56 protein-coding genes and 3 tRNA genes (1 of these 59 cut by a window edge) are annotated in these 57,490 nt (G+C 49.3%); 40 read left to right on the top strand and 19 right to left on the bottom strand.

Annotation, left to right across the window (positions count from 1 at the left end):
• The 3 genes from Afil_RS03360 to uxuA form a co-directional block, all read right to left on the bottom strand.
• Positions 1-1,032, bottom strand: partial view of a sugar kinase gene (locus Afil_RS03360; protein ID WP_230267106.1) — the 5' portion only. Its footprint begins 6 nt before the window's first position; the window shows 1,032 of its 1,038 coding nt (coding positions 1-1,032); the start codon lies at positions 1,030-1,032; its stop codon lies beyond the left edge, outside the window.
• Positions 1,033-1,176: 144 nt separating this feature from the next.
• Positions 1,177-2,790 carry a mannitol dehydrogenase family protein gene (locus Afil_RS03355; protein ID WP_230267105.1) on the bottom strand — a complete coding sequence of 538 codons (1,614 nt, stop codon included), beginning with the start codon at positions 2,788-2,790 and terminating at the stop codon, positions 1,177-1,179.
• 395 nt (positions 2,791-3,185) lie between these two features.
• Positions 3,186-4,310: a mannonate dehydratase gene (gene uxuA, locus Afil_RS03350; RefSeq protein ID WP_230267104.1), complete on the bottom strand. Its 1,125-nt coding sequence runs from the start codon at positions 4,308-4,310 to the stop codon at positions 3,186-3,188.
• A gap of 308 nt (positions 4,311-4,618) precedes the next feature.
• Here uxuA and Afil_RS03345 point away from each other — a divergent pair, with 308 nt between their 5' ends.
• Positions 4,619-5,509 carry an AraC family transcriptional regulator gene (locus Afil_RS03345; RefSeq protein ID WP_230267103.1) on the top strand — a complete coding sequence of 297 codons (891 nt, stop codon included), beginning with the start codon at positions 4,619-4,621 and terminating at the stop codon, positions 5,507-5,509.
• A 486-nt stretch (positions 5,510-5,995) separates the two neighbouring features.
• Here the strand turns inward: Afil_RS03345 and Afil_RS03340 are convergent, their stop codons facing one another.
• Positions 5,996-6,982 (bottom strand): alpha/beta hydrolase, encoded by a 987-nt coding sequence (locus Afil_RS03340; RefSeq protein WP_230267102.1) that lies wholly within the window; start codon positions 6,980-6,982, stop codon positions 5,996-5,998.
• A 77-nt stretch (positions 6,983-7,059) separates the two neighbouring features.
• Here Afil_RS03340 and Afil_RS03335 point away from each other — a divergent pair, with 77 nt between their 5' ends.
• Both Afil_RS03335 and Afil_RS03330 read left to right on the top strand, forming a co-directional pair.
• On the top strand, positions 7,060-7,164 hold the full coding sequence (locus Afil_RS03335) for a MerR family DNA-binding transcriptional regulator (RefSeq protein ID WP_230267101.1): 105 nt from the start codon (positions 7,060-7,062) through the stop codon (positions 7,162-7,164).
• Between the two features lie 12 nt (positions 7,165-7,176).
• Positions 7,177-7,596: a MerR family DNA-binding protein gene (locus Afil_RS03330; protein ID WP_367614376.1), complete on the top strand. Its 420-nt coding sequence runs from the start codon at positions 7,177-7,179 to the stop codon at positions 7,594-7,596.
• A gap of 195 nt (positions 7,597-7,791) precedes the next feature.
• Here the strand turns inward: Afil_RS03330 and uxaC are convergent, their stop codons facing one another.
• Entirely contained in the window at positions 7,792-9,207 is a 1,416-nt protein-coding gene (gene uxaC / locus Afil_RS03325) for a glucuronate isomerase (protein ID WP_230267100.1), read from the bottom strand.
• A gap of 680 nt (positions 9,208-9,887) precedes the next feature.
• On the opposite strand from uxaC, the gene Afil_RS03320 reads away from it, so the two are divergent.
• The 5 genes from Afil_RS03320 to Afil_RS03300 all read left to right on the top strand — a co-directional run bounded on the left by Afil_RS03320 (position 9,888) and on the right by Afil_RS03300 (position 15,635).
• The gene (locus Afil_RS03320) at positions 9,888-10,526 is read left to right on the top strand and encodes a bifunctional 4-hydroxy-2-oxoglutarate aldolase/2-dehydro-3-deoxy-phosphogluconate aldolase (RefSeq protein WP_230267099.1); all 639 of its coding nucleotides are present in this window, start codon (positions 9,888-9,890) and stop codon (positions 10,524-10,526) included.
• A 245-nt stretch (positions 10,527-10,771) separates the two neighbouring features.
• Positions 10,772-11,002, top strand: a complete 231-nt coding sequence (locus Afil_RS03315; RefSeq protein WP_230267098.1) for a hypothetical protein — start codon at positions 10,772-10,774, stop codon at positions 11,000-11,002.
• Positions 11,003-11,005: 3 nt separating this feature from the next.
• A complete protein-coding gene (locus tag Afil_RS03310; protein ID WP_230267097.1) occupies positions 11,006-12,754 on the top strand; it encodes a Na/Pi cotransporter family protein in 1,749 nt (582 codons plus the stop codon).
• Positions 12,755-13,074: 320 nt separating this feature from the next.
• Positions 13,075-13,815, top strand: coding sequence for a winged helix-turn-helix domain-containing protein (locus Afil_RS03305; RefSeq protein ID WP_230267096.1), 741 nt, complete (start codon positions 13,075-13,077; stop codon positions 13,813-13,815).
• Positions 13,812-15,635, top strand: a complete 1,824-nt coding sequence (locus tag Afil_RS03300) for a sensor histidine kinase (protein WP_230267095.1) — start codon at positions 13,812-13,814, stop codon at positions 15,633-15,635. Before Afil_RS03305 ends, Afil_RS03300 begins: the two co-directional genes overlap by 4 nt.
• 149 nt (positions 15,636-15,784) lie before the next feature.
• On the opposite strand, the gene Afil_RS03295 is transcribed toward Afil_RS03300, so the two are convergent.
• From Afil_RS03295 to Afil_RS03285, 3 genes are all read right to left on the bottom strand, one after another.
• Positions 15,785-16,204, bottom strand: coding sequence for a hypothetical protein (locus Afil_RS03295; protein WP_230267094.1), 420 nt, complete (start codon positions 16,202-16,204; stop codon positions 15,785-15,787).
• Positions 16,205-16,444: 240 nt separating this feature from the next.
• Positions 16,445-18,586 carry a tetratricopeptide repeat protein gene (locus Afil_RS03290; protein ID WP_230267093.1) on the bottom strand — a complete coding sequence of 714 codons (2,142 nt, stop codon included), beginning with the start codon at positions 18,584-18,586 and terminating at the stop codon, positions 16,445-16,447.
• A 400-nt stretch (positions 18,587-18,986) separates the two neighbouring features.
• A complete protein-coding gene (locus Afil_RS03285) occupies positions 18,987-21,239 on the bottom strand; it encodes a glycoside hydrolase family 3 protein (protein ID WP_230267092.1) in 2,253 nt (750 codons plus the stop codon).
• A gap of 951 nt (positions 21,240-22,190) precedes the next feature.
• Here Afil_RS03285 and Afil_RS03280 point away from each other — a divergent pair.
• From Afil_RS03280 to Afil_RS03255, 6 genes are all read left to right on the top strand, one after another.
• On the top strand, positions 22,191-22,553 hold the full coding sequence (locus Afil_RS03280; protein ID WP_230267091.1) for a hypothetical protein: 363 nt from the start codon (positions 22,191-22,193) through the stop codon (positions 22,551-22,553).
• A gap of 507 nt (positions 22,554-23,060) precedes the next feature.
• A complete protein-coding gene (locus tag Afil_RS03275; RefSeq protein ID WP_230267090.1) occupies positions 23,061-25,349 on the top strand; it encodes a glycoside hydrolase family 2 protein in 2,289 nt (762 codons plus the stop codon).
• A gap of 152 nt (positions 25,350-25,501) precedes the next feature.
• The gene (locus Afil_RS03270; RefSeq protein WP_230267089.1) at positions 25,502-26,923 is read left to right on the top strand and encodes an MFS transporter; all 1,422 of its coding nucleotides are present in this window, start codon (positions 25,502-25,504) and stop codon (positions 26,921-26,923) included.
• A 288-nt stretch (positions 26,924-27,211) separates the two neighbouring features.
• A complete protein-coding gene (locus tag Afil_RS03265; protein WP_230267088.1) occupies positions 27,212-27,730 on the top strand; it encodes a hypothetical protein in 519 nt (172 codons plus the stop codon).
• A 775-nt stretch (positions 27,731-28,505) separates the two neighbouring features.
• A complete protein-coding gene (locus tag Afil_RS03260; protein ID WP_230267087.1) occupies positions 28,506-30,053 on the top strand; it encodes an ATP-binding protein in 1,548 nt (515 codons plus the stop codon).
• 341 nt (positions 30,054-30,394) lie between these two features.
• Positions 30,395-31,780, top strand: coding sequence for a hypothetical protein (locus Afil_RS03255; protein WP_230267086.1), 1,386 nt, complete (start codon positions 30,395-30,397; stop codon positions 31,778-31,780).
• Between the two features lie 234 nt (positions 31,781-32,014).
• On the opposite strand, the gene Afil_RS03250 is transcribed toward Afil_RS03255, so the two are convergent.
• From Afil_RS03250 to Afil_RS03240, 3 genes are all read right to left on the bottom strand, one after another.
• A complete protein-coding gene (locus tag Afil_RS03250; RefSeq protein WP_230267085.1) occupies positions 32,015-32,314 on the bottom strand; it encodes a hypothetical protein in 300 nt (99 codons plus the stop codon).
• A 184-nt stretch (positions 32,315-32,498) separates the two neighbouring features.
• Positions 32,499-32,777: a hypothetical protein gene (locus tag Afil_RS03245; protein WP_230267084.1), complete on the bottom strand. Its 279-nt coding sequence runs from the start codon at positions 32,775-32,777 to the stop codon at positions 32,499-32,501.
• 86 nt (positions 32,778-32,863) lie between these two features.
• Entirely contained in the window at positions 32,864-33,787 is a 924-nt protein-coding gene (locus tag Afil_RS03240) for an AEC family transporter (protein ID WP_230267083.1), read from the bottom strand.
• 521 nt (positions 33,788-34,308) lie between these two features.
• Here Afil_RS03240 and Afil_RS03235 point away from each other — a divergent pair.
• On the top strand, positions 34,309-34,842 hold the full coding sequence (locus Afil_RS03235; RefSeq protein WP_230267082.1) for a hypothetical protein: 534 nt from the start codon (positions 34,309-34,311) through the stop codon (positions 34,840-34,842).
• 243 nt (positions 34,843-35,085) lie between these two features.
• Here the strand turns inward: Afil_RS03235 and Afil_RS03230 are convergent, their stop codons facing one another.
• The 6 genes from Afil_RS03230 to Afil_RS03205 all read right to left on the bottom strand — a co-directional run bounded on the left by Afil_RS03230 (position 35,086) and on the right by Afil_RS03205 (position 37,578).
• Positions 35,086-35,385 (bottom strand): hypothetical protein, encoded by a 300-nt coding sequence (locus Afil_RS03230; protein ID WP_230267081.1) that lies wholly within the window; start codon positions 35,383-35,385, stop codon positions 35,086-35,088.
• The gene (locus tag Afil_RS03225) at positions 35,376-36,083 is read right to left on the bottom strand and encodes a hypothetical protein (RefSeq protein WP_230267080.1); all 708 of its coding nucleotides are present in this window, start codon (positions 36,081-36,083) and stop codon (positions 35,376-35,378) included. The genes Afil_RS03230 and Afil_RS03225 overlap by 10 nt, the downstream gene beginning before the upstream one ends.
• 290 nt (positions 36,084-36,373) lie before the next feature.
• Positions 36,374-36,595: a hypothetical protein gene (locus tag Afil_RS03220; protein ID WP_230267079.1), complete on the bottom strand. Its 222-nt coding sequence runs from the start codon at positions 36,593-36,595 to the stop codon at positions 36,374-36,376.
• A gap of 47 nt (positions 36,596-36,642) precedes the next feature.
• Positions 36,643-37,071, bottom strand: coding sequence for a hypothetical protein (locus Afil_RS03215; protein ID WP_230267078.1), 429 nt, complete (start codon positions 37,069-37,071; stop codon positions 36,643-36,645).
• 39 nt (positions 37,072-37,110) lie between these two features.
• Positions 37,111-37,299 (bottom strand): hypothetical protein, encoded by a 189-nt coding sequence (locus Afil_RS03210; RefSeq protein WP_230267077.1) that lies wholly within the window; start codon positions 37,297-37,299, stop codon positions 37,111-37,113.
• A gap of 42 nt (positions 37,300-37,341) precedes the next feature.
• Positions 37,342-37,578 (bottom strand): hypothetical protein, encoded by a 237-nt coding sequence (locus Afil_RS03205; RefSeq protein WP_230267076.1) that lies wholly within the window; start codon positions 37,576-37,578, stop codon positions 37,342-37,344.
• Positions 37,579-38,027: 449 nt separating this feature from the next.
• On the opposite strand from Afil_RS03205, the gene Afil_RS03200 reads away from it, so the two are divergent.
• Positions 38,028-38,104 (top strand) — tRNA-Pro (locus Afil_RS03200).
• Positions 38,105-38,170: 66 nt separating this feature from the next.
• Here Afil_RS03200 and Afil_RS03195 read toward each other — a convergent pair.
• Together Afil_RS03195 and Afil_RS03190 are read right to left on the bottom strand one after the other, a co-directional pair.
• Entirely contained in the window at positions 38,171-39,250 is a 1,080-nt protein-coding gene (locus Afil_RS03195) for a site-specific integrase (protein WP_230267075.1), read from the bottom strand.
• A 69-nt stretch (positions 39,251-39,319) separates the two neighbouring features.
• Positions 39,320-39,679, bottom strand: a complete 360-nt coding sequence (locus Afil_RS03190) for a helix-turn-helix domain-containing protein (protein ID WP_230267074.1) — start codon at positions 39,677-39,679, stop codon at positions 39,320-39,322.
• Between the two features lie 164 nt (positions 39,680-39,843).
• Here Afil_RS03190 and Afil_RS03185 point away from each other — a divergent pair, with 164 nt between their 5' ends.
• From Afil_RS03185 to Afil_RS03070, 24 genes are all read left to right on the top strand, one after another.
• Positions 39,844-40,056: a helix-turn-helix domain-containing protein gene (locus Afil_RS03185; RefSeq protein WP_230267073.1), complete on the top strand. Its 213-nt coding sequence runs from the start codon at positions 39,844-39,846 to the stop codon at positions 40,054-40,056.
• A 38-nt stretch (positions 40,057-40,094) separates the two neighbouring features.
• On the top strand, positions 40,095-40,304 hold the full coding sequence (locus tag Afil_RS03180) for a hypothetical protein (protein ID WP_230267072.1): 210 nt from the start codon (positions 40,095-40,097) through the stop codon (positions 40,302-40,304).
• 12 nt (positions 40,305-40,316) lie between these two features.
• Positions 40,317-40,481 carry a hypothetical protein gene (locus Afil_RS03175; RefSeq protein ID WP_230267071.1) on the top strand — a complete coding sequence of 55 codons (165 nt, stop codon included), beginning with the start codon at positions 40,317-40,319 and terminating at the stop codon, positions 40,479-40,481.
• A 13-nt stretch (positions 40,482-40,494) separates the two neighbouring features.
• Positions 40,495-41,796: an AAA family ATPase gene (locus Afil_RS03170; protein ID WP_230267070.1), complete on the top strand. Its 1,302-nt coding sequence runs from the start codon at positions 40,495-40,497 to the stop codon at positions 41,794-41,796.
• Positions 41,790-42,863 (top strand): ATP-binding protein, encoded by a 1,074-nt coding sequence (locus Afil_RS03165; protein ID WP_230267069.1) that lies wholly within the window; start codon positions 41,790-41,792, stop codon positions 42,861-42,863. Before Afil_RS03170 ends, Afil_RS03165 begins: the two co-directional genes overlap by 7 nt.
• A gap of 25 nt (positions 42,864-42,888) precedes the next feature.
• Positions 42,889-43,437 carry a hypothetical protein gene (locus tag Afil_RS03160; RefSeq protein WP_230267068.1) on the top strand — a complete coding sequence of 183 codons (549 nt, stop codon included), beginning with the start codon at positions 42,889-42,891 and terminating at the stop codon, positions 43,435-43,437.
• A gap of 6 nt (positions 43,438-43,443) precedes the next feature.
• Positions 43,444-45,138 (top strand): DEAD/DEAH box helicase, encoded by a 1,695-nt coding sequence (locus Afil_RS03155; protein ID WP_230267067.1) that lies wholly within the window; start codon positions 43,444-43,446, stop codon positions 45,136-45,138.
• On the top strand, positions 45,139-47,208 hold the full coding sequence (locus Afil_RS03150) for an AAA family ATPase (RefSeq protein WP_230267066.1): 2,070 nt from the start codon (positions 45,139-45,141) through the stop codon (positions 47,206-47,208). It abuts the gene before it with no gap.
• 236 nt (positions 47,209-47,444) lie between these two features.
• Positions 47,445-47,867 carry a RusA family crossover junction endodeoxyribonuclease gene (locus tag Afil_RS03145; protein ID WP_230267065.1) on the top strand — a complete coding sequence of 141 codons (423 nt, stop codon included), beginning with the start codon at positions 47,445-47,447 and terminating at the stop codon, positions 47,865-47,867.
• Positions 47,868-48,038: 171 nt separating this feature from the next.
• Positions 48,039-48,200 (top strand): hypothetical protein, encoded by a 162-nt coding sequence (locus Afil_RS03140; protein WP_230267064.1) that lies wholly within the window; start codon positions 48,039-48,041, stop codon positions 48,198-48,200.
• Positions 48,197-48,700, top strand: a complete 504-nt coding sequence (locus Afil_RS03135) for a hypothetical protein (RefSeq protein ID WP_230267063.1) — start codon at positions 48,197-48,199, stop codon at positions 48,698-48,700. Before Afil_RS03140 ends, Afil_RS03135 begins: the two co-directional genes overlap by 4 nt.
• Positions 48,701-48,715: 15 nt before the next feature.
• Positions 48,716-49,162 carry a hypothetical protein gene (locus tag Afil_RS03130; protein ID WP_230267062.1) on the top strand — a complete coding sequence of 149 codons (447 nt, stop codon included), beginning with the start codon at positions 48,716-48,718 and terminating at the stop codon, positions 49,160-49,162.
• Between the two features lie 78 nt (positions 49,163-49,240).
• A tRNA-Ser gene (locus tag Afil_RS03125) sits at positions 49,241-49,328 on the top strand.
• A 4-nt stretch (positions 49,329-49,332) separates the two neighbouring features.
• Positions 49,333-49,398 (top strand) — tRNA-OTHER (locus tag Afil_RS03120).
• Positions 49,399-49,528: 130 nt separating this feature from the next.
• A complete protein-coding gene (locus Afil_RS03115; RefSeq protein ID WP_230267061.1) occupies positions 49,529-49,948 on the top strand; it encodes a terminase small subunit in 420 nt (139 codons plus the stop codon).
• A complete protein-coding gene (locus Afil_RS03110; protein ID WP_230267060.1) occupies positions 49,938-51,188 on the top strand; it encodes a PBSX family phage terminase large subunit in 1,251 nt (416 codons plus the stop codon). The genes Afil_RS03115 and Afil_RS03110 overlap by 11 nt, the downstream gene beginning before the upstream one ends.
• The gene (locus Afil_RS03105) at positions 51,189-52,577 is read left to right on the top strand and encodes a phage portal protein (RefSeq protein WP_230267059.1); all 1,389 of its coding nucleotides are present in this window, start codon (positions 51,189-51,191) and stop codon (positions 52,575-52,577) included.
• Positions 52,564-54,300: a minor capsid protein gene (locus Afil_RS03100; RefSeq protein WP_230267058.1), complete on the top strand. Its 1,737-nt coding sequence runs from the start codon at positions 52,564-52,566 to the stop codon at positions 54,298-54,300. The genes Afil_RS03105 and Afil_RS03100 overlap by 14 nt, the downstream gene beginning before the upstream one ends.
• The gene (locus Afil_RS03095) at positions 54,269-54,493 is read left to right on the top strand and encodes a hypothetical protein (protein ID WP_230267057.1); all 225 of its coding nucleotides are present in this window, start codon (positions 54,269-54,271) and stop codon (positions 54,491-54,493) included. Before Afil_RS03100 ends, Afil_RS03095 begins: the two co-directional genes overlap by 32 nt.
• 45 nt (positions 54,494-54,538) lie before the next feature.
• On the top strand, positions 54,539-55,939 hold the full coding sequence (locus Afil_RS03090) for an N-6 DNA methylase (protein WP_369413418.1): 1,401 nt from the start codon (positions 54,539-54,541) through the stop codon (positions 55,937-55,939).
• Positions 55,936-56,121 carry a hypothetical protein gene (locus Afil_RS03085; protein WP_230267056.1) on the top strand — a complete coding sequence of 62 codons (186 nt, stop codon included), beginning with the start codon at positions 55,936-55,938 and terminating at the stop codon, positions 56,119-56,121. Before Afil_RS03090 ends, Afil_RS03085 begins: the two co-directional genes overlap by 4 nt.
• A 2-nt stretch (positions 56,122-56,123) precedes the next feature.
• A complete protein-coding gene (locus Afil_RS03080; RefSeq protein ID WP_230267055.1) occupies positions 56,124-56,276 on the top strand; it encodes a hypothetical protein in 153 nt (50 codons plus the stop codon).
• Between the two features lie 149 nt (positions 56,277-56,425).
• Positions 56,426-56,743 (top strand): ribosomal-processing cysteine protease Prp, encoded by a 318-nt coding sequence (locus Afil_RS03075; protein ID WP_230267054.1) that lies wholly within the window; start codon positions 56,426-56,428, stop codon positions 56,741-56,743.
• An 87-nt stretch (positions 56,744-56,830) separates the two neighbouring features.
• Positions 56,831-57,400, top strand: a complete 570-nt coding sequence (locus Afil_RS03070) for a DUF4355 domain-containing protein (protein WP_230267053.1) — start codon at positions 56,831-56,833, stop codon at positions 57,398-57,400.
• The last annotated feature ends 90 nt before the right edge of the window (positions 57,401-57,490 follow it).

Raw genomic sequence — 57,490 nt, 5'->3', positions numbered from 1 at the left:
CTGTACGCGTCCGGAACCGTCTCCGCCAGCGAGTTTGAGTACTTCATCTTCGCTGACAAGGTTGTAGTCGCCTTCGATGGAGTGCTTCAGGGCAGAAGCAGCTACCGCGAATTCGATTGCCTTCTGATCGTCGAAGTCGCTCATCAGGGCATGGATGAGGCCGCCGCCGAAGGAGTCGCCGCCGCCAACGCGGTCAACGATGTTCAGGTCATACTTCTTGGAGAAAACAGGAGTTTGTGTTTTGCCGTCGAAGAGCATGGCAGACCAGAGGTTGCGGTTGGCGTTGATGGACTCACGCAGGGTGATCGCAACTTTGTCGAAACCGAACTGGTCTTTCATTTTTTTCGCTACATCGATGTAGCCTTCGTGGTTCAGAGCACCGCTTGTGATGTCTGTGTTTTCTGCTTCAATGCCGAAAACGTCTTTTGCATCTTCTTCGTTGGCAATGCATACGTTTACGTATTTGCAGATTTCGGACATAACTTCATTGGCTTTGGCTTTTGTCCAGAGCTTGTTGCGGTAGTTCAGGTCGATGGATACAGGAATGCCTTTTTCCTGGCATTTCTTAACAGCTTCCAGGGTGATGGCTGCTGCGTTGTCGCCAAGAGCAGGCGTGATTCCTGTCGTATGGAACCATTTAACGTCCTTGAGAATTTCATCCCAGTTGAAGTCAGCTGGATCAGCAAGCGCCATAGCGGAGTTTGCACGGTCATAGATGACTTTGGAAGGACGCTGAGAAGCACCTTTTTCAAGAAAGTAGATACCTACGCGATCGCCGCCGCGAACGATATCTTCGGTGTTTACACCGTATTTGCGCAGAGAGTTTACTGCAGCCTGTCCGATTTCGTGAACAGGGAGTTTGGTAACGAAGTGCGCATCATGACCGTAGTTGGCCAGGGATACAGCTACATTGGCTTCACCGCCGCCGTAAGTTGCTCCGAAACGGTCAGCCTGCACGAAACGCAGGTAGCCTTCCGGAGCAAGACGAAGCATCAGTTCGCCAAAAGTAACAACTTTATCTTTGTTGGACATGTTTATAAACCTCATTTCAGACCGGATCATTGCCGGGAATCGATTCAGACTGGGCAAGTCTGCTTAGAGTATACACAATAGAAGGTATTCAGACTTGCCCGATGCTGAATCACAACTGGATAGTTCCAGAAAATCCTGACGGACTTACTTGTTTACCGCTTCGTGAACGGTTTTGCGGATTGCGCCTTTGCCGTTGGTCAGAGCGGTTACGTATTCAACGACTTTGTCGCCGAGTACGGTTTCGGTCAGATCCAGACCAAAGATTTTTTCGTTTTTGAGCAGCGGTTCGATAATGGACGCTACATCCTGATCTTCTTCCAGGCTCAGCTGATCGGCGATCGGCTTCACTTCAGAAATCAGTGGATCCGGGGAAAGGTCGAAGACGTTTCCGTTGTCATCGAGACCCATCAGGTAACGAATCCATCCAGCCTGTACGAGCGGAATCAGGTTCAGATCGTTCAGGTCGCGGTTTTCACGCAGGTAGGACTTGATGGTTTCGCCGAAGCGAACAGCCAGTTTCTGCGAAGTATCGGTAGCGATACGCTGCGGAGTATCCGGCATGAACGGGTTCGGGAAACGAACGTTGATTACGGTATCGATGAATTCTTTCGGATCGAGTACGCCTGGGTTTACAACTACAGGCAGACCTTCGGTGTAGCCGATGCCGGAGATCAGTTTGGTCAGATCTTCGTCTTTCATTTCTTCGCTGATCTTGTCATAGCCAAGCAGGCAGCCGTATACAGCCAGAGCGGTATGCAGCGGGTTCAGACAGGTGGTAACCTTCATCTTTTCTACTTTTTCAACCGTGTCGCGGTCGGTGTAGATGATTCCGCCTTCGTCGAGAGCCGGACGGCCGTTCGGGAAGGAGTCTTCGATTACGAGGTATTCGGTTTCTTCCGCGTTCGTGAACGGAGCAACGTAGGTGTTCTTGGATGTGATAACCGGTTCGAGTTCTTCGATGGCATCAGCAGCCAGCATTTTTTCTACGCCAGCGTCAGGACGCGGAGTGATTTTGTCGATCATGGTCCAGGGGAAGGAAACCATGTTCGGGTTTTCGAGGTAGTCTACAAAGCCCTGTTCGGCTTTGCCGTTTTTAACCCAGGCTTTTGCGTAGGCAAGGATGGCATCTTTCAGACGGTCGCCGTTATGGGAGCAGTTGTCCATGGAAACCATAGCCAGGGGGAGTTTGCCGTTCTGGTAGCGAACGTAGAGCAGAGCAGTAACTTTACCGAGGTAGGAAGCGGCTTTTTCCGGGCCATTTTCGAAGTCTGCAGCGATTGCCGGCAGGATTTCGCCTTTCGCATTGGTGAGCGAGTAGCCTTTTTCGGTAATGGTGAAGCTGGCCATCTGCAGGGAAGGCGCTTTGAAGATTTCCTTGAGACGATCGAACTGTTCTTTGTTTGTTTCGTCGAGAACAAGGGATTCAGCAACGGAAGCCACAACGTCCTTGTCGATGGTTCCGTCGGATTTCAGCGTTACGACCAGAGAAAGGCTGTCGTGCGGCCAGTTCATTTTTTCAACGATTTCGTAGTCGAAACCTTCAGCGGCAATAATGCCTTTGTCCATTTTGCCCTGGTTGAGCAGTTCCTGAGTCAGACGGGTGTGGAAAGCCTTGAACAGGTTTCCGGCACCGAAATGGATCCAGGTCGGCTCTTTACGGGTGTTTTCATGAACTTCAGTGATATTGAATTCAGGCAGGTTGTAGCCTTTTTCTTCCCAGGCTTTACGGTCCTGAATTCCTTCAAGATTAAGTTTCATTGGTAATCCTTCTTTCCAAGCCGGCAGACCGTTCCCAGACACAAATCACGATCTGGTCTGGAACGGCTATCGGCAAATGGCAATGCAGGAAGGAAGCGATACGCGATCGCTTCCTTCAAAGAGACAGGTTCAGAAGCTGCCCAAATTGGGGGAAGGCCGGTTCTGTTCCTGGTTTAAAACGTGTTCCTCTGATGGCTGCTGCGCATCGATCGAGCGCTCAGACGGTTTGGGCGAGGTGACCATTTCAAAGCTTTTGTTCGGTTTCTATTGTCTGGATCCTTATCTGTACAGTTCGAGTAAGTTTCGACGGGGGCCTGTGCGGATCCAGATCGGGCGGTTCAAATTTCAAGCGGGAACACCATGGGGGTGATGTTCACTTTGCGTCCTGCGAAAACTTACTTGGAAAGTTTTGCAAGAGCGTCGGCGTTGGCGCCTTTTACATCCGCATGGTCTCTGGCTTCGGATTTGTCAACCGCTTCCCAGAGGCCGTTGATGTAGGTTGCACCGAGCGCGCGGTCATACAGACCGTAGCCTGGCATGCCGATTTCGCCCCAGATCATGCGGCCGTGGTCCGGACGGATCGGTCCGTCGAAGCCGATGTCGTGGAGGGCTTTTACGATTTCGTACATGTCGAAGTTGCCGTCTGTGGAAAGATGTGCAGCTTCTTCGAAATCATCCTCGGAGTTGAACTTCAGGTTTCTTATGTGCGCGAAGTGGATGCGTCCCGGGAGGGAGCGGATCATATCCGGCAGGTCGTTTTTCAGGGAAGTTCCGTAGGAACCAGCGCAGAAGGTTACACCGTTGTGCGGGTTGTCTACAGCGTTCATAACTTTCAGGATGTTTTCCTTGGAAGTGATGATGCGGGGCAGACCGAAGATTGGCCATGCCGGATCATCTGGATGAATCGCCATGTCGATGTTGTACTGATCGCATACCGGCATGATGCGGTTGAGGAAGTAGATCAGGTTTTCGCGCAGAGTTTCTTCGTCAACGTTTTTGTATTTTTCGAAGAGATCCTTAACGATTGCCATACGTTCTGGTTCCCAGCCTGGCATAACGGTTCCGTTCATGTCGCCGGCTACGGATTCAAACATTTCTTCCGGGTTCAGGTTGTCTACAGCTTCCTGGGTGTAAGCGAGAACCGTTGAACCGTCTGCTCTTTTACGAGCGAGTTCTGTACGTGTCCAGTCGAACACAGGCATGAAGTTGTAGCATACGAGGTGGATGCCTTCTTCACCGAGGTTCTTCAGCGTTTCGATGTAGTTGTCGATCAGCTGATCGCGGTTTGGACCAGCGTATTTGATTTCGTCGGCAACGTTTACCGATTCGATACCGGACAGGTTGAGACCGGCATCTTCAACGATTTTTTTCAGGTCGCGGATTTCTTCGCGTGTCCAGACTTCGCCAGGTTTCTTGTCGTAGAGCGTAGTGATTACGCCGGTAACGCCCGGGATCTGGCGGATCTGTTCAAGGGTAACCGTGTCATGACCAGGTCCGTACCATCTAAGTGTCATTTCCATGTGTATATCCTCCTGGCAGCCTTAGCGGCTGTCTGTTTTTCTGCTGGCAATGAGAAATACAATTCCATTTTTTTTCTAGACCTTTTTAACGGGGAAATCTGAAATTTCTGGAATGGGCTTTCATTGCTGAGATTTATCATCTGTTTAACGATGTTTATTATAGGAATCCGGTTTATTTCAGGGTATTTCTAAATTTGAGTTGTACTTTGCAAAAATTGCGTGAGCACGGAATGATCCCAAAATAAAGTCGGACTTATACTTGGGGTATGAAGAAAAACCTATCTACCCCCTTTTCTAAGAGGCAAACGATGCAGAAACCGCGTTATGAGGTTTACTACTACAGCGATAAATCGCTTTCGCATGTGGAAGTGCATAAGCACGACTTTTTCGAACTGACCGTTTTTCTCTCCGGCAAGGTTCGAATGAATATCGCAGGCAAGGAATACATCTGCCGCAACGGCGATACGGCGCTCATTCCGCCTGGACTAGTTCATGAAAACGCCATTGATCCAAGCGTTTCCTATGAGCGCTTTGTCATATGGCTTTCCAAAGACTATGTCGACGAGCTCTGTACCAAGAGCGATGACTTCAAAAAACTGTTTGATGCCTGCCGCAGTACGAGAAACTATGTGAAGCATTTCGAGTTCGCGATTTTCTCGACCCTCTGCAGCCTGATCAGCGCCATTCTGGAAGAACAGGTTCGATTCGGGTTTGGATCCCGCGAAATCCAGGACTGCTCGCTTGAGATTCTGCTGCTGTGGTGGAGCCGTTATTTCTTTGACTTCACCGCGCAGGTTCAACCCGATCGGCAGAACGTTCTCGTTTCCGGACTGCTTTCCTATATTGACGATCATCTGGGCGATGACCTTTCGCTCGATGCGCTGGCTTCGCGTTTCTTTGTTTCGAAGTACCATCTGTCCCATCTTTTCCGTTCTTCCATGGGAACGACCATCCATCAGTATGTTCTGAAAAAACGTCTGAAAGCGGCATCGGCAGCCGTTATGGCCGGCGATGATCTGAATAAGGCAGCCGTGGACTGCGGCTTTGAAGAATATTCGAGTTTCTATCGGGCGTTTTACAGAGAATTCGGCATGTCGCCGTCCAAATGGAGAGCAGAACAGATCGATCGCTACAAACGCCTCGATGCCATGAAAACCCAGACTCAGAAACTGGATCAGGAAGCCGAAACAGCCAAATAATACCGGCGTGGGTGCAATATACTGACTTAATCCTTTTCAAGTATAGATCGATTTGAAAATCTGTACTAATGTGATGAATAACTATCCTTACTGCTTTATTTTGCAGGGCAAAGACAGGGATTCATCTTTTTTATTGCCCGAAAGAGAACTGCCCAGTCAGCTCACAGTACGGACTACGCAGGACATTCAGTTTTCGGCTGGTTTCCTTTCCGCTTTTTGATTATGTCTTTCCTCTCTTGCAAAAAGGAAAAGCCGGTCTTCGTGAGCAAAACGGCTTCAGAAGACCGGCTTTGAATTTCTCCATTCCCATTTTGAAAATTCGGCGGAAATACAGGGTGCGGAATACGGAATACGGAATGCGGAATATGGAATATGGAATAGGGAATATAGAAAAAGAGAAAGGCGAGATGCGATATTCGGATTATGGAATCGAGATACGGATTAAGAAATATTAAAAAGAGCAGGGATAAACGAAGGCGATCCGCTCTAGCGGAAGGCGTTCGTATAAAATTCGTCGATTTTCGCGAACGGAATGATAGCCATCTGATCGTACAGATCGGTATGGGAGGCGCCTGGAATAATCAGAAGCTCCTTGTTCTCCCCTTTGAGATGCGAGTACGCTTCTTTGGAATAGGACAGGGAATGCGCCTTTTCTCCATGGATCAGAAGGACAGGGGCTTCAATTTCATCAATATACGTATTGAGCCGCATATTCAGAAAGGAAGCTGTACCGGTCACGTTCCAGCCGTCGGTACAGTTGCCGGAACGGGGGTGATAGCCTCGCGGCGTCTTGTAGTAGTCGTGATAATCCTTTATAAACTGCGGTGCATCTGTGGGAACGGGATTGACGACACCGCCGCCGCGTTTCTGGTCACGGTTTTTAAAATCGATCGTTCTCTGTCTTGCGATCGCGGCACGTTTCGCGTTGCGTGCTTCTTTGGAATCTTCCGTGTCGAAGTAGCCTTTCGAAATATTTTCGGACATGTTGTACATCGTGCTCGTTACGGCAGCTTTGATATGGGGATCATTGCTGGCGGCATTTAACGCCATACCGCCAAATCCGCAAATGCCAAGAATGCCGATCCTTTCTGGATCGACTTTGTCGGTATTGGACAGGAAGTCAACGGCGGTACTGAAGTCTTCCGTATTGATATCCGGGGAAGCCACACGACGCGGGAAGCCGCCGCTTTCTTTGGTAAAGGACGGATCAAAGGCCAGGGTGCAATAGCCCATTTCGGCAAGTTTCTGCGCGTACAGTCCAGAGGCCTGTTCTTTCACCGCCCCAAATGGGCCGCTGATGGCAATGGCAGGCAGTTTTCTCTCTGCCGTCTTCGGTTCATAGACGTCGGCAGCCAGAAGGATGCCGTAACGGTTTGGAAAGACGACTTTATGATGGTTTACGCGATCGCTTTCTGGGAAGACTTTGTCCCAGTCTTCGGTAAGCGTCAGTTCAGTACTGGATACTGTGTTCATAAGTTCCTCCTTGTATGATGACGAGCAAAGGGTATACCCTGAACCTGACTTCAGCTCAAGGAGGAAGCACTCGAAAAATGAAAAAGACAGAAGCATCGATTGGACAGGTCAGCGCAATGTTTGGGATACCAATTTCCACGCGGCACTATTATGACCGGCAAAACCTGATTCCGAATCTGTAAAAGACCAATGGAATCCGTTCATTTTCAGAAGAGAATATTGAATCGATTCGCGTCATTCAGTGCCTGAAAGCGAGCGGACTGGAAATTCGGGACATTCAGACGTTCATGGAGATGGCTGGACAGGGAAGCAAAACGTTCGCAAAACGCAAAGCGCTTTTTGAAAAGCGAAGAAGCGTACTGGAAGAGAAAATCGCTGAACTTCAGCAGGAAATGAACATGATTCAGTTCAAGTGCTGGTATTACGAGATGGCTCAGGAACTCGGCAGTGAAGAAGCGGTAAAAGCTATGATTCCCGATCAGCTGTCCGAAGAAGTCCGTACGTATTATGAAAACAGTCATGGACAGGAATTCATGAACCTCCCAGGACAGGGCAAACCAGAGGAAACCTCCGTCGTTTCAGTTTTAGACGCGGAAACTGTCGAATACAGTTAAAAGACAGCTTTGAACCAAACCGCAGACTGGAAAAGGCGAAAGGGGAAAAGCAGAAACCGGCAAGTCCAGAACCAATTAGAACAGGAAAATACAGAAAAACGGCCCGCAAAAATGCGAGCCGTTTCGTTTATATGGGGTGAGATTCAGTCCGTCTGCAGTTTGGATGGAGCGAAAACTCCCTTTGATTTCTTCTGATTACTTCTGTTCGAGATCGAAGCCGAAGTAGCGAAGGGTGTTGTTGTAGGAGATGCCTTTGATGATCGGAGCAAGCAGATCATCGTCTGCCGGGAACTCGCCGTTTTCTACCCATCCGCCAACGAGGTTGCAAAGAATGCGGCGGAAGTATTCATGACGCGGGTAGGAAAGGAAGCTGCGGGAGTCGGTGAGCATGCCGATGAAGTTGCCAAGCAGACCAAGGTTGGCCAGGGCAGTCATCTGCTTGATCATGCCGCTCTTGTTGTCGTTGAACCACCATGCAGAACCCTGCTGGATTTTGCCGATGGCATCGCTGTTCTGGAAGCAGCCGATCACGGTGCCGATCATTTCATCATCGGCTGGATTGAGGGAGTAAAGAATGGTCTTGGGCAGGCCGCCGTTGGATTCCACATGGTTGAGGAAACTGGTGAGCTGGCTGGCCGGGGTGTAGTTGGAAATGCAGTCGTAACCGGTGTCGGCGCCAAGCTTTTCAAACATCGGGGTGTTGTTGTTGCGCAGGCAGCCGTAGTGCAGCTGCATCACCCAGCCGCGGTTTTTGTATTCTTTGGCCAGAGCGGCAACCAGAGCGGTCTTGAACTGATCCGCTTCCTGAGTGCTGAGCGCTTCGCCGTTTCGTTTCTTCGCGAAGATCGCTTCCACTTCTTCTTCACTTGCCGGCGCATACATTACGTAGTCCAGACCGTGGTCGGATACGGAGCAGCCGTTGGCAGCGAAGAATTCCAGACGCTTGGAGAGCGCTTCTTTCAGATCGGCATACGTTTTGATTTCCATTTTGGAAACTTCAGCTAGCTGATCGATGTAGCTGTTGAAGTCATCCTTGTTGATGTTGACGGCACGGTCCGGTCTCCAGGCGGGAAGAACCTGCACGTCAAAGCTTTCGTCTTCCTTGATCAGCTTGTGCCATTTGAGATCGTCGATCGGATCGTCGGTCGTGCAAAGCAGGGTAACGTTCGCTTTCTTGATCAGGTTGCGTGCGGACATTTCCGGGCTCTTGAGCTGTTCGTTGCAGAGCTCCCATACCTCTTTCGCGGTCTTTTCGCTCAGTACGCCTGTGCAGCCAAAGAAGCGCTGAAGTTCGAGGTGAGACCAGTGGTAGAGCGGATTGCCGATCGCCTTGTCGAGAGTTTTCGCGTAGGCGAGGAATTTTTCCCAGTCCGATGCGTCGCCGGTGATGAATTTTTCATCGATGCCGTTGGAACGCATCTGGCGCCATTTGTAGTGGTCGCCGCCCAGCCATACCTGAGCGATATTGTCAAACTGACGGTCTTCGTAAATTTCCTGCGGATTGATGTGGCAGTGGTAATCCACAACCGGCATCTGCTCGGCAAAGTCATGGAAAAGATGTCTGGCTTCCGGGGTTTCCAGCAGGAAGTCTTCATCCATAAATTTTTTCATAGTGAACTCCTTTAATTCGTAATTCGAAATCGGGTACAGCATTCCTTGCTGCGCTTGAAACGATCCGCACCTTCAGACATAAGATCTCTCGATGCGAGTGTATCGCTTCAAGCGGCAGCGGCGAGGGCATCCTGCAGAAAACGGTTTGGAAAGCCTTTTTGAAATGCGTTTCGGAAAGGCTTTCTTGAAAAACGTGTCCACTGGAAACGGAAAAATTCGAAACATCATCCGTTTTGCAAAGCGGCTTCTGACGGATCGACGCGATTTTCGCATGGCCCGTTTTGCCTTCCTTTGTCGCGGCAGCGAGCGGTCTGTACAAATTCGGCAATCGTTGCGTAGGAGGAAAACAATACATACGGGTACGTTTAAGCGCGTTTTTTTGCCCTGTCTGCTGGTACTTACAATAAAAGGGCCGTTCAATGCCTGAAAGGGGCACGGATTTCTCTCGCAAGAATTTCAAGGCATCACGCAAAGAATGCGATGAATTTCCAAAAGGGAAATGAGTAGAATACAGACATTGCCAATGCCCGTAATACAGCCGGCAATCACATCAGGCAAGTTATGCGCGTTCACGATGTACTATTAGTACAGGCTTTTAGTACAGGCTTTCGAAGCCGGTGCAGGCGTGATTTGCCATGCTGGCTGTCGATGTTGGATAAAGAAAGAATCAGGTGACCCATATGAATGCAACGTTTGAAAAATTTGAACAGATCGGAATTATCCCTGTTGTCGTACTCGAAGATGTAAAAGATGCCGCTCCCCTCGGCAAGACTCTGCTGGCCGGCGGCCTGCCTGCTGCCGAAGTAACCTTCCGTACCGCAGCAGCTAAAGATTCCATTGCCGTTATGCGCAAGGAATGTCCGGAACTGCTCGTTGGTGCCGGAACCGTTCTCACAACCGCTATGGTTGACGAAGCTCTCGAAGCTGGTGCTCAGTTCATCGTATCCCCGGCGCTTGATGCAGACGTAGTAAAATACTGCATCGAAAAGAACGTACCGGTTCTCCCAGGAACCTGCACCCCGACCGATATTCAGCAGTGCTACGTACTCGGTCTGCGCGAAGTAAAATTCTTCCCGGCTGAAGCTTCCGGCGGTCTGAAAATGATCAAGAACATCGCTGCTCCGTTCAACATGATGCGTTTCATGCCGTCTGGCGGAATCAACGAAAAGAACATGGAAGACTACCTCAAGGATGACTGCATCTTCTGCGTAGGCGGAAGCTGGATGGTTAAAACGGATCTGATCAAAGAAGGCAAATTCGACGAAATCGAAGCCCTCTGCAAAAAAGCCGCTGACAAATTCCACGAAATCAAGAAGTAAGCCTTAAACCAGACCTGTAAATACAAAACCGAACCATAAGAACACGAAGACCTTTTCTGGATCCATATTTCCGGAAAAGGTCTTTTTCTTTATGCCAAAAGGCAGGGAAGACTCAGCTTTCTCTTTGTCCAAAAACCAGCTTCGCAACGCTTACGGGTTTACATAGATTTTACAAAAGCTTTTCCAAACGCAGATAGAGCCGAAAATGGGGATTTTTTACTATGGGAGTACAAGGAGGGATCCAGGTGAAAGAAATGATCTTCGTGCTTGTCGTCTTTTCTGTGATCGGCTTTTGTGCTCTGCTCATTGAACTTCTGTATCGCAACGTAAAAAAGCAGGACCGGCTTCAGCGCCTCTGTCGCGAAAACGCGCAGAGCCGGCAAAAGGAAAAACCAGACGGTGCTGTATACAAAGGAGCGCCGCAAAGCAAGCTACCTTGTCATAAGGACGCCCTGCGGGCGGACCGAGGAGTGTAATTCATGAATTTAGAAATGATCAAGACCCTGCTGCTCTTTGCGGGCGGTCTGGGGATGTTCCTGTATGGAATGGAACTGATGGGCGAAGGCCTGCAGAAAGCCGCGGGCGACAAGACCCGGCGCCTGCTCGAATCGCTGACTAAAAATCCACTGATGGGTCTGCTGGCCGGCGCGCTCGTGACCGCCATCATTCAGTCTTCTTCCGCAACGACGGTTATGGTCGTCGGTTTTGTAAACGCATCGCTGATGTCGCTGACCCAGGCGTGCACGGTCATCATGGGCGCTAATATTGGTACGACCATGACCGGATGGATCGTCTCGATGGGCGAGTGGGCTTCCTTTCTCAAACCGGAAATGATTGCCCCGATTCTGCTCATGAGCGGTGTCATTCTTTCTATGACGGTCAAATCGAGCCGTCTTAAGGACGGAAGCAAAATTCTGATCGGCTTTGGCATTTTGTTTCTGGGGCTTTCGTCGATGTCCGGATCGATTACGCCCTATGCCGATTCGCCGGTTTTCACCAAAGTGTTTGAAGTGCTCGGATCGAATCCGCTGCTCGGCGTTCTGGCCGGCGTTGGCGTTACTGCCATCATTCAGTCTTCTTCGGCTTCGATGGGTATTTTGCAGACGATGGCTATGGCCGGCGCGGTCAACTGGGGTTCTGCCGTATTTATCGCGTTAGGTCAGAACATCGGTACCTGCGTGACCGCTCTGCTTTCTTCGCTTTCCGGCGATACGAACGCGAAGCGCGCCGCGATGATTCATCTCGAATTCAACGTGATCGGGGCACTCATTGTCGGCGCTGCCGCGGTGGTATTTTTCATGTTCCAGCCGTCGCTTATGATGGCCGGGGTCAGTTCGTCTTCGCTTGCGCTGTTCCATACCGGCTTTAACGTGGCGGTAACGGCCATTCTGTTTCCGTTTCGAAAGCAGCTTGTGGAACTTTCCAAAATTCTGATCAATCCGGCCAAGCACCAGAAAAAGCATTCCGCCGCTCTGCTCGATCCGCGTCTGCAGTCCATTCCGAATGCGGCGATTCAGGCTCTGTTCGCCCAGCTCGACGTTCTGAAAGGCAAATGCCTCTCGTTAATTGATCTTTCCCGGGAAGTGCTGATCGATTCGAAAGACAACGGCAAGCTCCACGAAAAGGGTGCGAAAATTCTTGCCGACTGCATCAAGGTCAAGGAATACTGCAGCGGCGTCGATTTACAGACACTGAACGAATCCGAGCAGAAACAGCTGCAGCGCATTCTGCTTTCCGCCAGAGACCTGCACCAGATTGCCATGAACTGCATTGCGATCGGTACGATGAAAGAAGATTCTCTGGGCGATCACGCCCTCAGTGAATCGATGAAAGAAGATATCAATACGCTCTCCACACTGTGTAAAGAAGCGCTCTTTCGGCTGCAGATCGGCCAGGAAAAGAGTATGCAGACTTCGCCTGAAGCGAAAGAAGCGATTTTGCGCGTTCAGCAGGAAGTGGTTTCCATTCAGTCCAATATCGAAGAACGCCGGCGCGCCCATTTCCAGCGGGCACAGAAAAATAAGGAACATGCCGAAACGAGCTGGCTGTTCTTCGATGCTGCAGAGTGTTACGAACAGATCGCCCTGCGTACCCTGCGTCTGGCCGATGAAGATGCCTGGCAGAATACTCTGCATCGTCAGCCGGAGCTCGGAGCGAGCGCAGATTCTGCTGGACTGGTTTCTTCCGCATCGCCGGCGTCCTGTGCCCTCGTGCGCATCGAACGCTGAAATCATATAAACCGGTTCCACAAAGAATAAAACCGTATATCTGAATCGGATCTGAAAGAATACGCCGTACTGGATCCGTTTCTCTGCACTTTCTCACCTTTGGGAAAGTGCTTTTGCACGTTATGAACCCGCTCAACGGAAAGCCGGACGGCTCTCTGCCCATGGCCGTTTACCATACGCTTTATACTGAGAAATAGATCGGTTCTGGATTCGCGCAAATGCGATTTCTCTCTACCCGTGTTTATACAAAGCAAATCTGTACGCTTTCGATCTGCAAGAATGCAGAACAGCCCGTCCTGTTTCGGGGCAAAGGAGGAAAAATGGAACAAAACCGTATTTGGTGCGTCGAAGACGAAACCAGTATTCGAGATATTCTGATCTACACCCTGAAATCCTGCGGATTTGACGCCGAGGGATTTGAAGACGGCGCAGCGTTCTGGCAGGCGATGAACGAAGCCGAGACAAAACCGGATCTCGTGCTGCTGGACATCATGTTATGGCAGAGCGATGGCCTGACGATTTTGCAGCAGCTGCGCCAAAATCCGGACACCGCACAGATTCCGGTCATTATGACGACCGCCAAAGGGCGGGAAAGCGACAAGGTCAAAGCGTTTGAATATGGAGCGGACGACTATCTGGTCAAGCCCTTTGGAATGATGGAAATGGTTGCCCGGATCAAAGCGGTCCTGCGCCGCTGTCAGAATGCGGGTTCTGCCGAAAAGAAAAATTCGATTCTAGCGCTGGGGGATATCCGCCTCGATCCTTCGAGTCATAAAGCGTGGCTGGAAAAGAAGGAAGCGGAGGGAAAACCAGGCGAAGACAGGAAAATCGAACTCGAGCTGTCCCGCAAGGAATTTGATCTGCTCGCCCTTTTTCTGGAACATCCGCGAAAAGCGTTCAGCCGCGACGATCTTCTTTATGAAGTATGGAAAACGGATTTTGCGGGCGAAACGCGGACGGTGGACGTTCACATTCGATCCCTTCGCAGCAAGCTGCTCTGGGAAGGCGATCGAATCGAAACGGTACGCGGGATCGGCTATCGCATGAGGGAAGACGCATGACGCGCAAAATCTTTCAGTCGATTTTCGGCGCCTGTCTTCTCGTGCTCTCTCTGGCGGTTCTCATCTCGGTACGGATCATGTATCGCGGCTTTGTAGACGAACAGATCGGCAATCTCGACAGCGAAACCGCCCGGGTCGCTTCGGTACTCAACCGATCGGACGTGCAGGAACAGATCGATCTTCTGGATGAAGATTTTGAGCTGTTCAACCAGGGCGACCTGCGGCTGTGTCTGATCGATCCAGACGGGGAAGTCGTCTACGATTCCTTAAATATCGCCCACGAGAGCAATCATAAGGACCGTGAAGAAATCGCCGAAGCCAGAGAAAGCGGCAAGGGATTTTCGATTCGTCACTCCTCGACATCGAATACGGAAACGTACAACGCAGCCATGCGTCTGGCCAACGGAAGAATTCTCCGGCTGTCCCAGACCCATTCCTCGCTGATCATGCTTTTTGGACAGATGGTCATGCCGGTTCTGATTCTGATTCCACTTCTGCTGCTTCTCAGCTATATTCTGGCTCGCCTTTTATCGCGGCACATCGTGACCCCGATCAATGCCATCGATCCCGCGAAACCGCTGGAAAACATTCCGTATGAACAGCTTCGTCCGCTTCTGGAACGTCTGGATGAAAACAACCGGCAAATTGCCGAGCAGATTGACGCGCTCGAAGAAAGCCAGATGGAATTTGATGCGCTGAGCGATTCGATGGATGAAGGGCTGATCATGGTCTGGAAAACGGGACGGGCAACGCTGATCAATCAGGCAGCCCGTGAGATTTTCGCTCTGCCCATGCAGGAAAAAAAAACAAAGGCTGGAAACGTAGCGTATGCAGCAGCTCAAAATCTTGATCCTTTAAACGATCAGTACACCCAGGCAGGAGAACAGACCGCCGAAGGGAAAGCCAAACCGAAAGGAAGGCTGAAAACGGAAGACGGTATTGATCTGTACGGTCACAGCCGTCAGCTCCGTCAGCTCATTCAGTGCGCGCTGGCAGGAGAAAGCCTGAAGGAACTTCGGCATAAAAAAGGAAAAATCTATTCGCTGGAAGCCCAGCCGATCTGGAAAAATCAGGAAGTGATCGGCGCCATGGTTCTCGCTCTGGATATTACGGACCGCCAGCAGGCAGCGATGCGCCGTCAGGAGTTTACAGCCAACGTCACGCATGAGCTCAAAACGCCGCTGCAGACGATTTCCTCAAGCGCAGAACTTCTGGCCAGCGGCATGGTCCGCAAGGAAGACGAATCCAGATTCCTTGGCTACATTCTTAAGGAATCCCGTCGTATGACGGAAATGGTCAGCGACATCATTACGCTTTCCCGGCTGGAAAACGAAAGAAAAGAAGGCAATCCCAAATCCGATCTGTATGGGGCGGCCAAAGAGATCAGTGAAAATCTGAAAAGCGCAGCGGATCTGAAATCGATGACGATCGAATGCACCGGTGCATCAGTGGATGTCTGCGCCACCCGCACAGATCTGGAACGGATCCTGAAAAATCTGATGGAAAACGCGATCCGCTACGGCTTTGAAAACGGGCATATTCAGGTTTGCGTATCCGTACTGGACGCGAATACCGCCCTGGTCGAAGTGGCCGATGACGGGCCGGGCATTGACGAAAGTCTGCAGGATCGAATTTTTGAACGCTTTTTTACCGCCGACCCTTCCCGATCGAAAACGGGAACCGGTCTTGGTCTGGCGATTGTAAAACATACCCTCGAGAAGCTTTCCGGAACGATTCGTCTGGATTCCCAGCCGGGAAAGGGAAGCCGCTTCTTTGTGGAAATTCCGCGCTGGAAGCCGGAAGACGACATTCTGTACTGATTCCGAACAATTGAGACCAGAAGAAAAGTTCTGTCCCTCGCAATCGACGGGCAGAACTTTTTTTGCGGCGGTTTTTCGATTTTTTTGAAGCGGCATTCTGGGCGCAATCCGCCTGGAACAGGGAAGAAACGCTGGCCGGACGGAATCGCTCAGTCCAGTGAATCTCTCTTTCGTGCGATTCGTTTCTGTCTGAATTTCTCTATGCCGTTTTTGTAGACTATGTACATAAAGCCGTCTCCAGACTGCCAGGCGCATACTTTCAGAACGTTCAGACACTGCTCCAGATCGAACAGCAGGTCCTGGGATTCGAGTTCCTTTCGAACATCCAGCAAAATTACCAGAGCGTTCCAGGCGTTCTCTTCCGCATCGGCATATTCCTCCTGTTCAAGAGCAATTCTGGCGAGCAGATTCCATGTCCTGCCGGCCTGAAAATAGTGAAAGGAGGTTTTATTGATGTCATACATCATCGCGAAGAGACTGAGAGCCTGACTGGCGTGTTCATCGGCCTGCTCATACAGATGAAGATCGGTTTCGATGCAGACCTGCCGGTAGGTAATCCGGTCAAACAAAAAACAGTCCGCGTAAATCTGTGATCCCAGATTCAGTCATTCCGCCTGATCCAGGGCAATCCGATTGATGCGCAGCGCCTGTTCAAGATCGTTCAAGGACAAACACGCTTTGACAAGACGATCGAGCTGGATGCAGAGCGATCGGGTGCCTTCCACTGTACGGTTTTCTCCATAAAGCGACTGAAGAATCGTGCAGCTCTTCTGGTACAGTTCAATGGCTTCTTCTGTTTTCTGGCGGGCTCAAACGACATCCCCCAGTCCGGCGAGACTTTCTGCTTCATAACGCTGCAAATCCAAAGAGGGGCTGTTTTCCTTAAGCTCGCCGTACATCCGCAAAGCCCTGGAATAATACGCTTCGGCTTTATCCCAGTTTTTAGACAGCGCCTGGGCCTCGGCTGCCTGCAGACAGGCACAGGCAAATTCCTGTCTGGTTTTCAGACTGCAAAATTCTTCCATATTGGATTTGGCCATCTGCAACCCCCGGTACGCAAAATACACGGACACGATGAAAAGATCCTGGTCCCTGTAAATCCAGCTGAGTTTAAGAAAAACTGCACGCAGTCGACGGAGCATCATGCACCGGGGATAAATCCGATGTTCGAGCAGTCTCTGATAATTCGAAAGCGCGTTCTCGTAATACGATTTCGCCTTGATCAGCATGTCCTCACGGTGCTGGACATACAGCGTCTCCCAGTAAAAATACAGGTCGCCAAAACATTCCTGAGCATACGAAAAATGATACAGAGCCAGAGAGGAACTGTCGTGTCCAAGTACAGTGACGCTAAGCTCATCCGCATGCCGATAGCTGCGTTCGGCTTCCAGATTTCGGCCGTTCTGGCGCGCAATTTCTCCTAAAGCGAGATATGTCGCCCACAAGTGCTGCCGGATTCGATCCATTTCCTCGTTATTTGGAACGATCAAATCGGCATTCTCTGGCCAGATGGACTTGTTTTGCCCATTCGACTCCCGGATCTTCAAGATTTCTTGATCCAGTACGAGCGACTGATTGATGTAATATTTCGAAACGGAGAAATCCTTCTGTCTCATGCAAAGTTCGGCGATAAAACGAAAAAGCCAGGAAGACTTCTGCTTCCATTCCAGAACGACCGGATCATCTTCTACAAAACGGGAATGGGGATCCGGATTAGCGGAGTCTAAACACGAGAGGGCATCCAGTGCGTGGAGAACGGCTTCATGAAGCTGGTCTTTTTCAGTTCGAAGCCGGGCTGCAAGCAGATGGGAAGGATAGTCGGGGTGCACCTCCACTCGTTTTTCGGCCCATTGTATCGCCTCATTGAGACTTGCCGGGACGCCTTTTCCGTAGAGATGAAGGAAAATCATTTCGTCCATTGCACTCGTGTGGTTCATTTCAGCTGCTTTTTGAAGGCAGGCGATGCCTTTTTCATAGTCGATCGGTCTTCCAATTCCGTTCATGCAGGCAAGACCCGTTCGGTAAAGCTGCTGAGCGCTGTCGGTAAAGGGATTTTTGGGGTCAGCCGGATTAAGTACAGGAAAATGGAGACTTTCGTTTTCCTTTTGGTTCTGGAAACCGAAAGAGTCCTCCAGGCAAAAGATGCGGCAAGGATCTGCATCCAACATCTTTTTCTGGGTAAGCTGCCAGACGGGGATGAGCATTGCGTCCTGTTTCAGAAACGGGAAGCACCGCATTTCCCAGCCCGGATTTTTCTGAAAACGAAGCGAAAAAAAGGCGGTCGGAAATGGATCAGATAGAATCGTTTCCTGTGCAGCGGTGCGGCTTTCTGTCCTTTTGGCAAGGAGGTTCGAATACTTTGAATACAGGAAACGGGCAGCCTCAGGAAACCGATAGCAGAGAGTTTCGCCGGAGTCGTTGAATGGATCGGAACAGCCCGTATCGACATTTTGCATCCACAGATTTTGAGACAGAGCGGCCTGAACATCCTGGATCTGTCTGGAAGAAGGAAAAAGCGTATTGAGATAGTCCTGAAGCTTTTGTAAAAAGGACGGCTCTTTCGGATCTTCGCAAAAACGGGCGAGGGCGTGAAAAGCCGGAATATATTTCTGGAGAAAAGGAAAAACGTCCTGGTCGGCACAGATCGGAAGAAAGGGCAGGTGCAGCTTTTCAATCAACCGAAGAATCCAGTCGTGCGCAAAGCTTTCTTCACGTAAAAATTTCTGCGTGATCGGCAGGATAATCAGATTCATCTGCGAAAGATCCGAGACAAAACGGGAAAGGTCTTCGGGATGATCGGGATCTGGATCGTAATAAAGAATACATTGAGTAAGATCAAACAGATCTTGCCGGATGCTTTGAAAATGCGCCTGGAAATCTGCTGGATGCGCAGAAATATAAATCATTGGCCGGTACTCTCTCGAATAAACAAAATTTTGAATCGATTTCATGAAAATATCCTTTCTCCATTCCGCGCGCTTTCTCTTACAAAAGAATACCGATATAAACCATCAAAAATAAAGCCAGTTCATTTATGGATAATAAAGGATTAAGAATTGTCCTGTAATCGGAGGAAAGCGATCTGCACATTTCCAGAAAACAAAAGAGTCAGAAATTTTCATTTCATCAAAAAGAAAAGCACCAGATATCCAGTCCCGTCTTCCATTCACAACCTGCAGAACCGGTCTGCAAAGTCTTGAACAGAGACAGAGAAAGGAAATCTGGTGCTTTGTTTTGTCAGCGGCTAAAGGGCTGTTCCTCGTGCACAGGATCGATCGAGATTCCAGACCGTCTGGAAGGGAAAGCCGGTATTCTCAAAACAGCGTGTATGCCGCGTAAGCAGAAAGGAAATTAGAAGCGCAGACCGAATCCGTACTCGTAGTAGCTGCCTTCGGAATCACGGTAAGCGTATGCTTTTCCGTTTTCATCCTTGAGTTCTTCCGGCATGAATTCGTCTTTGGCATAACCCGGGATGTCGTTGTGGGAAATGCAGACACCTTCATTGTTTACTGCGATGACTTCATCGTTTTTCGGCAGCGTGATCGGCATTTTGCCAACCGGGCTGAAGCGGTTGAAGATGACATCGAGGTAAGCGCTGGTGTATGTATCGAATCCGGCGAGCAGAGCGTCACAGAACGGTTCGAGGTTCCCCGGCATCCAGGGCAGGGAAATGTTCAGCGTGCCGATGACTTTGCCGCCATGCGCATGAACGGCTTCAGCAACAGCCGGAATGAGGTTGATGCCGGCAGCTGTCGTTTCTTCGTGCGTGGTTTCGAGCGGTTTGCCGTCTTCGCTGAAGTCAGCAACAACTTTGCCATCGCAAAGATCGATTTCGAGCAGACCTTTGGTTGCGGAGAAGTAGTTGCCGGACTGCGGGGAAACCATCAGAATCGCGTAATCGGCTTTCGCATAGTCATCCGTAAGGGTGACGTTTTCCTTAGCGAATTCTTCTCTCAGGCTTGCGGTCCATTTTTCGCTGGCTTCAGCGGTCTGGTCGAAGCCTTCGATGTAGAACAGCTTGCCTTCGGTTTCCACAACGGGAAGGGTATTGTTCGTGTTCTTGAGCAGAACCACAGACTGACGGTGAACGTTCATCGCCTTGTCCCAGTCATTGCTGTGGGTGATGGCCTGTTCGGATACCTGCGGATCGCGGTATGGGTTTTCGAACATGCCCAGCGCGAATTTTTCTTCGAGCGTCTTTTCAACGGCACGGTTCAGTGCATCTTCACCGAGAGTGATCTGTTCGATCGTGTAGCCTTCTGGGATCGGGTGCGTATCGTAGTAGCCGTTTGTCGCGCGTTCCATCGCTTCTTTTGCGTAGGAAACGCCGTAGGATTCGGAAATCATATCTACGCCGTTGTTAATGGCCAGCGCAATACGTTCCGGACGGTCGAGAGCTTCTACGCCCCAGCCCATGTTGTCGATGATACCGGAGTCGGAGTTGATGTAGCCTTTGAAGCCGTGCTGATCTTTGAGCAGGTCGTTGATCATGTAGTCGTTGAACGCAAAGCCAACAGGAATCCAGCGGATTTCCTTGCCGTCCTTGCCGTACTGCGGTGCGCTCTTCTCTTTAGAAGGCTTCGCGTAGTAAGGCATGATCGAGCCGGCGTTGTAGCGAATGGCTGGGCCAAATCCTTTTGTGTGGTACTTTTCGAGAGATCCTTCGGTTGCGTATACGTTCCACTGACCTTCTTTGTAGTGCGGGTCGAAGCCGTTTTCACGAGCTCCGCCGCCTGGCCAGTGCTTGATCGTGAGCGCTACGCCATCCTGGGTAACGCCTTCCTTGGATCCCTGAACTGCAGGTACGAGTTCTTCGAAGATGGACTCGATCAGTTCTGGATTTTCGCCAAAGGTACCGTAAATACGCTGCCATCTTGGATCGGTAACGACGTCAGCCATGTACATGTAGCCTTTGCGCAGACCGGCTGCGTACCATTCCTTGCGGATGGATTCGCCAAATTCTTTTGCGATGCCCGTATTGTCGGTGCCAAGTACGGCAGCGGCAATACCCATTGTTCCAGGCCATGCCGGGAACGTACCAACGGAATCGTTCATACCGAATACGACTTTACCGTTTTCGTTACGGGAGTTTGTGGTCACCAGAACCGGGATAAAGTGTTCGTTGTTTTCCGCCTTGTTCTGCATCTGGTTGAGCCAGTCGGTCAGCTGTGCCGGTGTCGGGTTCGTACGCAGGATGAAATTTCTCATTCTGTCCTGACGTACGGCCTCGGTGGTTCCTGGCAGACGGTAGCCGGCGAAAATGGATACATTTTCGAGAATGTTTTCATCGAGCAGTCCGGTTTCGTCACTGAGGTTTTTCCCATCGGAACCGCCGGCAGGACGGCCCATGTACCCTTCGGTCGTGTACGGGTTGCGGCTGGTAACGAAAATCTGGCCGATTTTTTCCTCAGTGCTCATGGCATAGGTGAGGGCTTTGGCACGGGTTTTCGGATCAAGACGCCAGTCGGAGAAGGCTTTGAGCTCGCCGGATCCGTCAACGTCCTTAAAGAAAAGTCCTTCGGATTCGATGACCGGCTGATCGACAGTTGTGATGTCCGGTCCGTTTTCGTTATGGAAAGTTCTGATTTGTTCTGTTGCTTTCATTTTTACTGTTCCTCGCTTTCCGCTCTCCTGCAAGGGCTGCAGAAGAGTTTTATTCTGGCAAGACCAGAACTGAATCCGGAGTTTTACAAAGCTGCCAGAAGATTAAAGACAGCTAAAGAAGCCGTCGATATACGTTCTGTACAGCCTGAAAAATCCCTGAAAAAATGAATGATTCCTGAGATCTAGACAGCTGAGAATGTCAAGAAAATACTGATTCATCGGATTCGCTTTCATTGTAGACATTCACGGGCAGAATCTCTTTTTGCAAGCCTGCTCGAAGCAAGAAATGCAAGGTTTTGAGCAAGTCTTTACAAGTGGAAAACGCGAACGAATTTCCATTTTCGGCTGCGGATTTTCCACAAAGGGACGGAACTGGAAAGTCAGAGAACGGAAGGCGGAAAGACAGCGGACAGGATGTCAATTCGAATGTTCTGGAAAAAGAAACCGATTTCCGTAGTGAAGTCCGGTCTGGACTTCTCATGAGATTCACATAGTTCAACCTTGCAGAAACGGCTCAATTGTTTGGAAAAGCAGTCGAGTCGTTTTGCTTATATATAGATCAGCAAACGGAGCCATTTTCTTTTCGTAAAGTCAATGTGCTCGACACATGCCCGACTTTGTGGAAAGCAGGACGAAAGAAGGAAGATGACCTGTGCAGCATGTAAACGGGCAGTCGTAAGCAGGGAAACAATAGAACAAAAAATAATGGACTTGTTCGATTCGAATAACGGGATTTCAAAATACTGTTTAAGAGATCGGATGATATCCAATCCCAATCCGCAGACAGTAAATAAAATTCAACGCTCGTATTCCTTTTTTTGGCCCAGAACGCATGTCCGATCAAAAGGGGAATTCTGGAAAGCCAGACGGAATCGGCGACATTTCTTCAGGAGACTGGATATCCTTTTTCCGATCATAAGTTCTCGAAGAAAATGGGAGGTGCTGTGTCCGATGGCAAAAAATGCCTCCTGTATGAAAGGGGAAACAGGAAACTGTAAAAGCCAGGAATCCATATCAGCAGACGCTTGGAAGTGCGCAGGAACCGCAATATACACAACAGGAAACACAAACCCGAAAATTCGCGAAAAGACGCCAAATCCGCCTTCTGCACGCCTGCAGAAGACGGATTTTTTCAGGTGCGGTACTGGACTTTTTTCGAAGGATTTCAAAAGCCGGTCTGCAGCCGGGGCTTCGTTGACAAAACGGAAACAAGGGAATCCCCTCCAGGAATGCCCGCAGCAAAATTCCCTTGATCCGTTTTTTTCTGTACTCAAATGGTTTGACGGTGGGATAGCACAATCTGAAACAATTTAATTCACAATCTCATAACAACAATAAAGTATGTAAATAAATTAAGTTTTATAAACGGAGCGACTATAATCGGAACCGCAGGAAAATGAAACGATCGGCACAAAATGCAGTTCGTTCTGGGAAGGACATAACCCCCAGAAAACGGCACAAACGTTCACATTTTTCAAAAATGACAAACCCTTTCATTTCTTTCCCTGGCCAGCACCGTTCAACTTCGGCGGCCTGGATGTGCAATCCGGATATCAAACAACTCGAATAGAACTAATTAAAATTCAAAACGTCGACAAATACGGAAATCCAGTGGGAATCCCGCCTTAGCTGGCGCAAGAAATTCAATGTTTGGCACAATTTAAACAATTTCGATAAAGCGTTTGCACTTTTAGAATGTGAACATAAAGTTAATGAACAGGAATAATAAAAGCGGTTACAAGGCTGTTTCACTCAGCAGCATTCAGCTTTACTTCTCTTTAACTTTTTAGAACAAGTACAGACGTACAGAAAGGACAGAACATGAGAAATTACCTCACCTTAAACGAAGGCTGGCAGTTCTCTAAAGAAGCTCCCAAAAATTTTGTGGAAGTTTCCGAAACTGCTTACTCGGTAGATCTGCCTCACACTTGGAACAAGTATGACGGAACAGACGGCGGTTCGGATTATCAGCGTGGAACTTTCTACTACACGATTGATGTTCCGACATTCGAAATGAAACCGGGAAGCCGCGTTTACATCGAATTCAAAGGGGCAAACTCCTCGGCAGACATTTATGTCAACGGAACGAAGGCCGGACGTCATGAAGGCGGCTACTCCACTTTCCGCTTCGACATCACAGATCTGCTCAACAAGCAGCTCGGTGCTGACAACATCATCACCGCTGCAGTGGACAACTCCGCAAATCACATCTACCCCCAGACAGCGGACTTCACGTTCTACGGCGGCCTCTACCGCGGTGTAGATCTGATCGTTGTGGAAGACACTCACTTTGATCTGGATTACCTGAGCGGACCTGGCTTCGCAATGGATTCCAAAATCCTCAACGAAAACAACGATGCAAAAGTCAATGTAACCACTTATGTAACGAATCCGAAAAAGATCAACCGCGCAGAAGTAACCATCTACGACGAAGAAGGAAACATTGCTGCAACACAGACCAAACCGGCGAAAGAAACGACTTCCTTCGAGTTTGATCTGAAAAACGCGCACCTCTGGAACGGCGTAAAAGATCCTTACCTCTACACCGTTGTATGCCGCGTGATGGAAGACAACGAAACGGTTGACGAAGTTTCCGGCCGCCTCGGTATCCGTGAATTCCACGTAGATCCGCAGAAAGGCTTCTTCCTGAACGGTGTTCTTACTCCGCTGCGCGGCGTGAGCCGTCACCAGGACCGTGCCAGCAAAGGCAACGCACTCGATTACGAAGATCATCTGGAAGATGCGCTTCTGATCAAGGAACTCGGCGCCAACACCATCCGTCTGGCTCACTACCAGCACGCTCAGGAATTCTACGATCTCTGCGATGAACTCGGTCTGATCGTATGGGCAGAAATTCCATTCATCTCCGCGGAAATCGCAGGCGAAAACGCCTTCGAAAACGCGAAAGAACAGATGAGAGAGCTGATTGTTCAGAACTACAACCATCCTTCCATCGTTACCTGGGGCATTTCCAACGAAATCACCATCGGCGGTGAAAACGAAGGTCTCTACGAGCACCTCTGCGAGCTGAACGACATCGTTCACGAAATGGATAAAACCCGTGTTTCCACAATGGCACAGGTTTCTCCGCTTCCTATGACGAGCAACCACAACCAGCTCACGGATATCCTCTCCTACAACCATTACTTCGGCTGGTACGGCGGAACCGTGGAAGACAATGACGGCTGGTTCGACACATTCCACGCAAACTACCCGGAACGTGCCCTCGGTATTTCCGAATACGGCTGCGAAGGCAACATTTCCTTCCATTCCGACAAGCCTTGCCGCGGCGACTACTCCGAAGAGTATCAGGCTCTGTACCACGAACACATGGCCAAAATGATCGACGAGCGTCCATGGCTGTGGGCTACTCACATCTGGAACATGTTCGACTTCGGTGCGGACAACCGTGACGAAGGCGGAGTAAAAGGCCGCAACAACAAAGGTCTGATGACCTTCGATCGCAAAACCAAGAAAGACTCCTACTTTGTTTACCAGGCGTACTGGTCTGAAACACCGATGATCCACATCGCTTCCAAACGTTTCAGAAACCGTGCAACAGACACCATCAATATCAAGGTTTACACAAACCAGAATGCTCCGGTTGTTCTGCTGCGCGACGGCGAAGAAGTAGCTTCTCTGCCTGCTGCGAAAGTTGTTGAGTTCAAGGACATTGCTCTGCACGACGGCGAAAACCATTTCACGGTTCAGTGCGGCAATCTGACAGACCGTGCTGTCTTTGAAAAAGTGGCTGAACCGGAAGAAAGCTACATCTACGTGGATGAAAACCCAGGCGGCGTAACCAACTGGTTCGACGATCTGAACCTGGATGAAGTAGAAGCCGTAACCATCAACCCGGACTTCTACTCCCTCGAAGACACCTTTGGCGACATCCTCAAAAACGAAGAAGCTACGCTGGTTCTTTCCAACGGACTTTCTTCCCTGGCCAACATGAATATGAAACCGGCTATGCTCGGCATGTTTGTAACGAAGAAATTCTCGGATCTTGCCACGATGATGACTGGCTTTGGAGGTCAGGCACCGGATCCAAAAGTGCTCGAAGGCAAGATCAACTACATCAACTCTCAGCTTCAGAAAATTATGAAATAAGGGTAATCCCGCAGTTTCATTAATGCGCACGTTTTACCGCTTTACGTCTGCCGTCCTGGCCGGAGCTGCTGATGACTCCAGAACTCTAGTCAGGAAAAGGCGGGCTTACAGATTGATTCAATCCGCATCTTAAATACGAAAGGTTATATCGCATGAAAATTGAAAATCCTGCAAATATTACCCTGAAGCCGTTCGGTCTGAAAGACAAAATCGGCTACATGATGGGTGATTTAGGCAACGACTTCTTCTTTATCATGGCGTCCAGCTTCCTGACGATTTTCTACACAAACGTCCTGGGTGTATCGGGAGCCATTGTCGGAACTCTGTTCCTCGTAGCACGCTGTGTTGATGCCTTCACCGATATCGGTATGGGTCAGCTCGTAGACCGCGCTGTCGCTCACGCTGACGGCCGCTACCGCGTTTGGATCAAACGCATGATGATCCCGGTGGTATGCTCCGGTATCCTTCTGTTCGTACCATGGGTAGCTAACCTGCCTATGGCATGGCGAATTGTTTACATCTTCGTTACTTATATTCTCTGGGGAAGCTTCATGTATACCTCCATCAACATTCCTTACGGATCGATGGCTGCTGTACTGACTGACGATCCTGTTCAGCGTTCTTCTCTCTCTACCTTCCGCTCCCTTGGCGCTGCGTTCGCCGGTGCTATCGTTGGTTCTCTGACACCGATGATCATCTACGACAAGCTGCCAGACGGCGATCAGGTTATGAACGGCAACAAAGTCTTCATGGTTGCCTGCGTATTCGCGGTACTGGCTCTGATCTGCTACTACCTCTGCTACTCCTGGTCCACAGAGCGCATCGTTGTAGATAAGCCGGAAGGCAAGAAACAGACGATGGGTGACATTGTTAAAGCGCTCGCTACAAACCGCGCGCTCGTTTCCATCATCGCTGCAGCCATTCTCCTGCTGCTCTCGATGCTTCTGACTCAGTCTTTCAACATGTATCTTTACCAGGACTACTTCCGTGATATCACGGCAATGTCCACTGCCGGTCTGCTTTCCACAGCCTGCACGCTGATTCTGGCTCCGTTCTCCGGAACGCTGACCAAAAAATTCGGTAAGAAAGAATCTGCATCCGCTGCCCTGATTTTTGCCGGCGCCCTGTATCTGATCATGTTCTTCCTGAAGATTTCCAACCCATGGGTATTTGTTGGATTCCTGCTCTTTGCAAACATGGGATCCGGTCTGTTCAACCTGATGATCTGGGCGTTCATCACCGACATCATTGACTACCAGACGTATAAAACAGGCCACAACGATGGCGGTACCATCTACGGCGTATACTCCTTCGCTCGTAAAATCGGTCAGGCTCTGGCCGGCGGCCTTGGCGGTTTCGTACTGACCTGGATCGGCTACCAGTCTTCCACAGCTGGTCAGGTTGTTACGCAGACTCCGGAAGTTCTCAACAGCATCTACAGCGTTGCGACTCTGGTTCCTGGCATCTGCTACATTCTGATCGCTCTGATCCTCATCTTCTGGTACCCGCTGGGCAAGAAGAAAGTACTCGAAATCAAAGAAGCGCTCCACGAAAGAGCACAGGCTTCGAAGTAATTCGATTGCACAAACTGAATTCTCACTGAAGGCGTTCCCTGAAAAGGCGAATGCCTTTTTTGGATCTCCAGAACTTCGCAGCAGGTTTACCTGCGGCTGTGAATGTTCATGCCTTTTCCTCTAGCCTGTCTTCTTGTCGCGTTTAGTGCGTTGTCCGCCTCTCCGGTCTGCTTGCTTTGCCGCTTGTGGCCCGTCTTTGAGCGAAACTTCGGACGCAATTCGAAAAGGTCAAAGTAAAGCAAAAAGTCAGATGGGCGATTTATCATAGAAGACAGGAGGGAAACCAGGATGGAACAAATTCAAAAATCAATTCGCGAAGCTTTAAGTGAAGAGATCTTAAAGCAGGTCATCGCGGATACGTATAAAGCGATGGAAGCCAATTACAAGGCGATCAGCTCCAAAGCTTCCGGCATGGCGGATGTGCACACCTATCAGGAACTTCTTGATTACTGCTACCAGCAGGTCGGTCTGTATCTCGACAACCCAGATAATATGAAAAAGGTACTGCTCGAGACCAATAACATTCCGACTGCCTATCATTCCATGACCGAAGCGGAAGCCTTCAAGGAAATCTGTACCGAAGAATACCGCGGCTTTCCGCGTGTCATTATGATGACGGTTCTCGCCGGCAGCGAAGCCGCAGCAGCGTATGCGGCTGCGCAGTACTTCGAAGACAACGGCTTTGATCTTTCCTTTGTCGAATACGAAGACCGCATGGGCGCCACCTATCAGAAATACGTGAAAGATGCGATTGCCTACGGCCGCGGCGACGACAAGAAAGTCGTTTTCACCGGAGAACAGCAGTAAGAAGAAACGATCGGCATGCCGGAACTGCCTGCCGGATCCCGCTAAGAAGTTAAACAGCGAAGAGCGTATGCAAACCGTCTCTTCGCTGTTTTCGTTTCTGTTCAACAGACAGAAGATGCCCGCAAATACAACCCGGATCCAATCGAAAAATACGGGTTTGCCTGATCGTCGGACCAGGGCAGGAAAAGCAGATCTGTCCATGGGAGATTATCGGTTTCCATTCGGTATGCAAAAGTGAATTTCTTTGACTGAAAGGTCTGGAAATTCCTTTAGATTCCCTGTAAACTCTGAATCCTGACCGTTATTTTTCATCGCCCTGCGTGTATGATTTTCTTTACATTTTTCGGTGGGTTTCCTCTGAAAAAATGAGGGGGTTCCGTTATGGAATTTATGAAAGATTTATCCTGCCGTAAGAAAAAAACAGACTCCGGGCGTCAGAAAATTTTCTTTTTGTCTATCTATACTGAACACTGCCAGTGAGGCAAAAACAGCGGTTCAAATCGTCCAGTTCAGAAAAAGCGTTTTCTGAATTCAATTCTTTTACAGAATAATATTCAGTAATCCGTCGTTTAAAATAATCCAAATCCGTAATGTTTTCTTTTCCTTAGGAAAGCGCGTCTCATTTCTGCGAAAATCATGATTCCTGAACGGGAAATACGCATTTTTCTTAGATACCGGCATTTTGACCGTCATTTTATGGCGTCTGTAATAATTAAAGATTATATTGAATGTAAAGAACGGATAAAAACTGGAAGGAAGAAAAGGAGGGGTGGCAATGAAAAAGTCCAGCAGCCCTGCCGTTCAACGCTTTTTTCAGGTTCTGGTCACTCTGGCTGTCTGTGCGGCAGGCATTCTGATCGGACAGCTGCTTCGCGAAACCGGCGCCCCGGCAGAAACCATCGTCTGCATTTACATGCTTGTCGTCGTGATCTGCGCTTCCGTTAGCACCGGTTACGCGTATGGAATTCTCTCTGCGCTGATCTGCACGTTCGCCTATAATTTCTTCATTAGCGTACCGCATTACTCTCTGGCTCCGATTTCTCCCTATTTCATTCTGGCCGCCAGTGTCATCTTTATCGTTTCCATACTGATTTCTTCCATCACCAGCAAAGTCAAGGAAGGGGAAGTCCTTGCCCGCAAGTGGGAAGAGGAAACGAACGTTCTCTATCATCTCGCCAGAGACCTTTCCGGCGAGATGTCCATCGATGCTGCCATCGAAATTACCCTTACCAATATAGCCAGCGTATTTCAGACCGACTGCCGCATGCTTCAGTTTGACGAAAACGAAGTTCCGCTGCGCACGTTTGTTCTTCTTGAAGACTCCCGACTGAATAAGGAGGCTGTGACGAATGTCGATCGCGATTTTGCGGAATATAAAAGCCGTCCGGCAAAAGGCTATTACGTTAACGAAACACAGTACGAATGGCCGATGTATTCCCAGAACGGAAAAGTCATCGCCGCGGTCGCCATTCCCGTCGAGACGATTCATCGCATGACTCCTCTGGACATTCAGATGGTTTCTACGATGGTCGAAACAGCCGCTATTGCCTTTGACAAAATCATCCTGGCGCGTATTCAGCAGCACGACCAGCATCTGGTCAGCCAGGAACGCTATCGCACCAACCTGCTGCGCTCCATCTCGCACGATCTGCGAACGCCGCTGGCCGGCATTTCCGGAACCGCGGAAGTACTTATGGAAGAGCTCGAACCGGGAACATCGCCGTACGAGATGGCCCATAACATTCGAAAGGAAACAATCTGGCTTTATAATCTCGTCCAGAACGTTCTGTCCTTAACCAAGCTTCAGAACAGCAACTTCGCCATCAAGGCACAGGTCAACATTTTGGAAGAAGTCGTAGATTCGGCTGTGGAAACGATGGAAATTCGACTGCCGGAACGCAAGCTCAACAAGATTTATACCGACGAGCTGATCGCCTGCAAGCTCGATCCTTCGCTGCTCAAGCAGGTCGTGATCAACCTGATCGATAACGCCAACAAGTATTCGCCGGTCGACATGCCGATCGAAATCGTCATTCGCCGCTCAAAAGGAAATCCAGCGAGGGCCGAAATTCTCATCCGGGATTTTGGCGATGGTCTTTCCCAGGCGGAACTCGATAAGATTTTTGAAATGTTCTATACGACGAAGGCGAAAAATAAGAAAGCCATTCGCGGCTATGGACTTGGTTTGCCGATCTGCGATTCCATCATGAAAGCGCATGGCGGGTCGATCCAGGCCCGCAACCGGGAAGACGGAAAGCACGGCGCTGTGTTCATTCTTGAACTGCCAGTCGCCGATCTTTCTGGAACAGTCGCTCAGGCCTGAGTCGCTTCTTCGCCGCTTTTCTCTTATTGTGAAACAAAACAGCCGCTCGATTTGCGCGTGCATCGTCTCTTGACGATCTGCATTCGGATCGAGCGGCTTTTTCTATGCTACAGATTCCATATGAATCGTCGTCAGAAATTAAAACGAGAATGCCGCTGAAACAAAAATAGGGTGAATTATAAACAGGATTGGACAAAAGAAATATCGCAGGCAATCTTCAGGAGAATGTAAAGTGTTTTCATAAATTTATGTATTTTTAACGAGTTCTTTAAAGATCCCAAGTAAAATGAACTCATCCTATAATTATTCGTCCTGAGATTTAAGGACAAGAAAGGTGTTTTATGACGAGTTTCAAATCCGCCTGGAATCAGGCGATGAAACAGAAGAAAAGTTTCTTCCTGTTTATTGGACTGGCCGTTGCAGTCAGTTTTCTCATGGGCCTGTGGAGCCTGCTGCTGAACTGGATCTTTGGCAAGTCCAGCTTCTTAACGTTTTTTCTGTCTGTGCTGAACTTCTGCGTCAGCTACTTCCTGGTTGTATCTGCCTTCCACATTCTCAAGGAGACCGTTGTGGATCAGAAACCGATGGATTTTCAGCAGATGATTACTGCGTTTTTCGAATATCCGTGGAAAAATCTGAAAACGTTCGCGGGTACCTATCTGATCTGGTTTCTCGCAATTCCGTTTGTGGTCGAACTGCTGATCGGCGTATTCTGCGGCGTGTTTATCGTCCTGATTGCCTCCCTTCTGGGCTATGGCTCGATCGAATATTATCTGTATTACTTTTTAAATGATCCGTTTTCAGGAATGCTGGGCGGAGCGACCGTTCTGATTCTTCTGATGGTCTTCCTCTTCCTAGCGCTGAATATTTTCACCGTGACGATCGAGTATTACGGTCTGTATAAGCTCGGTGCCATCGCAAATGAGAATAAAGGCTATAAGCCGTCCGTCTCCGAATGCCTGAAGCTTGGCCTTGTTCCGCTGGCTATAGTCGCGATCAGCGTTGCGCTTGCCGTCGTACTGATTCTGCTTGCAGCTCTTCTGGGCCTGCCGGCCGTACTGGTCGTTCTGATCATGTCATTTCTCATCGTCCTTTGCGTGGCGATCTGCGTATTCGCACTGATCTATCGCTACGCTGCCATGGTAAAAATTCTCATGGACACAAAGCCTTCCACAGAAGCTCCAATGGCTCCTCCAGTGATGAATCCGAATCATCCTGTTCCAAACGGCGGACAGGCCGTTCCTCCAGTCAGAGAAGAAGTGAATTCTGCTCCGGCTTCGAATCCTTTACCGGTTATTCCCACATCAGACCATGCGGCATCAGAAAAGAAAGCGACGCCGGTTTCTGAAGAGAAAAAGCCGGAATCCATCAATCCGTACGCGCTGCACGCACAACCTGCTGCAAACAATCCGGCTGCAAACAATCCGGATCCAGACAAACCAGCCAAATCGGATGGAAAACCGGATCTGACGAAAACGGCCGAAGAAGAAACAGATGTCGCTGCAGTAGAGCAGACCGATCTGGAAACTCTGACCAGCGGCAAGGAAATTGAGATCGAAGAATCGGCAGCTGTCAAAGAAGAGACAGAATTCAGCCATCCTGCAGAAGATCCAGAATCGGGAAATTCTTCCAAACACGAGCAGCACGCTGCACGTCTTGCACCGCGCGATGAAGCAGCCAACGCCGCTGCAAGTTCCTTTGGTCTTCATAACGATCAGGGAAACTGATTTCAGGCTTAAAACTTGTTACTAATCCTTGTCGAAGGATCGAAATTCCATTTCAAAACCAAAGCGGGCGGCTGGCCAGTAAACCAGTCGCCCGCTTTTCTTATGCATTGGGAAAGAATGCCTCCTTATGCCCAAATTTTCAGGATTGAACGATTCCTTGCAACAGGACTGCATTTTGCAGAAGCGCTAATATATCGCTTAATGAGCTGTTGAAAGGCACAAAAAAAGCTGGGATCAGCCAGCCAGAAAAGTCTGCAAAGATGTCCATAATGCGGGAAGAAGATCTTTATACCAGAACAGCACAATGAAAATGGCGGCGCCGGCGATAATCGAAGAAGCGAGCTTGCTGAAGCAGTTGATCGATAGATACAGGATGCCGCAAAGAAAGCAGACCGTAATCAGTTTGGCCTGCGGAATGGACTGAATGAAGCTGTTTAAAAAGGGGATAAAGGAAAGCACGTTGGAAGCCCGTACACCTAGTACGCAGAAATAGATAACGACAGCCAGAAGGGTGGCGTTCACAATGCCTTTCAAGAGAGGTTTTTTCTTTTCTTTCCTAACCCTTATCATACAAGGGAATAATCAGAACGCCTAACTCAAAATCGTGTTTGGAAACAATGGCCGCCTTTGTCACAGCAGAGCGGATTTCCATGGCGCAAAAGAAAAGCTCCCGTAAGGGAGCAGAATCTGTGATTGGATTTTCGCAGCGACAGGGAACCTACGCGTTCTTTTCGTCGACTTTTTCGTCTTCCTTGAGTGCTTTCAGAACGGACTCGCTGTCACCCAGAGCATGCTCGAGTTCATCGTATACCGCAACCAGGGAGTTGAGTTCGGATGCCAGATCCAGTTTATTATCGGCGTTCTTTTCTTCGATGGAATTGCTGACGAGATCCAGAACGGACTGTGCCTTGATCAGGTGGTTATAGATTTCCTCAGCCAGATCAACGGCTGGACGTGTCAGCTCAGACTGTGTTTCAAGAACAATATCTTTATTCATAGGTATAAAGCCTCGCTTTCTTCCTTACACGAATATTCTAGTCTTCCCATCAGGAAAAACTCTTTCTAATGCCTGACTGGAATCGGCTAGGACCAGAGCTTGAGCAGGGCGGTCCAGGCGGGGAGCGTGACCATCGAAAGAACGGTAGAGAGGAAAATCATCTTGCTGGCGAAGGCTTCATTGACCTGATATTTCTGCGAAAGCATGGCCATTGTCACCGGTGCCGGCATGGCCATTTCCAGCGTTACGATCATCAGAGGCATGGCACAAACGTGAAGAAGAGCGAGGATCATCAGGCAGACGGCAGGAATGATCACCAGACGCAAAGCAGTATAGAGAAGAACGGAAGGTTCAAAAAGATCCTTTACGGAAATATCCGAAAGAATGATCCCGATCACGAGCATGATCAGTACGGTATTGCAGCTGCCGATGGAAGCGATGATTTTGTCGAGCATAGCGGGCAGAACCCATCCGAAACTCTGAGCAGTCATCATCAAAATTCCCGCGAAAATGGCGATCATGCATGGATTGGTCAGGGTTTTCTTCAGAAGCGCAGAAAAGCGTACGGTGCTTTTCGAATTGTAGAGCATCAGTCCATAGGACCACATCACAATGCGAAGGGGAATGGCATAAATCGACGTATACAAAGCGCCTTCCTGCCCGAAAGCGGCCTGGCCGACGACAAGTCCAAGCGTCCCCGCATTATTGGATACCGTACCGTATTCAAGATTCAGACGCTTTCCCGGATCGGATACGCATTTCCAGATCCATCTCGACAGAAAGATGAACAGAATCTGGCTGAGGATCGCAATGATCAGAATGGAAAAGGTAGACTGCAGAATTTCTGTCGTCAGCGCGGTCTGAAACGAATGAAAAATGGAGCAGGGAAGAATCAGATTCATGACCAGGGCATTGATCTGCGTCGCACCAGATCGGGAAATGATCTTTCGCTTTCCCAGAAAATACCCGATCAGCAAAAAGGCAAGAAGCTGGATTTGAAGCTCAATCATAAAACCTCCAGAAGTTCCGCCAAAAGACGAGTGACCTCTCTCTTATTGCGGATTGGAATCAAAAAAATGAATGGATTGGAATCAAAAAAATGAATATGGTATTAATCTAGCGCGTATACCTCACCTTTAAAATGAAATCTGGAAATTTGCAGAAAACGGATTCGTATTTCCCGATTTATGCGGGATCCGATGCTTTATCAGATCCGGGGACGGCAGCACAATTCAGACGAAATAAAGACGCGTAAGAGGCTTAGAAATGGTGTTTGCAAGGAGAAAAGGAAGGGAATGAATTTGTATCCCTTTAATGAAGAGATCTGTATTTTAAACGTTCTGCCAGGATGCAAACAGAATGTAAGGAGCCTGGTCAGGACCGGAAAAACGGATAGGATGATTTTCTTAAAGAAATTCTATAAAATAGGTGAGGCCCGCTTTTCGAAAAGAAAACGGGGTATAAAAAACTATTCCCGCTTTCAGGGGTTCGCAAACCCTGTTGGCATCTCAGTGTGAAAGGAGGAAAGAAAATGAAACGAATTCCCGTATGCCTCTTAGGCGGTCTGCTCGTTCTTGGCGGCTGTTCTTCTCATTCGGATCGTTCATCTTCTCTTTCTTCCCAATCTTCGGTTTCGTCCGTATCGGTCGCAAAAGCCGATCTTGTTCCGGTCCTGGATCAGAACACCCTGAATTCCATACTTTCCAATGCCGAATGGTATGTGGAAGTCGGACAGCCAGGCAGCACCTCGATTTTTGGAGATAGTACCCCCACAAACCTGACTATGGGGCAGTACTCTACCGAACAAGGTGAAAAAATGGGGATTGTCTGCGCCTGGTTTGCGGACGAAGAAGCCGCCGGCAAAGCGTTTGCGTATCTCCTTCCAAAAGAAGAAAGCGCCTATGAGCTTTCAAAAGAAGGGGAGCATATTCAGGAAGTTTGGATTGCCATGCCGGAAACCAGCTGGCTGATTCGTCAGCAGGGCAAATGCATCTATGCGGCCTTCACCAATTCCGTAACCACCAAGAAATTTCTCATGGATCAGTTCAGTGCGCTGAAGCCATAATCTTCCGCGAATTCTTACTTAGAAATTTGCGCTTTCTTTCGCTGGACACAGCTGCACAAGCCTGTCGTTCTGAGAAAGTCGGATGAATGAAAACAGTAAATGCAGCAGCTGAGGGCCTCGTTTGGCCGTTCTTGCTGCCTTTACGCTTTCCATTCATCCGTTTTTTTTGTTTTTAACGAAAGACAGGACAAGGAAAAAACGAAGTTCGGATCTGCAAAATCCGAACTCCGGCTGGATTGGCTTTTATTTGAAGTTCCAGTCATCCTGATGCAGTGAATCGCTCACAGCACCGGTTGAAACGTTGACATACACGTCCATCACGGCAACGTTTGCGGAGACCATGAGGCCGGCTGCTTTGCGCCTTGCGACTTCTTCCTCACCGTCCGAATAACGAAGGGTACAGGTGAATACAGGGCCGTTCTGCTGAACATCTGTGATACAGGAATAGAATCCAGAAGGTTCGTTCAGCCACATATAGTGGTCGATAATAATATCCTCAAAACGTTCTTCAAAAGTGCTCGTATCGGAACACGTCAGATCCACTGGCGCGCGTACATATACTCATCATCCTGCAGACAGATATACCGACCATCCCAGAGTTTGCCCCATAACGATCCGTCTTTGGCCTGCGAGGTTTCCTGAACAAGAAGATAATGTCCTGCCCTGCAGAGACCTGTGTCTGCGGAAGAACGGTCAGGCTGGCTGCGTATCGTCATATCGTAATTGGTCAGATAACCGGCAAGTGCTGTCTGGTTCTTTTTTTCAAAATAGGGCTCTACGATTTCGGGTTCTTTAGTGCTGGAATAACTGGCATTCTGCAGCTCATTAAGATCCACAAGCTGCCAGGTTCCGTTTTGGAGAATCGGAACATTGGAACCGATCGGCATAGCGCCGCTCTCAATGTCGGCGCAATAGATCGGATCAAGATTTTCATCAAACAAATACCAGGTTTCGCCGGTTTTGCCGGCAATGGCATCGAAGTCCACAAAGTCGCCCTGGTCAAAGCCAAGGACGGCCTTATTTACGCGGGCATTGAGCAGCATATACTCTTGACCGGCGTGAATGCAAAGCAGATTCGATAATTCCTGTCTTATATAGGCGGTTGACTGTCCGCTCGCTGTTGTTTCCTGACCCAGACAGAGTGCCTGGTCTGGACTGTACGGCCCGCTGATCTGATCGAATTCCGGCAGCCATAGGTAGTATTCTGAGCTGGCTTCATCCTCCACTTCTGTACCATCCATACGGAGACGCATCATCGCAGACGGCGCGAAGGTCGGAGAACTGAGCAGAGCCCCCGTATAATCTCTGAGAATGACGCTGTGGTCGTCTGTCAGATAGTAGCGCTGCGTCTGGGCCGTGCCGCCTCCTCCAAACGCGCCTTCTGGCGGCAGCGCTGTAGGAAGCAGGGCGGAGTGATCCCAATCGTCGTCATTGATCAGAAGACGGGATTCAATATGAGAAAAATTGGGCCGGTGAAATACTGCATATTTTTGTACTGACAGTCGACGACGGTTTCTCCATTCTGATCGACTTATCCATACAGACCGTCCTTTTTGATAATCCATCCCTGATCCTGAAAGCGTTTGGGATGTTCATCCAGTTTTCCCAAATCTGCTTTAGCAGCAAAAACCGTTTTATTCGAATTTTCTTCTGCGCTCGCTGTCGGCTGCGTGAAAGACTGCTGTTCCTCTGGCTGAGCAGAAGTATCTTTTGGTTTTGCTGAAGTACATCCAGTCATCGTCAGAACCATCATGAGCAGTACCGCTTTTTCATTCGCTTCATTTTCTGCATTTTTCCTTTCTATCGTCCACGGATATTCCAGTATCCATTCGCTTCCTGACAAAGCAGCCATACCTCAGGGGTGAATGTACCTGGAGTGTAGCAGTATCCCCAGAGATTGCCGTCCAGGTCTACAGTGAAAGCCGCAAGCAGAACGGAAGCGCCTGCTGGAAATTTCAGACCGCTGTCTGTATCCGATGCCAGATCGGGTTCGGAATATCCTTCGAGATCGCTGGTCAGAATATTTGTGCCAGGATCGGGAAGGTTTCTTCTTAGACGAAAGGTGTTAATTCCCTGCGTTTCTTCAAGCAGCAGATCGCCATCGGGCAGGGTGGTAGTGTTAAAAATGACATCTCGAAAATAGATGGAGTTCTCATCCCGAATGCTCCACAGGGTACTGTCCCGTTCGCCAGAGTGGAAACCATTGCTGTCATCAAGAGTCACTTCCACTTCATTATCACGGAAGACCCATTCCGCCTGATTGCCGTGCTAGACACCGCCGATTCGATCCATCATGTTCTGGCGAACCTCATCTTCGTCTGTCCAGCTCATCAGGTACGTCCCTCCGGCATCGCTTGTACAGATCCAGAAGTCTTCCTTCGTCTGTGCCCAGACAGAGTTGCCTTCGGAAACAAATTTCACGATATCGACCATGTCGCCTCCGGAATAGGTAGGCATGATTACACCAAACCCTTTCCCGTCTTTAAAGTCGGAATAGGCTTACAGAGATTTTTGAACTTCATAGCGGCCGATTTGCCAGTCCACTGTACTTTGTGACCGCCCTGTGCTTTCAAAAGGATTTGAAAAGGAGCTTTCTTCACTTTGACTGGCGGCAAGGAGGCTGTCTTCATTCTGGGCGGGACGCTCCTGCTGATCGGCTGAAGAAGTCTGAGCACATCCTGACAGAGCCATGACGCTGATCAGGCAGATGCCCCTGAATCTGTAGCTGTTCTTCATATTTTTCTTCCTTTCCGGGATCTTCCATTTAGTTAACAGTTACAATTCAAAGTAATAACGACAATAGTAAAAGATCACATCATTCTTTCAAAAAGAAGCAAAATCCGCATACGATTCGTCATATGCGAAGACTTAACGCGGTCTGAATTGCCGGAAGGGCAGGGAGGGTGAAAAGGGAAAATGTTCGGGTTTCCTGGAAAAGACAGTGAACTGAATGGAGCGAGCACTGACAGATTTGGAAGGAATGAACATGTGTTATCTCGATATTGTTGTATTGTTGTCTGGTCTGTCAGTCCAAACTTGTATGTTCTCGAATACCTCCTGGCTAACTGGAATGCTAATGTCTGGATGGAATGACTTAGGTTAAAATCGTCTAACTGGAAAGTGAAAAAATTCTGGATCAATTCATTGCCTTTTCAAAATAAAGTGATAATATAAATCACGCACGACAGGATGTAGCTTAGTTTGGTAAAGTGCTTGGTTCGGGACCAAGAGAGCGCGGGTTCAAATCCCGCCATCCTGACCACGAATATTCAGCCCCTTTATATAAGGGGCTTTTTTATTTTGATTAGTCCAATGTCTTAAAAATGTCTTATTTGAACTTGAGGGCGTTCATGATATCGTCGTCTTCTTCATGCAAAAGGTGCCCATAAATGTCCGTTGTCATCGACACTGAAGAGTGCCCAAGACGCTTCGAAATCTTGAAAAGCGGAACTCCAGCGTCGATCAGATTGGACGCATGAGAGTGTCTGAAACTGTGAATCTTGACTCTTGGCAGGCCTGCATCATCAAGCGCTTTGTTCTTGATTCGCTGTACAGTTGTGTAAGCAAGCTGACGAGGTCCGCCGAAGATGAACCAGTCTTCGGAAAAGTGTACGAAGGTTTCGTAATGTTCCCGGATCCGATCGACGACATCGAGAAGATCATCGTCGAGCTGAACAGCCCGCACACTTCCTTTGGTCTTCAGCTGCTTGAATTCGCTTGTATCTTTATCCCACTGCCGCCAGACTTTAGCGCGGCCTCGCTGGATATCTGAGAACGTCAGAGACATCGCTTCGTTCGCTCTCATACCTGTCCAGTACAGCCAGAAGAACAGATCGCGGTAGATCTGATGATTATCCGGAATTGCTCCAAGAAACTCCGCGAACTGGTGACGATCAAGAATCTCAACTTCTTTCAGCTTTTCTTTCGTTGTTTCCTTGAATCGTGGAAATCCCTTTAACGGGTTCCTTGGCAACCCCCAATGGACACAGCCGTACTCCAGGCATCCGTTCAGATCGGTGTAGAGCTTGTTCTTCCGGTAGCTCGAAAGAGTGATGAAGTGCTCATCTTCCAAAATGCTTCGAATGTCCGCTGGTGTAATAGTGAAAACGTTCTTATCCATGATTGACTGGCAATACAGAGTCAGGATCCGGCGCTTATCATCTCTGGTTGCGGCAGTATTATCTCTCCCACCTTCCAGGATCCACGCATCCATCAATTTAGAGAAAGTCTTGCCCTTCTTTTCAGCCTGGACTGGCTGACTTAAAAATTCTCTTTCTGCTGCTTCAGCTTCTTTCTTTGAATCGTACCACTTTGAGTTTTTCTGGCGATGGATACCGTCTGGAGTATCGTAGTACGTCCTGAAGCGATAACGCATCTTGCCTTTGAACTTCTCTTTTTGAATTGCCATAATATCAATGTCCTTTCGTCGCGATTGGATACTTTCCCTGTAGTGTGGCCAGCACTTCAGGGAATTTTTTTATTTTCTAAGTAATTCGATAATTAAGTTGTTCTGCTCAAATATCTTTTTTAATAGTTCGTGATCAGACATTTGCAAATTCTGATTGATTGATCCGTTCGCTATGGTTACATTGCCAGCAAATGACTGCGTTTGAACTGTTTTACTTGATTTAGAGAAATCATCAAAACCAACGATTATTGCTGGTGAGATTTCCAGTATTTCTGATAGTTTCGCAATTTTTGTTCTGCCCATTTCGCCGATCATTCCGCGTTCCCAGCGAGAAACTGTACTTTCGCTGACTCCAACGTATTCTGCTACTTTTGATATGGTCAGTCGCTTTTCTTCTCGGCGAGCGCGCAAATACTCTCCAATATTCATAATTACCTCCTTCATTTGTCTATCAGTTTACACAATGGGATTGCGTAAACGCTAGTAAATTTACGTATTCGCCAATAACTTGCGGATAGGCCTTGTAAATTGCGTAAAGGCAAATTATACTGAAGATGCTTCACTTAGTTTTAGACATGAAAGGAGACGATCAAATGGACAGCTTAAAACTTGATTATCTGGCCAAACGAAAAGGGTATACATCAAGCAAGATGGCTGACGCTCTCGGAATTGATGAATCGACATATTCACGGAAAAAGTCCGGAAAGAGCGATTTCACCCGAAATGAAATCAGAATTATCATCGATACACTTGGCCTGACTGCGAAAGAAGCGTGCGAAATTTTTTTTGACCTCAATATTGCGTAAAGGCAATAGAAAATGCATATAAGCAAATAGGAGAAGAGATGACCAACGAAGAGCGACTGGCAATTCTTGACCAGCCATACCTGAAAACCAAAGAAGTCTGCCTGCTGATTGGCCGATCAAAGCCGACAGTAAACAAGAAGCTTAAAGAGCAGGGAGTTCGCAAAACAGAACTCGGATACCTGACCGACGAAATCATCAAAGCGTTTCAGCTCCAGGGCGCAATCAAGCGCTGGAGAGCATCGACATAGGAAGGAGGACGCATGAAAGAGAAAATCATCCGGTTCTGCGAGAACTTCGCCGACCGAGTCGAGAACGACAGCATGACGGTCGGTGAGCTCGTTAGATACGCCCTCGAAATCGTCGGCGTGATTGTAATTGTTAGATGGATTTGGCAGCTGATCTGCCTCGTATTCATCTACGAATAGAAAGGAAACAGTGATGACAGTAAAAATCACCAGCTTTGAAGCAGAAAACGTTAAGCGGATCAAAGCAGTACAGCTTGAGCCGTCACCGAATGGACTGACCATCATCGGCGGGCGAAACAATCAGGGCAAAACATCAGTTCTTGATGCAATCGCCTGGGGGCTTGGCGGCAACAAGCTGAAACCTTCAGATCCCCATCGCGCTGGATCCGTACAAGATCCAGAAATCAAGATCACGCTCAGCAACGGCTTGATCGTTGAGCGCAAAGGCAAAAATTCTGACCTCAAGGTCACAGATCCGACTGGTCAGAAATCTGGCCAGAAAATCTTGGACTCTCTTATCGGAGAAATGGCGCTGAACATTCCGCGCTTCATGGAAGCTACTTCCAAAGAAAAAGCGGAGTATCTGCTTTCCATTATCGGCGTAGGCGATCAGCTTACACAGATGGAAAAAGAAGAAAAGGAACTATTTGATCAGCGGACATGGGTCGGCCGTCAGGCACGAGCCAAAAAAGCTCACGCTGAAGAAATGCCGCAGTTCCCTGGAGTAGGAGAAGTTGAGCTCAGCGCCGCCGATCTGATTCAGCGTCAGCAGGAGATCCTGCTTAAGAATGCGGACAACGCACGCAAGCGCCAGAACGTAAGCAAGTACGAGCAGCTGCTCCCTAGGTATCAGCAGAACGTTGCTGATGCAGAGCAGGCGCTTGAACGAGCAAAGGCGGATCTCTCAAAACTTCTTTCTGACTTGGAAATGGCCAGACGTGACGCGCTCGATCTGTATGACGAGAGTACGGAAGAACTGGAGAAAAACCTCCGTGAAATTGACTCAAAGAATCAGCAGATCCGCACAAATCGCAGCAGATCGGAAGCGCTCAAAGAAGCCGAAGATCTCGTCCTTCAGTATCAGACGCTGTCCAATGACATTGATCAGATCCGGGCAAAGCGACTAGATCTGCTTAGATCTGCATCGCTTCCGCTGCCGGATCTGACTGTTGAAAACGGCGAGATTCTCTACAAAGGGCGGCGCTGGGACAACATGAGCGGCTCGGATCAGCTGAAAGTCTCAGCAGCAATCTGCAGAGCAATGAATCCAAACTGCGGCTTCGTCCTCCTGGACAAGCTCGAACAGATGGATCAGCAGACCATGGAAGAGTTTGGCCAGTGGCTTGAAGCTGAGGGTCTGCAGGCGATCGCCACACGAGTTTCAACCGGGGATGAGTGCTCAATCATCATCGAAGATGGAACAGTGGTGACAGTCGCTAAAGCTCAGCCGACGCCAGCTCATCCCGCATGGAATGGAGGAGATATCAAATGGTAAAAAATCCGTTTGCCATGGTCGTTTTTGGCCAAGAAGGAGTCGGGAAAACAACTTTTGCAAGTCTTTTCCCTCGTCCATGGTTTATCGACTGTGAAGGATCGACCAAATGGATCGACAGTCTGCAGGATCGTCAGTACTACCCGCGCCCGAAGTCTTGGGCGGCAATTAAAGGCCAGATCGAACAGTTTAAACGTGAACTTCCAGGTGACACCCTTGTCATTGATACCGCTGACTGGCTGGAAAGCCGCTTTTTGAAAGATCTTTGTATCAACAATCATTGGGACAGTCTTGGAGGCCAGAACGATCACGGAAAGTCTTACAACATCCTAGATAAAGCATTCCGTGAGTTTCTGGACGAACTGACAGAAATTGAAGAGATGGGAGTGATCATTCTGATCACCGCCCACTCTACTATCAAGCCGTTCACGGCACCAGATGAACGGGGAGCCTGGGACAGATATCAGCTCAAGCTCCAGAACAAAACTTCAGCGGCACTCAAAGAGTGGGCTGACGGAGTTTTCTTCCTTAAGTTCGACGATATCGTCATTCAGACCGATAAAAAGGGCGAAAAGTTCAGAGCTACAGGAACAGGCGGACGGATCATCCAGACTGAACATTCCGCCATGTGGGACGGAAAAAACCGCTGGGATCTGCCCAGTGAAATGCCATTTGAAAACAAACAGCTTCCGCAGCCGCTCATCGATCTGATCTCGAAGTGTTTGGGCACCCCTGATCCGGCGCCTTCACCAACCCCCACACCGACACCATCGCCAGCGCCTGCATCGATTCAGCCAACGTCAGCGCCACAGCCGCAGGCCATGACATCGTTTCAGACACTCTGTGAGCTGATGGAGCAGACAGGCATCACCGCGCAGGAGCTTGAAACGGCAGTAGACAGACAGCCTTTCTTTGGCGGTCAGCATGTCGAAATGACTGCATATCCAGCGGATTTCATTGAGCAGGTGTTGATCGCTCAGTGGGCTGGGCTTAGCCAGGCGATCCTGTCCCGCCGGACCCCAGAAGAGGAGAAAATGCTCAGCATCGACAGCGATGACCTGCCTTTCTAAATGACAAATAAAGGAGAAAAGAAAAATGGAAAACAATACTTTTATTTCACTTACCGAGGGAGAAGAAGTCTCCGCTTCTTCTGCACTTCCTGATGGGCTCTACGAGTTCAAGTATCAGGGAGTTACAAATGGACAGCACGAGCCGACCGACTACGATCCAAACACCTATCCGACAGGCATTGTTGACATGCTCGTGTATATGCCTGATGGCCATACAGAACAGAGAAAAGAAACATTTAAGCTGCTCGACACCAAATATAACCAACAGCGCATCGCATCTTTGTTCAGGGCGCTTGGCGAGCCTGTAGGACCAAATGGAAAAGTGAAGGCTAAATGGAGTAGTTTTATTGGTCACAAAGGATGGATGAAACTCGAAACAAAAAAAATGAATAACGGTGGAGACTGGCAGGGTATGACATTCATTTTCCCTGAAAACGTCGAAGCCGAAAAACAGAAATACCATTACCAGGCAAGTGTGGCAATTCAGCCAGTACAGTCAGTACAGCCAGCATGGCAGGCGCAGAATCCAGCTGCTACATCAACAACCTGGAATAGCGGTACTACCAAATGGTAATGATCCATGGAGCTGAGACCGTATCAAAAGCAAGCGGTTGAATCGATTTTCCAAGAGTGGGAGCAGGGCCATCGCAAAACGCTTTTAGTCCTGGCTACTGGCCTAGGCAAAACTATCGTTTTCTGCAACGTAATCAAACGGTTAGTAGAAAACGGCGAAAAGGTCCTGATTCTTGCTCACAGAAAAGAGCTGCTGGATCAAGCATCCGACAAGCTCAAGAAAACGACTGGACTCGATACAGCCCTTGAAAAGGCAGAGTTCAGCTGTCTGGATGAGCCGGCAACGCCCGTAGTTGTCGGCTCTGTCCAGACACTTCAATCTCCCAAAAGACTTTCAAAGTTTCGCAGAAATTACTTTGACACCATCGTAATCGATGAGGCCCATCATACCCTCTCTGACGGCTATCAAAGAGTGTTAGAGCACTTCGATCAGGCAAAAATTCTGGGCGTAACCGCTACGCCAGACAGAGGCGACAAGCGAAATCTTGGAAAAGTCTTTGATTCGATCGCTTTTGAATATTCCATCGCTCAGGGGATCCGCGATGGATATCTCTCAAAAATTAGAGCATTAACGATCCCACTCGACATCGACATCAGTGGCGTATCTCAAAGCAGTGGCGATTTTTCAGCCGGAGAGCTTGGAGAGGCGCTGGATCCGTACCTTGAGGCCATCGCCGACAAAATGACGGAGTACTGCAGAGACCGGAAAACCATCGCTTTTCTGCCTCTGATCGCAACCAGCAGAAAGTTCAAAGAGATTCTTAACCGCAAAGGGTTCCACGCGGAAGAGATTTCCGGGACTGATTTCCCGGAGGCCAGACAGCGTAAGCTTAGAGATTTTGAGGAAGGCAAAACCAACGTCCTGTGCAACTCGATGCTGCTGACGGAGGGCTTTGACTGTCCATCAATTGACTGCGTGATCTGCCTCAGACCGACCAAGATCCGCGCACTCTATACCCAGATCGTAGGCCGTGGCACCCGTCTGGCACCTTGTAAAGAGTATGTGCTGCTTCTTGATTTCCTTTGGCACTCGGAACGCATGGAGCTCTGCCATCCTGCCCATCTGATCTCAGATGATGCAAAGGTTCAGAAAAGGATGACTGAGATCCTTGAAGACAAAGCGGACGATCCCATGCTCATCGAAGGTTTAGACATTCAGGAGCTTGAGGTTGAGGCAGAGTCTGACGTAGTTCGGCAGCGTGAAGCGGCTCTGGCTGAGCATCTGCGAGAGCTGAAAACCAGAAAATCAAAATTTGTGGACCCGCTTCAGTGGGAGATGTCCATCAGTTCAAATGATTTGGCCAGCTACGAAGAGACATTTGCATGGGAGCTCAAGCCGATGACCGACAAGCAAAAGGCATCTTTGGAAAAATGGGGCATCAACCCGGATGAGGTAGAGACATGCGGAAAAGCGCGTCTCATTCTGGACAAGCTTCAGAAGCGCAGAGAAGCAGGGCTCACGACACCAAAGCAGATTCGGATGTTGGAACGCAAAGGATTCCAGCGTGTCGGCGAATGGCAGTTCAGTGAGGCTTCCAAATTGATCGATGAGATCGCGCAAAACGGCTGGCGGGTACCTTACAGCTTTGGAAGGCCTGCCGACTATGTTCCGCTCTCTATGAGATCTAAAGCCGCACGCCAGCGCCGCAGAGTGGATGGCAGACAAGAGTGCATACAGCAATCAATTGGTAGGTTAGAATAGATGGCAATCGACAAAGAAGCATTGATCAAAGACATGCTGGCCTATATTGATCCCGCAGCTCTCAGCTACTCGGAGTGGGTCGAGGTCGGCATGGCCATCAAAGCGGAGGACCTGCCGGTGAACATCTGGGACAGCTGGTCGCGCGCAGATGATCGCTATAAAGACGGCGAATGTGAACTGAAATGGAACACATTTAACAGCTCTGGCACTACCGGAGCAACGATCACTCACCTGGCAAAGAAGGGCGGATGGCAGTCCAAGAAAACGCCAGACAATGCCGCCATCTCTTTTCTGAGCTTGGAGGAAGGCGAAGAGTACGCTCTTGAGAACTATCAGATAACTATCGATCCTACAAAGCCGATGGTTGCTGATCCGGCAGAACAAGCACGTCTTCAGCTGCAAGCGCTTTTTGACCCGGATGACCAGGTCAATATCGTCACTAAAGCGATCTATAAAGAAGACCGTGGAAAGTGGGTGCCGGGAAATAAAGGTTTTTCTTACTCGCTTTCCCAGATTCTCGATTTCCTGAAGGGCGGCCTTGACAGTTTCATTGGTGACAGAAATAAGCAGGCAGGTGTATGGTTGCGGCTCAATCCGATGGACGGAAAGGGTGTAAAAAACGAGAACACAACCAAGTTCAAGCACGTCCTGGTTGAGTCGGATTCGATGCCTTTGGATAAACAAATTGAGATCTACAAGCGGCTTGAGCTGCCAATCACGACGCTCACACTGTCCGGCAGTAAAAGCGCTCATGCTCTGGTGAAGGTAGACGCCCAGAACGCGGCGGAGTACGCGGAGCGGGTAAGAGTCATTTTCAAAGCCTGCACCGATCAGGGGCTTGTCCTCGATAGTCAAAACAAGAATCCTTCCAGACTGACTAGACTGGCTGGATGCGAACGAGGCGACAAACAGCAGTCTTTGCTGTCGGTCAATATCGGTAAGAGGAGCTACCAGGAGTGGGCTGAAAACGTCCAGATCGACAGCCTGCCGGAGTATGAATCACTGGCGGATATCTTTAAAGATCCGCCAGAACTGCCGCCGGAGACCATCAGAGGCGTGCTGCGGAGAGGCGAAAAGCTGGTGCTCACAGGACCGTCGAAAGCCGGCAAAAGTTTCGCGCTGATCCAGCTGCTGGTGGCTCTAGGCACGGGCTCATGGTGGATGGGGCGCTTCCAATGTGCAAAGCAAAGAGCCGTCTACATCAATCTTGAGTTGACCAAAGAGAACAGCGCTGTGAGGGTCATGGACGTATGGAAGGCGCTCAGGCGGTCCAGCATGGACGGCGTGGAAAACGTCTCAATCTGGAATCTTCGAGGCTCATCGGTGACTACAAAGTCCATGGTGGACAGCATCATAAAGCGCCACAAAAGCATGGCCAACCCGCCAGATTTCTACATCGTCGATCCGATCTACAAGATCCAGGCTGGCGATGAAAATGCGGCTAAGGACGTAAACGAGATGTTAAGAGAGTTTGACCGGCTTTGCAAAGAAACCGGAGCCAATTTGGTGTACGCCCATCATCACGCGAAAGGCAGCCAGTACGGCAAGCGGGCGCTTGATAGAGGGTCCGGATCTGGCGTCATCGGACGCGATGTAGACGCAGCCATTGACCTTGATTTTCTCTTCGTCCCGGAGGCCATTCGAAAGAAAAAGGCCGCCCAGAAGGGGGACCAGTCATGGATGAAAGCGACCGGCCTGCGGGTAGAAATGACCCTCAGAAACTTCGAAAGCAAGCCGCCGTTCAACGTCTGGTTCAACTACCCCATTCACGTATGGGACTCAGATGAAGAGTTCCAAGCACTGCGTGGAGACAGTGAAAAGACGCCCCTTAACAAGGCTGAAGACGGAAAAGCAGCTAAGAAGATTGATACGGATAAGGCCATCAAAAGAACAGTTGATGACCTCATCGAAGAGTCTGGGTCAGCTCAAATGAAAGATATCGAGGAAGAAACAGGGCTCAGCAGAAAAAGAATTAGACAGTTTTTGAACGAAAACACAGACCAATACCTCCGAAATGACGGGCAGGTTACGAGGGTGGGATTTTCTGAAAAATCAGAAAGTCCTAGCTAACGTAATTTTAGGTGGGATTTTCCTGAAATTACGTTAGTCCTACCCTCGAAAAAACAGGGTGGGATTTTCTGAAAAATCAGAAAGTCCTAGGGGGTGGGATTTTCCTACCCCTAAAGGGGTATGAGTCCCAGTCCCACCCTGACAGGTCCCAAGTCCCTAACCGTCTGGCTGAAGCCGCCGGACGGGACAAGGGACTGTCAGGACCGAGCGCAGAAAAGCACAAGAGAGAAAAAATCATGAGAATTTCAATTTGGCTGCCTGGTCAGCCTGACCGGGTGACACATCAGAGCGGTACTCGATACAAACGGACAGGCGGCACTTACAAGACACCGCAGCTCAAGCAATGGGAACGAAAGCTGAAGACAGCACTCGAACCGAATAAACCGAAAGCACCTATCATGGGTCCTGTCCTCCTGCAGGTGACATGGGGATTTAAAGCCCCAACGAAAAAGCTGCTCTTCACATACAAGCTGACTCGTCCGGATACAGACAACATGATGAAAACTCTGAAGGACGTGATGAGCGAGCTGCAGTTTTGGGAAGACGATGCACAGGTCGTGATCGAGACTGGTAAAAAGCTTTGGGTTGATGAGCCTGGAATCGTGATCAACCTTGAAGAGCTTGGCGGACGGTGCGAAGACTGGAGAATCGAAGAATGATCTACGAAGGAACGTCTATGAGCGGCAAGACCGTCAGAGGCGAAGAGCTGACGGTGGATCTCAGCGGTACATGGATCACGCATCGGGAATCGCACGGATACAGATCGACGAAGATCGATCCGAACACGCTTGACGTGATTGAAGACGACTTGGAGGAAGAAGGAAATGAGAATGGCAATCGAAGCATATGGAGATCGATTTGTTGTAATCGAAGATGAAGAAATCGTGGGCATCTTCAAGACGGAAATGGCGGCGCTTGACGCGGCGCATCGATGGAATCGGAAGATCTGGAACTGGACGAGTCTTCTCGACCAGGAGGCGGGTGAGAGATGAAAGCTACTAAAAATACCGACAGGGTAGTCGTAAAGCGGCTTGCGTACAGAGACTGGGTAGTACTTCTTGATGATAAGGTTGTTTCTCGCGTGACATCTGGGGAACTCGCTTATGCCGCCGCAACCGACATGCTTGATGAAAAAAAAGGAGGATCGCGTCCGCGCCCTGTCCGCTGTGTCGAAACGGGGACCGAGTTTGATTCTACTTCGATCGCCATGGACGAAATGGGGATTTCTGATCTTTTTTCGGCTCTGGCCAACGGAGGAACAGCCGGAGGCCTTCACTGGGAGTACGTCAATCCAGAGGATAAGATCCAAAGACTGTCGAGGCGCTCACCGCGCGTGAAAGTCAAAGTCAAGTGCGTCGAGACTGGAGAAGTTTTCAAGTCTCTTAGAGAGGGATCCGCGAAAACAGGAGCTAGTCGCAGTTCGCTGTGCAGAGCTTCGCTTCCTGAAAACTCGCATCTCACGGCAGGCGGATATCATTGGACTCGCGTCTGAGAGGAGGCAACAGCATTGAACGCATACGAAGTACGATCGGTAAAACGGCGACTTGAATCCTACTCTGATCTGCTGGCTATGGCCCGCGAAAAGGACCGCGAGGCACTAATGCTTCAGGCCAAGTACGAAGATCTGGCGACGCCTGGAGCAATCGGCTACAGCCACGAGCCAGGCGGATCCGGAAGACCTAAGGAATCGGCCTATCTTGAGATCTTCTCGGATCAGCTTGAGGCAGAGCGTAAAGCCGCACAGTATCGCCTGCAGGCCGCACAGATCGAGAGGTTCATCGGCATGATCGAGAGCGAAAGCCAGCCAATCCTGCAGGCTGCATATATCGAGGGTAAGCGTTATTGGGAGATCGGTCAGGAGATCGGGTATACAGCCTCAGGAGTAAGGATGCGGATTATCAGATGTCTTGAAAAGATTCCGCCATCTCTGGCGGTGGCAAGCGGATTGCTCTAAACTGTGCACAACGCACACGATTCAAGGTGCTAAAATGATAGTGTTGAAAGTCGTCCAGAAATGGGCGGCTTTTCTTTTGCCGGATTGGCCGAGTGGTTTAAGGCAGCTGTCTTGAAAACAGAGGATCCGAGAGGGTCCGGGAGTTCGAATCTTCCATCCGGCGCCATATGGCGGCTAGTAGCTCAAGCGTAGAGCCCTCTGAGGGGAGATCCGGGTTCAAGTCCTGGCTTGCCGCCGTCTTCTGAAATGCGTATCCGAACCGTCCGATTTCTTTCTCTGATACCGCAGGCCCGAAGCGGCTGTGAACAATTTTTTCATGCAGTGACGGGATCGGGTACGTTTTTGAGAAGAAAGGAGGTCTGAGAGATGACTGAAAAACAGAAACAGTTCTGCGATGAATACTTAGCCAACGGTCTGAACGCCACTCAGGCCTACCTGGCTGTTTATAAGAACGTGAAGAGCACTGACGTTGCAGGTGCTGCAGCTGCAAGGCTGTTAGGAAATGTTAGCGTCAACGAATACATTAACGTTGCCCTGGCTAAGATCCACGACGAAAAGACCATGGATGCCAAGGAGGTCATGGAGCGTCTGACAGCGATCGGGCGCGAAGAAACAACGGATCAGCTGCTGACGATGGATGGCGACATCAAAGAGGTTAAATCCAAAACGCAGGATCGCATCCGGGCGCTTGAGCTGATCGGCAAGGCGTACGGCATGTTCAAGGACAAAGTCGAAATGGAAGTCGCTACGCCTGTCTTTGCAGGAGAAAGCGATCTTGAAGACTGAGAAGATCTACCTGCCGGACATTGTCGGAAAAGGCTATAAGACGTTCTGGAATTTCAAAGGTCGCTACCGGGTTGTCAAAGGCAGCCGAGCGTCCAAGAAGTCCAAGACGACGGCGCTCTGGTTCATCTACAACCTGATGAAGCACCCGGGATCCAACCTGCTGGTTGTCCGCAAGACGTACAGAACGCTCAAAGACAGCTGTTTTACGGATCTGCAGTGGGCCTGTCAGCGTCTGAAGTGCTCCCGCTTCTGGGAATTCAAGCTGTCGCCTCTGGAGGCCACATACAAGCCTACCGGGCAGAAGATTCTTTTCCGTGGCCTGGACGATCCGCTGAAGGTTACGTCGATCACAGTGCCTGTTGGATCTCTTTGCTGGGGATGGATCGAAGAAGCCTACGAGCTGACCAGCGAAGAAGATTTCAGCACGCTGGATGAGTCGATCCGAGGCGAACTGCCTGACGGACTCTGGAAGCAATGGACGATAACATTCAACCCGTGGAATGAGCATCATTGGCTCAAAAAGCGATTTTTTGACGCTCCTGAGAGCGAAAACATCCTTGCCCTTACCACAAACTACCTTTGCAACGAATGGCTGGATGACGACGATTTACAGCTGCTTGAAGACATGAAAAAGCGCAATCCGAGGCGCTATGAGGTTGCCGGATTGGGCAACTGGGGAATCGTGGATGGTCTCGTTTATGAGAACTTCCACATTCGGGATTTTGAAATTACCGACATTGGAGACGCAGTCACCGTAAGCGGTCTGGACTTTGGTTTTACCAACGATCCAACCGCTTTTTTCGTGGGCTTCGCTGACAAGGCAAATCGAAAACTCTGGGTGTGGGATGAGATCTACGAAAAGGGCATGACCAACAGCCGGATCTATGAGCGGATCGAGGCTCTGGGATATTGCAAGAACCGGATCGTCGCCGACTGCGCAGATCCAAAGTCAATCTATGAGCTTGCCCGTCTGGGCTTGAAAATCAACGGATCGAAAAAAGGCGCCGACTCCATACGAGCCGGCGTTCAGTTTATCCAGGACTACGAGATCATCATCAAGCCGCGCTGCGTGAACTTCATCACGGAGATTCAGAACTACCAGTGGGACAAAGACAAGTTTGGCAATTCGATCAACAAGCCAATCGATGATTTCAACCATTTGATGGACGCCATGCGCTATGCGATGGAGCCCATCCAGCGCGGATCTGTGAAGGTTCGTTCGATCAAAGGAGGATTCTAAATGAGTACCAAAAGACCATATCAGCTTCCGGAACCTCTGATTTGCGAGACAGATGTGAACCTTGACTATGCGCTGGTCAAGCGGTTCATCGACAAGCATGCCAGCCGGATGCAGCGCTACAAGTACCTTGAAGAAATGTACAAAGGCTTCCACAGCATTTATCAGCAGCCAGATAAGCCGGACTGGAAGCCCGATAACCGGCTGGCGATCAATTACCCGCGCTACATCACAGAAACGTTTCTGGGATACGCCTACGGCATTCCAATCAAGGAAAGCCATCCAGATGATACGGTAGCCGAAGCCATGCGCGAATTTCAGAACGAAAATGAACTGTCTGATCATGAATACGAGCTCTTTCAGGATGTCTGCATTTATGGCCATGCTTTCGAGTACCTCTACCAGGACGAGGAAGCAAAGACCAGAATGACAGTCTGCACGCCGAAGGAGCTTTTTATCGTTTACGACGATACAGTCCGGAACAGAGCCTTGTTTGCGGTTCGCTATGCCGTTCATGAGATTGAAGGCAGCCAGGGCGAACTGTTTGGCGAAGTGCTGACCAGAGATCAGATCATTCGCTTCGACAAAGGAAAGTTCATTGAAACGCTTGACAATCCATACGGACTGATTCCGGTTGTCGAGTATCTGATGAACCGTCAGCGCCTTGGTCTGTATGAGAACGTCACCGGCCTGATCGAAGCCTATAACCGAGCAATCGGTGAAAAAGCCAATGACGTTGACGCCTTCGCCGAAGCTTACATGAAGCTGATCGGCGTGGATATCGACGATGAAGAAGTGAAACGGATCCGTGAGAACCGGATCATCAACCTGCCAATCTATGGCGATACGACGGGCACGCAGGTTGATTTCATGGCCAAGCCGACAGCTGACTCCACGCAGGAAAATCTGCTGGACCGTCTGGATCGGCAGATCTACCAGATCTCGATGGTGGCCAACATCAGCGATGAAAGCTTTGGCAATGCCTCAAGCGGAACCGCCCTGGCTTACAAACTGCAGGCGATGAGCAATCTGGCATCCGGCTTTGATCGCAAGATTGAGAAGAGCCTGCGCAAGCGCTACAAGATCTGGGCGACTCTCAAGACCAACGTCAGCGATGAGAACACATGGAAGGAACTGCAGGTAACAACAAGCCGCAACCTTCCCAAGAATCGCCTGGAAGAGGCACAGACAGCTGCACAGCTGTCCGGCATCGTCTCCCATGAAACACAGCTCTCATTACTCTCGATCGTGTCGGATCCGAAGGCAGAGCTTGAGAAAATCGAACAGGAACAGGAGCCTCAGCCGCTCATGGACTTCGATTCTCACCCGTCTGTGACCCCGGAAGAGGAAGACAGCCTGGAAGAGACGGAGGGCGGTTATGGCCTCCAGTAAGTACTGGCAGGAGCGGGAAGACGACTGGACGAAGGAGTGCCAGGCAAACAATGTGCAGTGGCACCAGAAGCTGCAGGACATCTATCAGACGATGAACGATGAAATCAGCGAACAGATTGCGGTGTTCTATCAGAAGTACGCTGATGAAAACGGCCTGACCTATGCCCTGGCGAAGCAGTATCTGGATCGGACCGATATCCGCTACTATTTCCGTCTGGCCAAACGCTACTGTGAAGATGCAGCAAAAGACATGGCGGCGGGAACGTGGGCGCATGACGCAGCCAAAAGCTACTTCACCCAGCAAGCCGATCAGGACATGAAGCGCTACAACACCGCCATGAAGATTGCCCGTCTGGATATGCTCAAGCGCCAGATCAGCCTGCGGATTGCCAACGCCCAGCGCAAAGCCTGCAGCGTCGTTGAGGACGCTCTCAATGACCGCATCCTGCAGACCTACACAAGACAGGCCGGCATTCTGGGCGATACGGTACTTACCAACCTGAAGCACGTAAGCACCATCGCTCACGCGTCCTTCCATGGAGCGACCTTCTCCGATCGGATCTGGGGCACCCAGCAGGCGAAACTAAAAAAAGTCCTGAACAAAGCGCTTCAGGACTGTTTGATTCTGGGAAAGGGTGCGGCACCGTTCACCAGAGAGCTAAAAAAGGCAACGGGGAAAACAACCCGAGAGTGCCAGAGGCTCATTTCGACGGAGCTGAGCCGGGTGAGAGTTCAGGCATCCCTGGATTCGTTTAAGGCCTGTGGATTTGATGAGTTCCAAATCATTGCCAATCCAGACTGCTGCAAAGAATGCCAGGCAATCAACGGGGAGCACTTCCCGCTGCCACGACTGGCATCCGGCGAGAACGCTCCGCCAATGCATCCAAACTGCCGCTGCTCCATTGCCCCGTATGAAGCCAGAGACGAAGACGGCGATAAGGACTTTGATGAGGCTGCGTTCGATGAATGGTGCGACTATATGGAAGAGCATGAGGACGACGAGGACGCACTGACGTGGGAAGAGTGGGAAGCGCAGAACCATGAAATTGAATTCAAAGCGCATCAGGAGGAGCAGGAATATAAGACTGTTAGTTTAAATGCAGAACAGCCTGAAACGTTTACAACGAATTTTCGAGAAGAGCGAAAAGCCTATCCAATTGAAGAACGAAAAAACTGGTATGTAGAAGAAGGCGTTCATGTTAAATCGCGACAGGTACATGAGGTCAATAAAGCGGTTCAGACGGCCATGAAGGCTCACGGCCTAAGCGATTTGGGGAACACAAAAATAATCATTGTCAACGATACAACACTTAGTACAGGAGCATTGGCGGCTTACGATCCGGTACAGGACGTTTTAAAACTAGGTTATTATCTGACGAATAAAACTGCCTTTGAGCTTGATCCTAATGACAAATCCTTAATGCCGCATAACCTGGACGTGACGATGATTCACGAGCTGTTTCACTGGAAAGATGCTAAAGAATATCGGGAGAAGATCTGTGAGATTACTCAAGAAACCAGAAACGAATATTTTTCCTATCGGCATCGATATGCTGAAGAAAAGGTCTTAAAATATCTCCCAAAGTACGATTTAGAAAATATTAGTGCTTATTCTGCAAAAACACTTGGTTTGGGAAAGTATGATGAAGTATATACTGAATTGAGGACCTTTTTACTTAGTGGAGGACGATATGAGCAAATTCGAAGAAAGAAAATTACTTGAAAAAGATGAATACGTGGTTGCTAAGGCGAAAGAAGATGAGCTCTACGAATTGCTGAAGCCCTGGTTCGACTATTCTCGTCCAAATCATTTAAAGTCTAATGCACCAAATGGATATGAAGAGTTATTGGATGAACTTCGAGAAATTGGCCAGAACGTTTACTACACTGAATTTATGAATGGAGTTGCATATTAGAGCCGCTAACCGGCTCTTTTCTTTTGCTCGAAAGGAGGGTAACAGATGGAACTTCTGGAATTCAAAGACAGATTCCTGCGTATGCTGGAAACCGATAAAGTCGAAGAAGTACCAGAGATTCTGAATCGCAGCAGTTCGGATCTGATCGAAAGGTACCAGGAAGAGTTCGGAACAGATCGGGATTGGATCCGTGAATTCTATCAGTACTATCTGGCGGATCGGGAAGGGCTGAAACAGGACTATACGCCGCCTTCGCTTTCAAAGCTTCTGCTACATCTTGTCGGACCATGCAGGACGCTTGTTGATCTGTGCGCAGGAACCGGATCTCTTTCTCTCTATGCTGATCCAGACACAAAGATCAAAGCAATCGAGCTGGATCCAAAAGCAGCGGCCTGCCTTCGATTCAACTATGCGGTTCATGGACTGGATGCTGAAGTTGTCCAGGCTGACGCACTGACCTTTCTGACAGATCAGACAAAGGCGGACGGGGCTATCTCGAATCCGCCTTTTAACATCCAGCCCGCAAGCCTTTGGCCGCCCGCAAATACGGGTAACTGGTCATTTGTATTGTCTGCGCTCGATCGAACGGCAAGAAGAGCCGCAGTGATTCTCCCGGCGGGAATTCTCAACGAGACGAAGGATAAAAGCGTTGTTCGTTCGCTTCTTCAATCCGGGCGCCTGAAGGCTGTCATCAAATGCCCTGAAAAAATGTTTCTTTCTACATCAATTCCTGTCTGTGTTCTGGTTCTCTCTCATGAACCCGCTGATCACGTGATGCTGATTGATGCCTCAAGGCTGGCTTCAAAAGAAGTTCGTGAGCAGAGAGGACAGTACGGAGGAACATCGCATACCGGGCGGATCTATCGCAAAGAACTGAACGTTCTGAATGATCAAGCAATCGAAAACATCACGAAGGCTGTCAATTACCGTCTGGATACTGATTTTTCGACTTTTCGGAGCGCTGATTTACTGATAAAGAATGATTGCCGTCTTTCGCCCGGTCTTTATCTGAATACAGATCCAGACGAACAGGAGCAGACCAAACTGGAATGGATTGCAGAACGCTATAACTCTATTGTCAGACAGAAAAACGCCTGCAAACTGACCATCAACGAAACGCTGGCTAAAGAACTAGGTTTTGAGAAGGATTTATGGGAACAGCAGAAAAAAAACAGCGATGAAGTAGCGAACATGATTCAGAAGTTGTCTGGGATCAAGTTGGAATCGGAAGACTATTTAACATTTACCAGAAGCCGAGAACTTACCATCCGATTCAAAAGCAAGGAAGTTCTTCCCGAAATTTTTACCCAGTTTATGCAGATGTGGGTAAACAGAGTCGTGCTGCTCAACAACTTAGAGAATGAAATGCTGGCACAGATGAGAGACTATCTGCTGCCTAAACTGATGAGCGGCGAAATCGAGATTCCCGAAAGGAGAAAAAAATGAACGATAACAAACAGAGCGGTGGGATCGGCTTTTGCGGGCTGCTTACCATCGCTTTTGTTGTGCTTAAACTGACCGGATATATTACCTGGTCATGGTGGTGGGTGCTGGCACCTATTTGGATCCCGCTAGCAATCGTTGTGATCTTTGCGGCGATCCTGGCGATCCGCAAGGTCATGGAGTAAAAATGACAGAAGAAGTATTGAACCGAATCGTCATCTGCTTGCTTGGCGGATCGTTGGCGCTGCTTGCAGCTGCTTTTCTCATTGGAGGTGTGGTGATCGCATTGCGTTGGATATGGCAGTTTTTCAAAATGCTGTGGGAGGAATGCAATGACTGAATTCTTGCTCTTCCTACTGATCGTTCTGATCTACGCATTCCTTCTCTTTGAATTTGCCTGCGGATTGACCGAGGAAGCTGAAGAACGGATCAGAATTGACTGTATCCACGCTGAAGTGCTCCGCCAGGCTGCCAAAGAGAGCTCTAACAATGATCACTGTTAAAACAGATCTGCGCTCCTACATCTCGATTGAAGGTCATGCGGGCTATGCACCAGCCGGATCGGATATCGTATGCGCCGCGGTTTCTACCCTGTATGAAACGCTCAAAAGAGCTCTGCCGAAGTGTGTAGTCAAAGCCATTACAGAGAATGAAAAAGTATCTGTAATTAAGATCACCCCTGATCCGATCATCAGAGGGAGGGAAGAGGAGGAAGCAAGGGATTATCTGAACTTCTTTCTCACAGGTATTGAGGCTCTTGAACAGGCCTATCCCCAATATGTTCAACTGAAGATTGGGCGGGCTTAACGGTCCGCTTTTTCTATGCCCAGGCAGGGACGGCATTAAAAGCTCTGGAAGAATCGTCCGACATGACGTTAAACCGGGAGGAACATCATGGAAAAACTGAATCTTCAGCGTTTTGCTGACGAAGCAGACAACGCCCCGGCAAATGAGCAGGGCAAACCGGCAGAAGGGCCAAAAGGCGAAGCTGCCAAGTATACAGACGCTGATCTGGACAAGATCATCAGCGCAAAATTCGCTAAGTGGGCGGCTGATCGGGATAAAGCCGTTGATGATGCCCGTAAGGAAGGCGAGAAGCTGGCGAAGATGAACGCGGACCAGAAACGCGCCTATGAACTGGAGCAGGCTCAGAAAGAGGCGCAGAGCCTCAAAGAGCAGGTGGCCAAACTGGAACAGGCACAGAAGCAGGCGGAACTGAGAAAGAGCGCTGCAGAGATCTTTTCGAAAGACTACAAGCTGACTGTGTCCAACGATGTACTCGATTTCGTTGTAGGCAAGGATGCCGAAGACACGAACGCCAACATTCAGAAGATGGCGGCACTGCTTCAGGCAGAAAGACAGGCAGGCGAAAAGGCAAGAGCAACCGGTTCTACGCCTTTTGGAACATCCATCAATCACGAGCCTGTCAGTCCGTTCCAGAAGAAACTGGACAAATGGAAATAGGAGGAACCATGAACGAATTTAAACTTCAGCGCTTTGCGGAAGGTGATGGAACTAGTACGACAACCACACCGACAGGCGCAAACAATGAAA

It is taken from the genome of Allobaculum fili (genome assembly GCF_020969955.1).
Taxonomy (GTDB): Bacteria; Bacillota_I; Bacilli_A; order Erysipelotrichales; family Erysipelotrichaceae; genus Allobaculum; species Allobaculum fili.
Note: the sequence above shows the minus strand (reverse complement) of the source record. Positions and strands in the feature narration are given on the sequence as shown.

Excerpts from the sequence above, each read along its gene's own strand:
- Afil_RS03355 (WP_230267105.1), bottom strand. The coding sequence starts at position 2,790 with ATGAAACTTAATCTTGAAGGAATTCAGGACCGTAAAGCCTGGGAAGAA.
- uxuA (WP_230267104.1), bottom strand. The coding sequence starts at position 4,310 with ATGGAAATGACACTTAGATGGTACGGACCTGGTCATGACACGGTTACC.
- Afil_RS03345 (WP_230267103.1), top strand. The coding sequence starts at position 4,619 with ATGCAGAAACCGCGTTATGAGGTTTACTACTACAGCGATAAATCGCTT.
- Afil_RS03340 (WP_230267102.1), bottom strand. The coding sequence starts at position 6,982 with ATGAACACAGTATCCAGTACTGAACTGACGCTTACCGAAGACTGGGAC.
- Afil_RS03335 (WP_230267101.1), top strand. The coding sequence starts at position 7,060 with ATGAAAAAGACAGAAGCATCGATTGGACAGGTCAGCGCAATGTTTGGG.
- uxaC (WP_230267100.1), bottom strand. The coding sequence starts at position 9,207 with ATGAAAAAATTTATGGATGAAGACTTCCTGCTGGAAACCCCGGAAGCC.
- Afil_RS03320 (WP_230267099.1), top strand. The coding sequence starts at position 9,888 with ATGAATGCAACGTTTGAAAAATTTGAACAGATCGGAATTATCCCTGTT.
- Afil_RS03310 (WP_230267097.1), top strand. The coding sequence starts at position 11,006 with ATGAATTTAGAAATGATCAAGACCCTGCTGCTCTTTGCGGGCGGTCTG.
- Afil_RS03305 (WP_230267096.1), top strand. The coding sequence starts at position 13,075 with ATGGAACAAAACCGTATTTGGTGCGTCGAAGACGAAACCAGTATTCGA.
- Afil_RS03300 (WP_230267095.1), top strand. The coding sequence starts at position 13,812 with ATGACGCGCAAAATCTTTCAGTCGATTTTCGGCGCCTGTCTTCTCGTG.
- Afil_RS03290 (WP_230267093.1), bottom strand. The coding sequence starts at position 18,586 with ATGAAATCGATTCAAAATTTTGTTTATTCGAGAGAGTACCGGCCAATG.
- Afil_RS03285 (WP_230267092.1), bottom strand. The coding sequence starts at position 21,239 with ATGAAAGCAACAGAACAAATCAGAACTTTCCATAACGAAAACGGACCG.
- Afil_RS03280 (WP_230267091.1), top strand. The coding sequence starts at position 22,191 with ATGGCAAAAAATGCCTCCTGTATGAAAGGGGAAACAGGAAACTGTAAA.
- Afil_RS03275 (WP_230267090.1), top strand. The coding sequence starts at position 23,061 with ATGAGAAATTACCTCACCTTAAACGAAGGCTGGCAGTTCTCTAAAGAA.
- Afil_RS03270 (WP_230267089.1), top strand. The coding sequence starts at position 25,502 with ATGAAAATTGAAAATCCTGCAAATATTACCCTGAAGCCGTTCGGTCTG.
- Afil_RS03265 (WP_230267088.1), top strand. The coding sequence starts at position 27,212 with ATGGAACAAATTCAAAAATCAATTCGCGAAGCTTTAAGTGAAGAGATC.
- Afil_RS03260 (WP_230267087.1), top strand. The coding sequence starts at position 28,506 with ATGAAAAAGTCCAGCAGCCCTGCCGTTCAACGCTTTTTTCAGGTTCTG.
- Afil_RS03255 (WP_230267086.1), top strand. The coding sequence starts at position 30,395 with ATGACGAGTTTCAAATCCGCCTGGAATCAGGCGATGAAACAGAAGAAA.
- Afil_RS03245 (WP_230267084.1), bottom strand. The coding sequence starts at position 32,777 with ATGAATAAAGATATTGTTCTTGAAACACAGTCTGAGCTGACACGTCCA.
- Afil_RS03240 (WP_230267083.1), bottom strand. The coding sequence starts at position 33,787 with ATGATTGAGCTTCAAATCCAGCTTCTTGCCTTTTTGCTGATCGGGTAT.
- Afil_RS03235 (WP_230267082.1), top strand. The coding sequence starts at position 34,309 with ATGAAACGAATTCCCGTATGCCTCTTAGGCGGTCTGCTCGTTCTTGGC.
- Afil_RS03225 (WP_230267080.1), bottom strand. The coding sequence starts at position 36,083 with ATGGATGGTACAGAAGTGGAGGATGAAGCCAGCTCAGAATACTACCTA.
- Afil_RS03220 (WP_230267079.1), bottom strand. The coding sequence starts at position 36,595 with ATGATGGTTCTGACGATGACTGGATGTACTTCAGCAAAACCAAAAGAT.
- Afil_RS03210 (WP_230267077.1), bottom strand. The coding sequence starts at position 37,299 with ATGCCTACCTATTCCGGAGGCGACATGGTCGATATCGTGAAATTTGTT.
- Afil_RS03205 (WP_230267076.1), bottom strand. The coding sequence starts at position 37,578 with ATGAAGAACAGCTACAGATTCAGGGGCATCTGCCTGATCAGCGTCATG.
- Afil_RS03195 (WP_230267075.1), bottom strand. The coding sequence starts at position 39,250 with ATGGCAATTCAAAAAGAGAAGTTCAAAGGCAAGATGCGTTATCGCTTC.
- Afil_RS03190 (WP_230267074.1), bottom strand. The coding sequence starts at position 39,679 with ATGAATATTGGAGAGTATTTGCGCGCTCGCCGAGAAGAAAAGCGACTG.
- Afil_RS03185 (WP_230267073.1), top strand. The coding sequence starts at position 39,844 with ATGGACAGCTTAAAACTTGATTATCTGGCCAAACGAAAAGGGTATACA.
- Afil_RS03180 (WP_230267072.1), top strand. The coding sequence starts at position 40,095 with ATGACCAACGAAGAGCGACTGGCAATTCTTGACCAGCCATACCTGAAA.
- Afil_RS03175 (WP_230267071.1), top strand. The coding sequence starts at position 40,317 with ATGAAAGAGAAAATCATCCGGTTCTGCGAGAACTTCGCCGACCGAGTC.
- Afil_RS03170 (WP_230267070.1), top strand. The coding sequence starts at position 40,495 with ATGACAGTAAAAATCACCAGCTTTGAAGCAGAAAACGTTAAGCGGATC.
- Afil_RS03165 (WP_230267069.1), top strand. The coding sequence starts at position 41,790 with ATGGTAAAAAATCCGTTTGCCATGGTCGTTTTTGGCCAAGAAGGAGTC.
- Afil_RS03160 (WP_230267068.1), top strand. The coding sequence starts at position 42,889 with ATGGAAAACAATACTTTTATTTCACTTACCGAGGGAGAAGAAGTCTCC.
- Afil_RS03155 (WP_230267067.1), top strand. The coding sequence starts at position 43,444 with ATGGAGCTGAGACCGTATCAAAAGCAAGCGGTTGAATCGATTTTCCAA.
- Afil_RS03150 (WP_230267066.1), top strand. The coding sequence starts at position 45,139 with ATGGCAATCGACAAAGAAGCATTGATCAAAGACATGCTGGCCTATATT.
- Afil_RS03145 (WP_230267065.1), top strand. The coding sequence starts at position 47,445 with ATGAGAATTTCAATTTGGCTGCCTGGTCAGCCTGACCGGGTGACACAT.
- Afil_RS03140 (WP_230267064.1), top strand. The coding sequence starts at position 48,039 with ATGGCAATCGAAGCATATGGAGATCGATTTGTTGTAATCGAAGATGAA.
- Afil_RS03135 (WP_230267063.1), top strand. The coding sequence starts at position 48,197 with ATGAAAGCTACTAAAAATACCGACAGGGTAGTCGTAAAGCGGCTTGCG.
- Afil_RS03115 (WP_230267061.1), top strand. The coding sequence starts at position 49,529 with ATGACTGAAAAACAGAAACAGTTCTGCGATGAATACTTAGCCAACGGT.
- Afil_RS03105 (WP_230267059.1), top strand. The coding sequence starts at position 51,189 with ATGAGTACCAAAAGACCATATCAGCTTCCGGAACCTCTGATTTGCGAG.
- Afil_RS03100 (WP_230267058.1), top strand. The coding sequence starts at position 52,564 with ATGGCCTCCAGTAAGTACTGGCAGGAGCGGGAAGACGACTGGACGAAG.
- Afil_RS03095 (WP_230267057.1), top strand. The coding sequence starts at position 54,269 with ATGAGCAAATTCGAAGAAAGAAAATTACTTGAAAAAGATGAATACGTG.
- Afil_RS03090 (WP_369413418.1), top strand. The coding sequence starts at position 54,539 with ATGGAACTTCTGGAATTCAAAGACAGATTCCTGCGTATGCTGGAAACC.
- Afil_RS03085 (WP_230267056.1), top strand. The coding sequence starts at position 55,936 with ATGAACGATAACAAACAGAGCGGTGGGATCGGCTTTTGCGGGCTGCTT.
- Afil_RS03080 (WP_230267055.1), top strand. The coding sequence starts at position 56,124 with ATGACAGAAGAAGTATTGAACCGAATCGTCATCTGCTTGCTTGGCGGA.
- Afil_RS03075 (WP_230267054.1), top strand. The coding sequence starts at position 56,426 with ATGATCACTGTTAAAACAGATCTGCGCTCCTACATCTCGATTGAAGGT.
- Afil_RS03070 (WP_230267053.1), top strand. The coding sequence starts at position 56,831 with ATGGAAAAACTGAATCTTCAGCGTTTTGCTGACGAAGCAGACAACGCC.